Below are 57671 nucleotides of genomic sequence, written 5' to 3' on the forward strand. Positions count from 1 at the left end.
GGCGCACGCGCACGTTGTCGGCGCGCGGCGTGTAGTCGCAATCGAACGTGACGACGGCGCCGGCGGCCGTGGCGACCGTCCTCGATGCGATCGGAGAACCCGGCAGTGACGCATAGAACGACGGCGACGTCTGCACGCCGTTCGGGATGCTCACGTTGCGGACATAAAAATTGCGCAGGAAGCCGCCGCGGTTCATGTTGGTCTTCAGGCGGATCGCCGTGTTCAGCGGGTTCGTCGCCCAGTTCATGTTCTCGAACACGAGGTCCTGCGCGTACACGTTCTGGATGCCGCCCGCCATCTCGCTGCCCAGCGTGACGGCGCCGTGGCCGCTCTGCATCGTGCATTTCTGGATGACGATGTTCTGCGACGGGCCGTACTGCGTGTCGAGGTTCTTGCCCGCCTTGATGGCGATGCAGTCATCGCCCGTGTTGAACTGGCAGCCTTCCACGAGCACCGTGTCGCACGCTTCCGGATCGAAACCGTCGCTGTTCGGCCCCAGGCTGTTCGCGTGGACCTTGCGGATCGTGAGATTGCGGCACGCGACCGGATGGTGCTGCCAGAACGGCGTTTGGATGACCTGGTAGCCTTCCAGCAGCACGTTCGTGCACCCGATCAGCTGGATCATCGGCGGACGCAGGTAGTGGCCCACGCCGAACACGCGCTTCGCCAAGGGCACGCCCGCTTCCGACAGCGCGGGCAGGTACGCGTCGTCCGCGCGCCACTTGTCGCCTTCGCCCTGGATCAGCCGGCGTTTTTCCTCCGGCAGATTCGGCGCCACGTCGGCCAGCGACTTCGGATTCAGTTCATTGACCTGGTTCTGCGCCAGCTTGCCGGGCACGTAGTTCGGCGACTTGTCCTGGGCGACCGAGTTGATCGTCGCGTTCTTGCCCTTCCACGTCCACCAGCAGTCGGCGCGGCCGGGGAACGGCACGCCGCCCTGGCCGTCGAGGATGGCCGTCCAGTCGTCGCCGGTGAGGGCGATGTTGTCCTGGTTGCGCGCATAGATCATGGGCGAATAGTTCAGGCAGTCGTTGCTCTGCCAGCGCGAGACGACCAGCTTGCCGTTCGGGCCGCAGTCGACGTCGCCGTATTTCGCGTAGTCGGCCGGATCGTTGCTGAAATAGACGTGCGCGCCGCTCGCGAGGTGCACGTTCACGTTCGACAGCAGCACGATCGGGCCCGCGCAGAACCAGTCGCCCTTCGGGATCACGACGCGGCCGCCGCCCCCGGCGTGGCATTTCTCGATGGCCGCCCGGAACGCGGCGTAGCAGTCGTGCGCGCCCGGCGCGGGCGTCGGCAGGTCGGCCTGGTCCTCGAACGACACCCACGCCTTCACGGGCACGAGCTTGCATGGCGCGGCGCCGAAATCGGTGACGAGATACTCCGCCTTGCGGAACTTGACGGGGTTGGCGAGGCGCTGCGCGATGCCGGCCGCTGCCTTCCACGGATCGGGAACGGCCGCCGCCAGCGCCCGTCCGGGCCCCGACAGCGCGAGACCGGCGACGGTCGCGGTTTTCAAAAAGCCGCGGCGGGCGTCGAATGATTGCTTCATGGTGTCTCCGTCATTCAAGGGTACTCATTTGCGTTATCGTATTCGCCGAGGTAGACGTCGGCGGGGACGGGCCGTTGGCCTGGCGGTGCGAACGGCGTGCCGGCCAGGTTGTCCCAGTAATCGTCCGAGCTGAATTGCGCGGGGCGGTGCGCCAGCGTGCCGTTGCGGTTCCATTCCGACCACGGCGTCGTCTTCTCGAAATGCGGGCCGATGCGCGAGCGCAGGATCACGGCCTTGCCGACCGTCCCCAGCGTGCGCCGGCGGATCGTGCCGTTCGGCGCCTTGTACACGTCCACGTCGCCCAGCCGGCACGTATAGCCCTCGACGGGGATGAAGCCGTACGGCGTGCAGCGCTCGTTATGGAACCATTGGCGGGCAAAGTAGAACTGCGTGTTCGCCGCGCCCGGCGCATCGCTCGTGAAGCGGCAGCCGTCGAACACGAAACCGTACTTCGCGCGGCGGTTCGTGTCCGGCGCGGCCACGTACGACGCGGCGCGGCCGCCGATGGCGTGGATGGCGCAGTCCTTGAAGACCGCGATGGTGTCGCCGAAGATGAAGTCGACGTCGCCTTCGATGTGCGTGTCGTGGAAAAAGCTGCGCACCGTTGCCGTGCCGTCCTGCGAGCTGAGGAACAGCGTGTCCTGCAGGCCGAGCAGGCGCACGCGCTCGAACTGCGCCTTGTCGGCGCCGTCGACGCGCAGCGCGACGGCCTGGTGGTGCACGCGGCTGCCGCCCGTCGTGTCGGGGCAGTTGTCGCCTTTGCACTCCGCATGCGCGACGGCACCGTCGCGGTTGTACGCGTTCTCGATCGTCAGGTTGCGGGCCTGGAAGCCGTCCGCGCGCACCCACACGGTCGCGGAGCCCGTCGTCTGCAGGGCGGGCAAATCCTTCAGCGCGTCGACCATCGCCCGCACACCTGGCGCCGCGTGCTCGAATTCGGCGGCGTAGCGGCTGCGGTAGGCGGCGCCCGTCGTCGAGGCGTCCAGCGCGGCGCTGATGCGCACGGCCTGCGGGTCGGCGCCGGCGCCATCCAGGGTGATCGGCGGGGCGCCCGGCGGCACATAGACGAGTTCCTGGTACGTGCCGGGGGCGATGCGGATGACGACGCGGCGCGTACCGCCCGCCGCCACGGCGCGGTCGACGGCCGCCTGCACGGTGGCGAAACGGGTTGTTCCGTCCGCCGGTGCGCGCGCATCGACCGAGTAGTCGGCATGCAGTGGCGCGCCGGTCGCGAGCGGATCGGCCAGCGGATCCCACGGCTCGATGCGTTCGTTGCCGACGGGGCCCACGTACTTCAGCACCTCGCGGTAGTCGTAGGCGCGCGCCTGCCCGGCCGTCAGCTGCGGGCGCATGGAACGGACCGCCGGCTCGGGAAACGGCAGGAACCGCCCGGCGCAATCGGCCTCGGCGCCGAACGCGCCCTGCACGCGCGCATGTTCCTGTTTGATGTCCGACCCGGCGGCGGTCGCCACGTCCTTCAAGTCCAGCACGAGCGGATGCGCCTCGTCATATCCCTGCAGCAGGATGCGCCCCGGGGTCGTGCTGCGCACCCGCTCCATGCGGATGGCGGCGTAGTCGGGGATGAGCGCACCCGGTTGCGCCGGCTGTTCGTAATGCGTCGTGATCTCGATGGGAGACCGGATGCCGCGCAGGCACACGTCGCGGTAGACGATGCCATCCACCCGCCCGCCGCGCATGTCGTTGCTCTTGATACGCAGGCCGGACGTGGTCCCGTCCATCGCCAGGTCGTCGACGAGGACGCGGCGCACGCCGCCGTTCGTCTCGCTGCCGATGGACATGCCGTGGCCGCTGTAGAAGCGGTTGTGCAGGATCGAGACGTTCTCGGTCGGCCCGTTGCCGCCGGCCTTGATCGCCACGTTGTCGTCGCCGGTGCGGATGATGCTGTGCGCGATGGTCACGTTGCGCGACGAGATCGGGTCGATGCCGTCCGTGTTGCGCGCGTCGTGGGGCGTGTCGATGACGACGCCCCACGCGGTGAAGCCGTCCACGTTGTTCAGCGTGACGTGGAAGTTCGGGGAATTTTTCAGCGTGATGCGGTACAGGGTGACGTCGCGCGCCTTGTCGGCCTGGATCAGGCGCGGCACGTTCTGGCGGGTCTTCTCCTTTTGCGCGCGGCGGGCGATCTGCCACCAGGTCTCGTCCTTGCCGGCGATGCGCTGTCCGCCCTGGCCGTCGATGGTGCCGGTGCCCATGATGCCGGCGCCGCGCACGCCGTCGAGCAGGATGAAAGGCCGGCAGCCGCGGCCCGATGCATCGTTCGTGCCGCACGTGCCGGCGCCACGGTCGAACAGGCGCGGGTCCGTGCTGGCGTACAGGGTGGCGCCTTTGTCGACGAGCAGTGTGACGCCGTCGCGCAGTTGCAGTGGCCCGGCCACGAAGCTGCGCTTGTCGTTACTGGCCGCGAGCACCACGGCGTGGCCGGGCGCGCACTTGTCGATGGCCGCCTGGATGCGCGCGGCATCGTCGCGGCCCGTGTTCGTGGTCGCGCCGATCAGGACCGCGCAGGCCGGCGGGACGACCGGCTCGCGCACGGCGCGCGTGTCCTGTGCGTGCGCCTGCGCGCCGGCGAGCGCGCAGGCGAGCAGGGCGAAGCGCCTCAACGCTTGCCCCCGTCCCTGAAGTAGGCAGCCGTCTCCGGCCGCGCCGTCACCAGCTCGCGCTCGACCATCCGCGCAAAGAAATCGGCGCCCCTGGTGCCGAGGTGCGTGCGGTCGAACGCCGTCTTCGCGGCGCCGGCCGGTTCGACCTTGTTCGGATCCACAGGCATCCCGTAGCCCGGCGGACGCGGAACGACCGCCAGCGTATCCGCTTCATCCTGGCCCATGGCCTGGACGGCGGCCACGCTGTCCCGGTTCAGGTCCAGCAGCACGGCGTGTTCCTGGGCGGCCGCGCGCCGAGTCGCCTCGGCCCACGGCGCCAGGTCATTGCCGAGATACGCGCCCTTGAACGTGCGCCGGGTCAGCGGCGTGACGAGCACCGGCACGCCGCCCAGGTCGCGCGTCTCCCGCGCATAGCGCGCCATGTTGACGGGGAACTGGGTGACGAGGTCGGTCGAGCGCCCCGGCTTGCCCGGCTGGTCGTTGTGGCCGAACTGCACGAGCACGTAGGTGGCCTTGAACGACGCGCCGTCCTTCAGCATGCGCTGGACTTCGTCCCAGCGGCCCTCGGCGCGGAAGCTGCTGGTACTGCGGCCGCCCCGTGCGAGGTTCACGCAAGTGACGTCCGGCGTGAAGCGCGCGCAGAATGCGTCGCCGTAGCCGCTCTTCGTGGCCATCGTGGAGTCGCCGACGAGGATCACGCGGATAGTCGCGTCGGCGGCGCTGGCCTGGCCGGCCAGGATGAGGCTGGCCAGGACGATACGTTTCAGTCGTGTCGCTTGCATTGCGATTACTCGAAATCGTAGCTGACGCGCAGGTTCCACGAGCGACCGATCGGATTCGCGACGCTGCTCAGGTAACCGCTGCTGTAGATCGTGTTGTTGGTGATGGGCGGGGCCTTGTCGAACAGGTTCGTGACGCCGGCCGTGATGCGCACCTGCTTCTGCACGCGGATCGAGCCGGTCAGGTTCCACGTCGAGAACGACGGGATGTCGCGGTAGTACGCCGACGTGACGGCGGTGTTGGCGTCGCGGTAATGGCTGTTGAAGTTGTTCGTCAGCTGCGCCGAGTAATCGCCGCTCTGCCACGACAGGCGCAGGTTGTGCTTCCAGCGGAACGTGATGATCGGGTAGCTCGACGTGGTGCCGTTGCTGGCCCAGCCGAACTGGCCGACGTTGGACATCCACGGGCCGTTCGGCACGAGCTGGTTGTCGAAGCGGGTCAGGTAGGTGCCGTCGATGGCGGCGCCGAACGTTCCGAAGCGGTTGCGCGCGATCTCCCAGTGGGCCGACACGTCGACGCCGCCCGCGATCTGGCCACCCAGGTTCATCGTCGTGTTGTTGATGTAGGCGAGCGAGCCGTCCGCATTACGCACGAACAGGTTCTTGTAGTCGGCGTAGTTCGTGAAGTAGACGGTCTCCGGCAGGTTGGCCAGCATGTCCTTCATGTTGACCTGCCAGTAGTCGAGCGACGCGGTGAACGAGCGGGACGGTTCGAACACGACGCCCAGCGTGCCTCCCTTGGAGCGTTCCGGCTTCAGCTGCGAGTTCGAACCGGTCAGCTTGTTCAACTTGGCGTTGCAGACATCGGCGGCATCCACGCCGGGCACCGCCGTGCCGGTACCCGGCATGGTGATGGACGGGCCCGGGCACAGGACCGGATCGTCCCAGCGTCCCGCCGTCGTCGTGTTGGCGACGGTGGTGCGGTAGCCGTAGCGGTCGAACAGTGTCGGCGCGCGGAAGCCCGTGTTGGCCGAGCCCCGGAACATGATGGTCTTGGTCGGCTGCCAGCGGAAGCTGATCTTGGGCGTGAAGGTCGAGCCGACGTCGCTGTATTTGTCGACCCGCACGGCGCCGTTCAGCGTCAGGGTCTTGGTGACGGGAGCGTCCACCTCGCTGTACACGCCGATGATGTTGCGTGCGCTTTCTCCGTGCGCCGGGACGACCTTCGCATAGGTGATGTCGGCGGCCGGTGCCAGCTTGGTGTCCTCGTTGGTATCGCGGTGGATGTCGGCGCCGATCGCGATCGCGAGGTCGCCGCCGGCGAGGGCCATTAGCGATTTGCTGATGTTGCCGTCGATGCCATAGTAAGAGCTCTTCGAGCTGCGGTTCTGCATGCCGTCTGCGGCGATCGAGTCGAGATAGTCGAGGCCCGCCTGATCCTGCAGGCCGAACGGGTTCAGCGTTCCGTTCGCCAGGCCGTTGATCAGGCCGATGCCCGAGAAGTAGCCCGACTGGAAGTAGCCCTTGCGCTGGGACAGCCCGTAGCTCATGCCGGCCCGGTAGTCCCAGGTGCCGACATGGCCGTCGGCGGAAACCAGCAGCCGCTGGTTGATCTGGTTGTCGCGGGTCACGGCCGGCCCGCCGTCGGCCACCGCCCAGGACACGGTGAGCGGCTGGTTGGTGATGCCGGCGACGGCCGGCACCCCGCCGCTGCCGCCCGGATACCATTTGCTGCTCGATGGCAGGATCGCCTTTGCGCTCCCGACGGCGACCGCCTGCGTCGGGTTCTTGTAGCCGAAGATCGATTCGTCGCCGCGGGTGTATTCGACGGTAACGGTGTTGTCGGCGTCGATCCGCTTGGTCGCTCGCGCGTACATCGTCAGCTGCTTGTTCGGGTGCAGGGCCGAGCCATAGGTGTCGTCGTCCAGTACACACGTGCTCTTCGCGCCCTGGACCGAGTAGGGGCTCAGGCAGCCGCTCGCGTAATACGGGTTGGCGGCGTTCTTGTTGGCCGAACTCGTGAAGTTGGCGGGTGTCGCGTACCCGCCGGAGGCGGCGCTGCGCGGCAGGCCGATCGCCGCCATGGCCGCGTCGTCCGGAATGAAGCCGGTGCGGTCCGACAGCTTCAGGCGGCTGCGCTGGTGGAAGTCGACGGTGCCGTAGATGTTCCAGCCGTCGCGCGCGAGGTTACCCTTGCCGAACGTGGCCTGGATGCGCTGCTCGTCGCCGCCGCCGTGGCGCTTCGGCTGCACGAGCTGCACGGTGACGTTGCCGCCCTCGACTTCGCGCTTGGTGATGAAGTTGACGACGCCGCCGATCGCGTCCGAGCCGTAGATCGACGACGCGCCGTCGCGCAGGATCTCGACGCGTTGCAGCGCGCTGATCGGGATGACGTCGAGGTTGGCGTAGCCGTCGGCGATGGCCTCGTTGGCGAGGCGGCGGCCGTTCAGCAGCACGAGGGTGCGGTTCACGCCCAGGCCGCGCAGGTTGATGTTGGTGCCCGAGCCGGCGTTGGACGGCTGCAGCGACGCCGATTGCGGCAGCGCCATCATCACGTCGGCCAGCGTGGTCATGCCCTGCTTGACCAGTTCCTCGGCCTTGATGGTCGTGACGGGCAGCGCTTCCTCGGTGGCCATGCGCTTGATGCTGGAGCCGGTGACTTCGACGCGCTGGATCGGCGCGTCGCTTTGCTGTGCCTGCGCCTGCTGGGCGAGCGAGAGGACCGCGAGCGCGATCGAGGACATGACGAAATGGCGGGGCGGGGTGCTGCGGGGGTATTTCATGAAGCTGTCTCCTGTTTTTATGTCGATGACGTGTCGGCGTCCGCAGGGGGGAGCGGCGCCGATGGTTGCTTCTTACAAAACCAGCCTGGCGAGGTCGAGCCACATGTGCGTTGCGTGCGGCCCTGTGTTGGAATCAATTCTAGATTGGTCTGACCACAAGATCAATGTGGTCAGACCAGATTATGAGGAGTATGTGCTGGAAAAGCAACACATATGATGACTGATCTCGATTTTGATCTCAGTTTGCGCCGGCTTTCAGCGCGATGCGGACGGGGTGCGCGGCACGTTTGGCCTCTGCCGCCACGTAGGCCTGCCACGCCGCCTTGGACGTGATGCGGCCGGCGCGGTCCCACGCGGCGCCGACCCAGTAGCGCAGCGGCTTGCCTGATTCCACGCGGGCCAGCACGAGGTCGTTCAGCGCGTCCTGCGCGAAGCCGGTCGACGCGGGCAGCACGACGGCCGTGCCGAATGCGCCGTTCGAGGCCTGCTCGACCCATTGCAGCAGCGCGTGGTTCGCATCGTCTTTCACGAGCGCGATGCGCGGTTCCTGCTTCCGGTCGGACGGCGTCTTGTTGAGACCCACGGCGACCGTCAGCGCGGACGGTCCGCTGAACGTGAACGTGCTGTCGATCTGGTCGAGCTGGTGGCCGGCATCGACGGTGAAGCGCTTGGTTTCCGTGACCTGGGTACCGGCCGCATTCCACGCGGCGTACGACAACTCGAACACGGCGCGGATCGGGCCATTGGCCAGCACCTTCCAGCCGGCCCAGTTGCCGCTCGTATAAAGCTGTTTGCCGTCCCACACGCCCGTACCGCCGGCCCCGCGCGAGCGGCCGACGTTGTACATGTCCATGCCTTCGCCTTCGTCCTTGTGGTAGTGGTCGTGGCCCTTGTTGTACCAGCGGTCGACGATGGGATAGTCCACGCGCTTGAACCAGATATCGAGGCCGCTCGTCTCCAGCACTTCCTTGCCGCTGCCCGGCGCGGCCGGTGCGGCGAGGGCGGGGCCGTAGGTGCGGTGGCCGATGACGTCGTTCTCCCACGCGAAATCGTCCAGGCGTTCCGGCACGTAGCGCGCGAACGCCTTCGGTGCGAACGGCGGCGTGAGCGCGTCGTTCTTTTCGACGACGAACGTCGCCATCTTTTCGCCGGGCTTGAAGTCGTGCTGGAACAGCAGTTCGCCGTACGCCGCGCCGACGCCGTGCGGGTCCTTGGCCAGCGGCGCCACGTTCGTCACCTGGTAGGGCAGCAGGTGGCCGGCCGCGTCCTTCACGGCGAGGTGCTGGATCAGCGCGCCGGGCAGCGCGGTGTTCACGTCCTGCCACGGGATGACGATCGTCTCGGATGGACGCGCGGCGTCGAGGTCGTGGGTCACGGTAACGGTGAGGCGGTCGGCAGCGCCGGCGCTCGCAGACAGCACGAGGCCTGCGGCGCAAAACATCGTTTTCGCTTGCATGTTCCAGGCTTTCATCGAAGAGGTGTCAGGGATGTTCGCGGTAGCTGGTCTGCCCGCCGTCCTTCGGCACGTAGTGATACGTGCGGACCCGGAACTGGATGTCGATTGCCGGGTTGTTCAGCAGCCGGATCATCTCCGCGCCGGCCAGCAGCATCGGACCGTAGCCGTGCATCGCCGCCGTACTGGTGGGGCGGTTGTAATAATAGACCTGGTCGCTCGCGAACGTCGTGCCCACGCATGTGCCTTCCACGCGGCCCTGGGCATCGATGCGCGCGGACAGCGCGTTCCAGCCGGCCTGCGCGATCGAGCCGTACGTCGTCGGGCTGATCCAGCCTTCGTTGACGGCGTGCGCGAGCACGTACACGAACATGGCGCTGGCCGACGTCTCCAGGTACGAGTCGTCGCGGTCGATCATCTGGTGCCACATGCCCGCGCCGGACTGGCGCTCGGCGATGCCGCGCAGCGTTCTTTTCAGCTGCGCCATCACCTTCGGATAGCCCGGGTGGTCCTTCGGCAGCACGTCGAGGACGTCCGACATGGCCAGCACCGCCCAGCCGTTCGCGCGCGCCCAGTAGAAGCGCGGGGCGTCGGGATTGTTGGCGTTCCAGCCGTGCGTGTACAGGTTGCGCTGCGGGTCGAACAGGTAGTCCGTCATCTGCAGGATGTTCTTCACGGCGTCGTCGAAGTACGCGCGGTCGCCCGTCATGCGGCCCAGTTCCGCCAGCGCGGGGATCCCCATGTACATGTCGTCGGCCCACAGCGACGCGGCCTGCGGGCGCTGGCGCGCGAGGGTGCCGTCCGGGAGGCGGAACTGGCGCTTGGCCACCCAGTCGCCGCACACCTTGATCTGCGCGGAGAGGTCGGGGCCGATGCCAGCCTGGCGCGCGCGCATCATCGCGGCGCACATCGAACCGGCGTCGTCGAGCGCGCGCGGATCGAGGAAGTGCGCGAAGCTGTTGGCGCGCTCGAGGTGGAAGCGCTGTTCCTGCGCGCGGAAGTAGGGGAGGCGGTCGGCAAAGAATTGCAGGTGGCGCTGCGTGAGGGCGGCATAGCGCCTGTCGCCCGTCGCGGCCGTGGCCTTCAGCAGACCGGCATGCACGACGCCCATCTCGTAGGCCTGCAGGCCGAAGTCGGCGTCGCCCTTTTCGACGACGGCGTCGGCGACGGGAGTGCGGAAATCCGTGACGGGCGCGCCGCTGCCCTTGTGCACGATGCGGGTCGGCGTCTGGCTGTCGACATAGCCGCGGATGCGCTGCAGCGACGCCGCGATCTCGGCGACGACCGGCTTCTTGTACGGCACCGGATACGTGCCTTCGGCCGTGTCGTTCGGGTTCTTGTTGTCTGGGTTACGATAAGGCCCCTCGGCATGCGCAGGGGCGGCAAGGCACGCGAAAGCGGCCAGGAAGGCGAGCAATCTGGATGGCGGCACCGTGTAGTCTCCGGTCGTTTTTATATGATGGACGTTTTCCGTCCTTTATTTGGCCAGACCATTCTAGGTTGGTCTGGCCACTTTTGCAAGGTGGACTAGCCGGGGTTTGTTGTTGGGTGGCATACTGGACTTCCCACGACGAGGCGGAGGCCAGGATGCGCAGGACGACATGTTGGATGGGTACGGCGTTGCTGCTGGCCGCATGCGCGGCGCGGCCAGTGAAGGCGCCCTTGCCGGAGAGCTACACGGCCGAGACGACGTACGCGAAGCTGGCGCCTCGATATCCGTTCATCCGCATCGCGAGCCGCACCGTGCCGCCTTCAGTGCGGGCCGTCACCGACGTCATCTATGTACGCCGCAGACATGGCGACCTGAGGCACGACCTGAAACTGGACCTGTACCTGCCCGCGGCGGCGGGCACGGCGCCGCGCCCGGCCATCGTCTTCGTGCACGGCGGCGGCTGGCGCGCGGGCGTGCGCGCGAACTTCGCGCCGATGGCGATCCGCATGGCGGAGCGGGGCTATGCGGCGGCCACCATCAGCTATCGCCTGGCGCCGGAAGCGCCATACCCGGCCGCGATCCACGACGCCAAGGCGGCCGTGCGCTGGGTGCGCGCGCACGCGGCGGACTACGGCATCGATCCGGGCCGCATCGCCATCGCGGGCGGCTCGGCCGGCGGCCAGATCGCGGCGCTGACGGGCGTGACGAACGGAGAATCCCGCTTCGATCCGGACGGAGGAAACGTGTCGAGCGACGTGCAGGCGATCGTCAACATCGACGGCCTGTCGGATTTCACGTCGGAAGAAGCGCGCAAATACGAAGACGACCCGGCGAAGCAGCCTTCATCAGCCGGCGCGTGGTTCGGCGGCCGCTACGCGGAGAAGGCGGCGCTGTGGCGCGACGCGTCGCCGCTGTATCACGTGAAGGCGGGCACGCCGCCCATGCTGTTCATCGTCAGCGCGCAGCGGCGTTTCAGCCTCGGGCGGGAAGAGATGGCCGGGAAACTGCGGGTGCTGGGCGTGCCGAACCGGGTCGTGCCCGTGCCCGACACGCCCCACAGCTTTTGGCTGTTCGATCCGTGGCTGGCGCCGACGGTGGAGGCGGCGGATGCGTTCCTGAAGGAGGTCATCCCGCCCCGAACGGATTCTCCAGGCTCGCCGCCGGCTGCGTGAACCACTTCGGTCCGTTCGCCGTCATGTAGAAATGGTCTTCCAGGCGGACGCCGAATTCGCCCGGCACGCAGATCATCGGCTCATTGGAGAAGCACATGCCCGGCTCCAGCGCCCGGGTCTCGCCGCCGACGAGGTAGGGGCCTTCGTGGATGTCGAGACCGATGCCGTGGCCCGTGCGGTGCGGCAGGCCGGGCAGCTTGTAGCCGGGGCCGAAGCCGTCGGCCTCGAGCGAGCGGCGCGCGGCCTTGTCGACCTCTTCGCACGGCACGCCCAGCTGGGCCGCATCGAACGCCGCCCGTTGCGCCGCCTTTTCCGCGTTCCACACGAAGCGCTGGCGCTCGGTCGGTTCGCCGAACACGTACGTGCGCGTGATGTCGGAGATGTAGTTGTGGACCTTGCAGCCCGTGTCGATCAGCACCGTGTCGCCCCGTTGCAGGGTCTGCACGTAGCTGACGCCGTGCGGGTACGCCGTCGCCTCGCCGAACAGCACGATGCAGAAATAGGAGCCGCTCGCGCCGACCTTGCGGTGCGCGAGGTGGATGAATTCCTCGACTTCCTTCGTCGTGATCCCTTCGTGCAGGATCGACGCCGCCACCACGTGCACGGCCATCGTCATGTCCATCGCGCGCTGGATCAGCGCGATTTCCGCGTCCGACTTGCGGCTGCGGCAGTGCGACGTGACCGGGTGCGCATTCCGCAAAGTGTAGCCATCGGTCGCGGCGCGGATCGCGTCGCACAGGAATAGCGGCGTGCTGTCGTCGATGGCGAGCACGCTGCCGGCCCCGATCCCGCGCTGTTCCAGCACGGCGCGCAGGCGCACGGCGGGACGCTCGTGCTCGTCCCAGACGGCGATGTCGCCTTCGACGACCATGAAATCGCGGATCGTGCTTTCCTCGAACGCGGGCGCGATGTAGACGGGGCCGCCCTGCGCCGACAGGATGGCGCCCACCATGCGTTCGCTGGGGCTCCATCTCGTGCCCGTGAAATAGGTCAGGTTGCTGCCGGCGTTGAGGTAGACGGCGTCGATGCCTTGCGCCGCCATGAACGCCTGCGCACGTTCGATGCGCGCCCGGTGCTCGGCCAGCGCGATGGGCACGGCGCCCGCGGTCATGTCGCCCAAGGCGTCGAGCGCCGCCTGTTTGTCGGTGCCACCAATGTTCATGTTTCTCATTACCTCATTCAAAGTCTGACAGCGCCCGCGCGGTCGCGGGCATGATGGGTGTCCGGGCATCCTCGTGGGACCACCCGAACAGGAAGGCGCACGCCGCGCCGCAGGTCTTGCCCTGGCAGGGCCCCATGCCGACGCGGGTCGCCAGTTTCGCTTCGCGCCAGTCGCGGTGCGGCAGCAGGCGGGCCTGGGTCACGTCCTCGCAGCGGCACACGATCGTCTCCGGGCCGCACATCGCCCGCAGCGACTCGTCGGGCGCGAACGTGCGCGCCAGCAGCGTCGCGAACGCGTACGATGCGCGCCGCAGCGGCAGGTCGCGCCCGGACGGGGGCAGGCCCAGCGCGGCCAGCGCCGCGATGCGGCCCTCGGCGACGGCCTTGTCGACGCCGCCGATGCCCGTGCATTCGCCAGCGGCCCAGACGTCCGGGCGGCTCGTCCGCTGCGCATCGTCGACCTGGATCGCGCCGTCGACGACGTCGCACCGGAGTGCGCGCGCGAGGTCCGTGTTCGGGACGAGGCCGAAACCCGCAGCGAGGAAGTCGCAGGCATACTCGACTTCTTTGCCGCCGGCCCGGACGACCACCGAGCGCACCGTGTCGTCTCCGTGCGCTGCGACGAGCGTGGCGCCCGTCACGTACGGGATGCCCCGCAGCTCGGCGAACAGCGACGCCGCCTGCAGGAATTTTTTCCCGTGCCGCGACAGCAGTCCGAGCCCGAAGGCCGACAGGCGCGACCACGGCTGGTGTTCGACGATCGCGGCCACGTGCGCACCCGCGCGCAGCGCCGTCGACGCCGCCGCCAGCAGCAGCGGACCCGTGCCGGCGACCACGACGCGGCGTCCACACACCGGCATGCCGCCCTTGATCAGCGCCTGCAGCCCGCCCGCGCTCGTGACGCCGGGCAGCGTCCAGCCGGGGAACGGCAGCGACAGTTCGCGGCTGCCCGAACAGAGCACGAGGCGCTCGAACGGGACGGCGGCGCCGCGTCCGCCCGTCTCCACGAGCAGCGTGCTGGCGTCCACGCTGCCGATGACCTGGGCCTCCTGCATCACGGTGCAATCCGGGTGGCCGCGCAGGGCAGTCCACGCGCTGCGTGCGCGGGCGTCGGTCCAGCGCGCGGGGCCGCCGCGCCAGATCTGGCCGCCCGGCGCACGATTGTCGTCGATCAGGCAGATCCTTGCGCCGGCGTCGAGGGCGGTCCGTGCCGCGGACAGTCCCGCTGGACCGCTGCCGACGATGTGCAATACGTTCTTCACCAGTCGCCTCCCGTGTCGATGGTCATGCCGTCCGCGCAGATCGTCCTGCACGCCAGCTGGTTGGCGCAGCCGTCGACGGTCACGCGGCATTCCTGGCACTGGCCGATGCCGCAGAACGCGAACCGGGGCTGCCCCGTGACCGAACGCCGCGTGCGCAGCGACCGGGCGGCGACGAGCGCCGCGACGACGGTGACGCCGCACGGGACGGCGACCGCGACGCCGTCGACCAGCACGCGGCTCAGGGAATCAGGCGGGGACATGGGCGAACCTCGACGGTGAATAAGGGGCGGCGGCGATGGAGGCGGGTCGGCCCAGCATCAGGTCCGCCAGCAGTTGCGCGGTGCCGAATGCGGTCGTCACGCCGAGACCTTCGTGGCCCGCGGCGACCCACACGCGATCGAGCGTCGGATGGCGGCCGATGACGGGCCGCCCATCGTAGGTCGCGGGCCGCATGCCGGTCCAGCTGCGGATGATTTTCATATCGGCGAGACAGGGCAGCAGCGCGATGGCCGAGCGCAGCACGCGCGCCAGCACGCGCGGATCGACGTCCGCATGCGCGATCCCGTCCTGGCGGCAGGATCCGATCAGCCATTGGCCCGTGATGCGCGGCTGGACATTCGCCGCGACGGCGAGGGCGTCGCTGCCGGCTTCCGTTTGGCCCTCGGTTTGCCCATAATCCATGCTCACGACCTGGTGCGACAGCCGCCGCGGGTAGCGCGCCGTGATGGCGAGATGGCCCTTGCGCGGGAAGATCGGAATGTCCGGCAGCAGCCGCGTGACGGCGGTCCCCGTCGCGACGACGACGTCGCCCGCGGCGATGCGTTCGCCGTCGGCCAGCGTGACGCTGCCGTCGTCGACGCGGGCGACGGACGTGCCGAAGCGCGTCCGCCCGCCCAGCGCGACGAGCGTCCCGGCCAGGTTGCGCGCGACGGCGGGCGGGTACACGACGCCGTCGCGCGCGACGCGCACGCCGCCCGCAAGGCCCGCGCGCAACGCGGGTTCCGCGCGCGCGAGCTCAGCGCCGGACAGTTCTGCCGCATCCCAGCCGCGCCGCGCCAGGCGCCCGGCGCGGACGCGCGCCTGGGCCATCTGGGCATCGTCCTCGGCGACCCACAGGGTGCCGCAGCGGACGTGTTCCGCGAGGCCGGCGCGGGTGGACAGGTATTCGTCCCAGCGCGCCAGCGACAACAGGCACAGGTCGAGTTCATCGTCCGTCTCGTCGAGCGCGACGAGGTGGCCCATGCCGGCCGCCGTCACGCCGTTGCCTGGGTGGTTCGCATCGACGAGCAGCACGTCGCGCCCGAGCGCCTGCAGCTCCGCCGCGCATGCCGCGCCGACGATGCCGGCGCCGACGACGATCACGTCCGGATGCTTCACGCCAGCGCGGGCAGGGCGGGGCGGTTGGCGATGGCGGCGCGGATCGTCTGCTCCACCGCCTGGCGGCGCGCGCCGGCGAGCGGCATGCGCGGCGCGCGCACGCGCTCGTTCGAACCGATCGCGATCGCTTCCGCGAGCTTGATGTTCTGGACGAGGTAAGTCGACACGTCCAGGTCCAGCAGGGGGCGGAACCAGCGGTAGATGCGCAGCGCCTCGTCGTAGCGCCTGGCCTGGACCAGGCGCCAGATCGCCACCGTCTCTGCCGGGAACGCGAGGCCCACGCCGGCGACCCAGCCCTGGGCGCCCACCGTCAGCGCTTCGAACGCGAGGTTGTCGACGCCGGTCAGCAGGTCGAAGCGGTCGCCGAAACGGTTGATGATGTCGGTGCTGCGGCGGATGTCGTCCGACGATTCCTTGACGGCGACGAAGCGGGGATCGTCCGCCAGTTCTTCCATGATCTCGACGGTCACGTCGACGCGGTAGGCGAGACGGTTCGAATAGATCATGACCGGCAGGTCGCCCGCCTGCGCGATGGCGCGCAAGGTCGCCACCGTCTCGCGCGGGTCCGTATGGTAGATCGTGCTCGGGACGACCATCAGGCCGTCCGCGCCCGCCCTGGCCGCCTTCTGCGCCAGCGCGCACGCATCCCGCGTGGACGCTTCCGCGACCGTCAGCAGCGCGGGCTTCGTGCCGGCCGCTTCCTTGCAGAGTTTCAGGACGTCGATGCGTTCGTCGTGCGACAGCATCGGCCCCTCGCCCAGCGAACCGCAAGCGATGAGGCCATCCACTCCGGCGTCCATCTGGATGCGGAAGCAGCGCAGCATTTCGTCATGGTCGAGCGAACCGTCCTCGTCGAACTTGGTGGTGACGGCGGGAAGAACACCTTTCCACATGGGGTTAGTCTCCTTTGCTTGAAAGGTTTCATGCTAGGCCTGTTTGGCGGCGGGGTCTTGCGTGAAGCGCTCGCCGGGGAAGCCGAAATCGGCACAGCGCCCGGCCGCCGTTTGCCATGCGGGCGCAACCCGCCTATATTGGCGTCCGGGAGGACAACATGATCGACGACACTACCATCCGGGCCATCGACACTATCGGCATGCAGGCCGTGGAAGCGATCTTCGACGCGCTTGGCGACGTCGCATTCTTCGTCAAGGACCGGGACGGCCGTTATGTGAGCATCAACCGCACCATGGTGCGGCGCTGCGGAGTTCGGCACAAGAAGGATGTGCTCGGCAAGACGGCGCTGGAACTGTTCCCGCGCGCGCTGGCCGAGACGTATCTCGCACAGGACCGGCAAGTCATCGCCAGTGGCACGGCGATCGACAAGCAGCTCGAACTGCACATCTACCCCGGCCGCAGCCGCGGGTGGTGCATCACGAAGAAGATACCGCTGTTCGGCAAGGATGGCGACGTCGTCGGCCTGATCGGCACGTCGCAGGACCTCGGTTTGCTGGACGACCTGCACCCGGCGTACCGGCAGATCGCGCGGATCGCGCAGCACATCAGCGACAACTATCGGGAGAATATCTCGCTGAAGGCGCTGGCGGAGGAAGCGGGGTTGTCGCTGTCGCGCGTGGAACGGCTGTTCCAGAAAGTGTTCCAGCATTCGCCGCGGCAGCTGCTCGTGCAATGCCGGCTGGCGGCGGCGCGCACCCTGATCGAACAGGATCCGGGCGCGAAGATCGCGGAGATCGCGTACGAATGCGGCTACACGGACCACAGCGCGTTCAGCCGCCAGTTCAAGTCGTACGTAGGCATGAGCCCGACCGAGTACGGGCGGCAGATAAAGCTGGACTAGACGGGAATGCCCCATGCGAATGGGTCGCCCTCCTCGAACAGCAGCGTCGACTCGGCGCTGACCCAGGCCGTGCCGCGGATGGTCGGCGCGACGGTATCGCCCGCGCGGCGGTAGCTGCCTTCGAACACGCTGCCGATGATGCTCTCCTGGCGCCACACGGCGCCCTGTTCCAGCGTGCCGTCCGCGGCAAGGCAAGCCAGTTTCGCGCTGGTGCCCGTGCCGCAGGGCGAGCGGTCGTACGCCTTGCCGGGGCACAGCACGAAGTTGCGGCTGTCGGCGTTGAGAGATGGGGCGAACAGTTCCACGTGGTCGATCGGCGCGCCGCCGTCGCCCGCGATGCCTTGCGCGGCCAGCGCTGCCATGACGGCTTGCGCAAACGCCGTCAGCGCCGGGATATTGGCCGGGGCGATGTGGAGCGCATGGTGCTTGATGAGGAAGAACCAGTTGCCGCCCCACGCCACGTCGCCGCGCACGGTGCCATGGCCCGCGACATCGACGTGGACGTCCTTGCGCGTCCGGTACGACGGCACGTTGTCGATGCTCACCGAACCGTCCGCGTGCAGCTCGGCCGTCACGACGCCGACGGGCGTATCGATGCGGTGGCGTCCGGCCGTGATGCGGCCGAGGTGGGCCAGCGACACGACGAGGCCGATCGTGCCATGTCCGCACATGCCCAGGTACCCGACGTTATTGAAAAAGATGACGCCCGCCGCGCACTCCGGCGCATGGGGTTCGCACAGCAGCGCGCCCACGAGGACGTCCGAACCGCGCGGTTCGCACACGGTGCCCGTGCGGATGTGGTCGTGTTCGGCGCGCATCCGCGCGAGCCGTTCGGACAGCGGGCCGTTGCCCAGGTCCGGGCCGCCGTCGACGATGAGCCGGGTGGGTTCGCCGCCGGTGTGCGAGTCGATGATCGAGATTTTTTTCATGCCTGGAAGGCTAAACCCGGCCCGGCGGCGGGTCTTGTTGTTTTTCCGCGTCTTGATGAGGGAAAGCGGCACACCGTTTGGGGGCCAGTCATGGCGTTGTGACAATCTGCAAGAATCCAATAAAAATTTCCCAATATCATTGAACGTTGCTGCGTCAATAGACCCGCAAAATCAATGTGTTACGGATAAATAAAAGGGAAGTCACAAAATGCATCCGACCTCATCCGGCGCCAGGGCCGACCATGCCAACAACGCCGACAAACTGTTCCTCGCCGTCCTGTGGGCGCTTTTCGCCACGTCGCTGGCGTTGGGGCTCGTGTACGACTCGCTGCCGCTGGCGGTCGCCGTCGGCCTGCCGCTCGCCCTCGTGCCGAGCGCGCTGATCGCCGCGGCGCCGGGCAGCCTCGCCGCGCGGCTGTCCGTCGCCGTCGCGCTGATGCTGTTCTGCGCGCTGAACATCCACCAGGCGCACGGCATGACGGAGCTGCATTTCGGAATCTTCGTCCTGCTCGCCTTCCTCGTCTGCTACCAGGACTGGCGCGTCATCATCGCCGCCGCGGGCACGGCCGCCGTCCACCACCTCACGTTCAACTATCTGCAGGAATGGGGCTATCCGACGCTGTGCTTCACGCATCCGGGCATCGGCATCGTGCTGCTGCACGCCGCGTACGTCGTCGTCGAGGCGGCCGTGCTGTCGTACCTCGCCGTCCGCCTGCAGCGCGAGACGACGGCCGTCGCGGCGAGCGCCGGCACCCTGCACGCCACCTTGCGGGCGATGCGCAGCAGCGCGGACCAGGTGGCGCGCGACATGGACCTGATCACGCAGACGTCCAGCGCGGTGGCGGCGGGCAGCGCCGACCTGTCCGCGCGCGCCGCGGCGCAGGCCGCGCGGCTGGAACAGGCCGCGGCCGCGGTCGACCACCTGACGGCCACCGTCAAGCGCAACGTCGACCACGCGGCGCTGGCCGACGAGCTGGTGGCGTCGGCCTCCGCGCTGGCCGTGAAGGGCGGCGACGTCGTCGCGGACGTCGTGCAGACGATGGAAGCTATCCGCTCCAGTTCGCGCGAAGTGCAGGACATCGTCAACGTCATCGACGGCATCGCCTTCCAGACCAACATCCTCGCGCTGAACGCGGCCGTCGAGGCGGCGCGCGCGGGCGAGCAGGGGCGCGGTTTCGCCGTCGTGGCGGGCGAAGTGCGGAGCCTCGCCCAGCGCAGCGCGCAGGCGGCCAAGGAAGTGAGGCAGCTGATCGGCGACTCGGTCGTGCGTGTGGACGCGGGCGGCCGGCTGGTGGACGAAGCGGGGCAGGCGATGCACCAGATCGTCGGCTCGGTCCAGCGCGTGGCCGGCATCATGACCGCGATCTCGGGCGCGAGCCAGGAACAGCGCGACGGCATCGGGCAGGTGCGCGATTCGATCCGCGAAATCGAGCTGACGACGCGGCAGACGGCCGAGCTGGTCGGGCAGAGCGCGGATGCGGCCGAGACGATGTGCGCGCATGCGTCGTCGGTGGCGCGGGCGGTGGACACGCTGCGGCAACCGGAAGCGGCTGCGTAAGTGGAAATGCGCGCATTTTCGCGGCATCCGCGCTGCTAGACTCGTCGGGTCAGCATTCGAGGGGGCCGCGATGAGCGCATACCGAGCCAGCAACGTCGTGTCCTTGCACGGCGATCCGATCTACCACCACACGGAAAGCACGCCGTGGACGCCGCCGCAGGGCGAGATCTGCCTGCAGCAGATTTCGGACCACATCGACCGCCACCTCGGGCCCGTCGATTGCGTGTTCCATGAACTGGTGTCCGACACGGTGCACATCGACGTCCATATCGTGAAGCCGACGGAGGCCTACCCGTTCATCCGGCTGGTCACGTCCGGCATGAGCGACCTGCCGATGGCGACGCCGCCGGACGCCGACGTCCCGCGCCACGCCGAGCTGATGATCACGCTCCCGCCGGACTGGAAGCTGGACAAGGAATCGTTCGAGGACGAGCGCTGGTACTGGCCCGTCCGGCTGCTCAAGACGCTGGCCCGGCTGCCGCACAAGTACGACACGTGGCTGGGCTGGGGCCATACGGTGCCGAACGGCGACCCGGCGGAGCCGTACGCGGCGGACGTCCGGTTCGACGGCTGCATCCTGCTGCCGTCGATCAGCGTGCCGGACGGCTTCCACCGGCTGCGTATCGACGCCGACAAGGAGATCGCGTTCTTCGCGGTCGTCCCGCTCTACAAGGAGGAACTGGCGCTGAAGCTGCGTGCCGGCGCCGAGAAACTGCTGGAGCGCTTCGACAAGAAGCACATCGACGACATGATCGATGCGCGCCGGCCGAACGCGGGCAAGAAGCTGTTCGGCTTTCTATGAGGCGGGGCCGGGCCGCGCGCGCTTCGCCAGTTCGCGGTCGAGCGCATTCGCGAACCGCTGCCTGTCCGCCTGGCTGAACGCGGCAGGTCCGCCCGTGTCGACGCCGCTGGAACGCAATTCGTCCATGAACGCGCGCATCGTGAGCTGCTGCGCGATGGTGTCCTTCGTGTACCACTCGCCGCGCGGATTCAATGGCATGCCGCCCTTGTCCAGCACGAGGGCGGCGAGGGGAATGTCGCCCGTCACGACGATGTCGCCGGGCTGCACGCGCGCCACGATTTCGGCGTCGGCCGCGTCCGCGCCGGCAGGCACCTGCAGCGCGCGGATGAAGCGCGAGCCGGGTACGCGGATCAACTGGTTGGCCACGAGCGTGACGTTCAGCTGCACGCGGTCGGCCACGCGGAACAGGATGTCCTTGATGACGGCCGGGCAGGCATCGGCGTCGACCCAGATCTCCATGCTCAGCCGCGCGAGAAGGTGCGCGTCACGCGGTCGAGGTGCGCGCGCATGGCCGACCGGGCGCCGGCCACGTCGTGCGAGGCGATGGCGGCCAGGATCGCGCGGTGGTCGAGGAGCGTCAGCTGGCGCAGTTCCTCGGTCTGGAAGTGCTCCGTCAGCTTGTGCCAGAGGCTGCCGCGCTGGGCCCACAGGTATTCGATCACGCCGACGAGGGCGCTGTTGCCGGCCGCGCGCGCGATCGCGAGGTGGAAGTTGCGGTCGGCCGATTCGTTCTCGCCCAGGTTGTCCTGGTTCTGCTCCATCTGCTCGACGGCGACGAGGATCGCATCGACGGCCGCCGGCGTCGCATTCTTCGCGGCCAGCGCCGCGACCTCGACCTCGATCATGCGGCGCGCGGCGAGCACCTCGAACGGACCGGGACCGGCCGCCGGGCGCGCGGTCGGCAACGCCGCCTGTTCGCTGACGTACACGCCGGAGCCGCCGCGCACTTCGACGACGCCGCCCAGTTCCAGCGCGATCAGCGCTTCGCGCAGCGAGGTGCGCGAGACGCCCAGCTTCGTGGCCAGGTCGCGCTCGGCGGGCAGGCGCTCGCCCGGCTTGATGTGCTCTTCCCGGATCAGCGCTTCGATCCGGCTCGACACCACGCGATACAGTCGCGGCTCGGTCGCAATCGCATCGGGTGGCGCGGGCATTTTTCTCATTGTGTCAGTCCAGGAAAAAGTGGAGGCGATTGCCAAGATCGCATCTTAGTTTGGTCGGGATAATGTTGCAAGTGGTCGGACCAAAACGGTCATTTGGGCTGACTGCGTTGGTGGTTTTGCCGCGCGCTGAACTTTATTCGGTCAAGGTTGGGGTCGGCGCCGTTCCAGCGCTGTGCATACGCATGTACAATGGGAAATATTGCCGAGCCGACGAATCGAACCATGACGACCGCATATCCAAGCCTGAGCCACGCCCAGCGCATTCCGCTGGCCGCCGAAATCCATTCGCGTCCCTTCCTCCGGCTGGAAGCGCCCGAAGCCATCACCCACCTCGCCGTGTACCGCGCCAACGAGGCCGGATCGCGCAGCGAGCACGGTCCCAACCAGCATGCACTGCTCGCCGCGCTGTGCGGGCATTTCGGCGTCGCGGCGCCGAACGTGACGGCCAATCACTTCTATCACGACTTCGGCCGTTTCCGCCTCAAGTGGGAACGCCACACGGAGTTCGCCACGTACACGTTTACGGAAAAGATCGCGCCCGGACTGCCGCTCGCCGAGGCGTTCGCGCGCATGCCGCTCGCGCACCTGCCGCAGGCGTGGATCCTAGGCCTGCACGGCCGCCTGATGTCCGCCGCGCACGTGCTGCTGGAGCGCGGCGCCGCCGATCCGGCCACGCTGCAGGACGGCTTCGCCAGCAACAACCTGGTCGGCTCGCGCGTCATGCAGGGCGGCGAGGTGTGGACGGATTTCGCGATCCAGTCCGACGGCTTCTCGCGCTTCGTGCTGCGCGATGTCGAGATGCGCGCGCAGCAGGCCGGCCGCCTCGCGCAGCGCGTGCTGGAGATCGACACCTACCGCATGATGGCGCTCCTCGGCCTGCCGGCCGCGCGCACCGTGTCCAACGCGCTGGACGATATCGAGGCCGAACTGGCCACGCTGGCCGAGCGCATGGTCGCGGGCGAGGCGGTCGCCGGCGACCAGGACCTGCTGGCACAGATCACGAAGCTCGCGGCGCGCCTGGAAAAGCTTTCGCTCGACAACGGTTACCGCTTCTCGGCATCGAAAGCGTACTACCGCCTCGTGAAGGCGCGCATCGAGGAATTGCGCGAGGCCCGCATCGAAGGCGTGCCGACCGTGGAGGAATTCATGGACCGCCGCCTGACGCCGGCGATGAACACGTGCGAATCGACGGCCGCGCGCCAGGAAGCGCTGGCGCGCCGCATCGCCAACGTCAACGACCTGCTGCGCACCCGCGTCTCCATCGTCCAGGAAAACCAGAACCGGCAAATCCTGCAATCGATGGACCGCCGCGCCGCCCAGCAACTGCGCCTGCAGCAGGCCGTCGAGGGCTTGTCGGTCGCGGCGATCTCGTACTACGTCGTGGGCCTGCTCGGTTATGCGGGCAAGGGCCTCAAGAGTCTCGGCATGCCGGTCAATCCGGACCTGCTCACGGGCGCGCTGGTGCCCGTCGTGGCGGGCCTCGTGTGGCTCAGCCTGCGCCGCATGCACAAGCAGATGCACAAACGTTCGCACGGCTGATTCGTGGCGGGCGCTCCCGGTCTCATGGCGGCGTGCGCTGCGCTGGCGCTGGCCGTACTGGCGTTGTGGGTGCCGGCGCCCGCAGTGCGGGGGAATCGCGACTGGGCGTGGTGCGCGGGCGTGCTGCTGGCGTGCGCGGTCGCTAAGGCCGTCGGGGTGCTCGACGGGATCGGCCTCGCCGTCACCTTGTTCTACCTCGCGCTGGCGTTCGGCGCGCGCGCGGCCGGCCGGGCTTCGGTCCGCATCCCGCTGCTCGTGCTGACGGGCGTGTGCGCTCTGCTGCTGGCGCTGCACCGGCTGCCGGGCTTTCACAATCCGCTGCTGGTCGACCATGCGCAGGTGTCGGCGGGCGCGCCGCCGTTCACGCTGTACGCGAACTTCGACAAGGCCATCGCCGGCATCGTGCTGATGGGCGTGTTCTGCGCGCCGATCCGCGCGCGTGCCGACTGGTTGCCGATGCTGCGCCGTACGCTGCCCGTGCTGGCGGCGACGCTCGTCGCCGTCCTCGGTGCGGGCCTGCTGCTCGGCGTGGTGCGGCCGGACGTCAAATGGCTGCCTTGGACATCCTGGTTCCTCGTCAATAATCTCTTGATCACCTGCGTGACGGAGGAGGCCTTCTTCCGCGGCTACCTGCTCGGCGGCCTGGCGCGCGGCATGGCGGGAAGGCGTTACGGCGTGGCCGCCGCAGTGGTCGTATCGACTTTGCTGTTCGGGCTCGCGCACGCCGCCGGCGGCCCGCTGCTCGTGCTGTTCGCGACGCTGGCGGGCTTCGGCTATGCCGCCGCGTACCTGCGTTCCGGGCGCATCGAAGGCGCGATCCTCACGCACTTCGCGCTGAACGCCGTCCACTTCATCGCCTTCACGTATCCGGGCCTCGTGCGCTGAGCTGCATTGCAACTTCTGTAACACGGTGTGACAGCGTACCGTGCGCGCGCGGCGCCGGGACTATGATCGGGCATCATTCCCACGTTGTACCGACGATCATGAGCGCTTCGAACTTCCTCCGGCCGGCCGTCGCACTCGGCCTGCTATTCACCGCGACGATCGCCGCCGCGCAGATGCAGGACCCGCCCGCGCGCGTGGGCCGCATCGCCTACCTCGCCGGCCCCGTCAGCTTGTCTCCCGCCGGCGCCACCGACTGGGCGCAGGCATCGCTCAACCGGCCCCTCGTCGCGGGTGACCGCCTGTGGACGGACGCCGGCGGGCGCGACGAAGCCCAGTTCGGCGCCGCCGTCGCGCGCATGGACGCGGGCACCTTGCTGACCGTGCTCGCGGCCGATGAACGCACGACGCAACTGCAGGTGTCGCAGGGCCGCATCGACCTGCACGTGCGCCGCCTGGCGCCGGGCGAAACCGTCGAGGTGGATACGCCGAACCTCGCCTTCGTCGCGCGCGCGGCCGGCGACTACCGGCTCGCCGTCGCGCCGGACGGCAGCACGACGGACGTGACGGTGCTGAACGGCGCCGGCGACGCGTACGGCGACGGCACGTCGCTGTCGCTCGCGCCGGGGCAGGGCTATCGCTTCGGCGGCCAGGACCTGGACAACTACGTGCTGCTCCCGCCCGCGCCGCCGGATGAATTCGACCGCTGGGCGCTGGCGCGCGACCAGCGCTACGAGCGCGCCATCGCACGCCGCTACGTGCCGCAGGGCGTCGTCGGCTTCGAAGACCTCGACGACTACGGCAGCTGGCGCACCATGCCCGACTACGGCACCGTGTGGGTGCCGGATCGCGCGCCCCGCAACTGGGCGCCGTATCACGCGGGACACTGGGCGTGGATCGATCCGTGGGGCTGGACGTGGATCGACGACCAGCCTTACGGTTACGCCGTGTCGCACTACGGCCGCTGGATCCGCACGCCCGACACGTGGGCCTGGGTGCCGGCGCCCGCGCGCGCGCAACCCGTGTACGCTCCTGCGCTGGTGGCGTTCGTCGGGACCGTGCTGGCGTTCGGCGGCCGCTCCGATCCCGGCGTCGGCTGGTTCCCGCTCGCGCCGCACGAGCCATACCGGCCGCCGTACCACGCCAGCCCAACGTACATCACGAACGTCAACGTGACCAATACCGTGATCCGGCAGACGACCATCGTCGACAACACCGCGAACATCGACTACCGGAACCGCGGCGTGCCCGGTGCGATCGTGGCGATGCCCGCGCGGCAGTTCGCGCAGGCCGCGCCGTCGGCGCGGCCGGCCTGCTGCTGCCGCCCGGCGTGGCCCGTGCCGCGCCGGTGCTGGCGGCGCCGCAGGCGCGGCCGCTGCCGCAAAGCCGGATCGGCACGGCCCCCGGTCGCCTGCCGCCGGGGCCCGTGCTGCAGCGCGTCGCGGTGACGCGGGCATTGCCGGCGCACGGCTTCGGGCACGGGCCCGGCCCGGCGGCGGCGCGTCCGGATGCGCGCGTGGCCGTGCACGGGCCGGTGCCGCTGCGGGTGCTGCGTCCTGCGCTCGGCAAGCCGGTGACGCCGCAACCGGCGCGTGGTCCCGTGCCCGGCGCCGCGCCGGCCGGCCGACTCGTCCACGAAGCACCGCCATTCGCCGGACGCCCGCCAGTCGCGCCGCCGGATGTGCACGGCCCGCGGAACACCGCGCAACTGGCCGCGCGTGGCGGCACCGGCGCAGGCGCGACGGCCGCGGAAGCGGGCCGTCCGCAGCCGCCGCACGCGGGCCGGGGCAGGCCTGCGGACGAGCCGCGCATCGCCGCACATGGGGCGATGGCGCAACCGCGGGCGCCGCTGCAGGCGCCGCATCCCCAGCCGGCCGCGCGCCCGCAGCCGCCGGCGCAGCATGCGCAGCCCGCACCGCATCCGCATCCGCAGCCGGCGCAGCATGTGGCGCCCCAGCCGGCGCCGCGTCCGCAGCCTGCAATCCATCCGCAGCCGGCACCGCGACCGCAGCCGCCGGCGCCGGCCGCACCGAAGCCCGCGCCGCATCCGCAACCGGCGCCGCAGCCGCACGCGGCCCCCGCCCACGGCCCGGACAAGGGCGGCGACCACGGTCACAAGAACGGCGAGAAGGGCGGCCACTGACGACGGCACGGGGCGCGGTGTAAGATGGGCTTCCGACCAGCTCACCGCCGCGCCATGCCGACACCACACCGCCCAGCCAACGACCATCGATACGGAGCGGCACCATGATGCTGCTGCTCGTCTTCCTGGCCGGGCTGTGGGCCGGCGTGCAGAACGCGCTGGCGGGCGGCGGCTCGTTCGTCACGTTGCCCGCGCTGATCGTGTCCGGCATGTCGCCGCTCGCCGCGAACATCACGTCCACCGTCGCGCTGTTCCCCGCGCAGATCACGTCCGGATACGCCGGCCGCAAGCTGGTCAGCGGCGCAGGCGGCCTGCCGTTCTGGGCGCTGTTCGTGTTGAGCATCGCCGGCGGCGCGGCGGGTGGATTGCTGTTGCTGCACACGTCGCCGGCCGTGTTCGCGCGGCTCGTGCCGTGGCTCGTGCTGTTCGCGACGGCCCTGTTCACGTGGGGGAGCTTCTTCCGCAAACCCGGCGCGGCGGGCGCCGTGCACCTCGGACCCGCGGCGACGGCGGTCGCGCAATTCCTGATCGCCGTCTACGGCGGCTATTTCGGCGGCGGCATCGGCATCCTGATGCTGGCCGCGCTGACGATGGCGGGCCTCGCCGCGCGCAATGCCGGGGCCACGAAAAACGTGCTCGCCGGCGTGATGAATGCGTCGGCCGTCGTCCTGTTCCTGACGTCGCCCGACCTGCACTGGCTGCAGTGCGGCGTGCTGGCGGCGGGGGCCGTCATCGGCGGCTTGCTGGGCGCATGGGCGCTGCACCGCGTGAACGAGAAGGCGTTGCGCGTCGCCATCGTCTGCATCGGCATCGCGCTCACCGTCGGACTGTTCCTGAAACCCATTTGACAGGCACGTCGAAAAACCTGCTGCGCGTTGCACTGTCGTCCTGCGATGCTCGCTGTACTACTCGTACAGCTGCGCTTCTCGGACAACATTGCTGCCGCTCGCGACGGTTTTTCGAGGTGCCTTGAGCACGCCTTCGGCGTGCGCTGGACACGGCCTCCTGCTTGGTCTACAGTGGAATCATGCGGTATCGCCATGAATGATTCCGCCAGGAAGGTAGGTGCGCCATGCTGGATTTACTCTATGGGCTCGAACCGGATCTTGCGTTGCACGCGATCGTGCTGGCATTCGGTTGCGCGACGTTTTTCCTGATCCTGTTGTGGCGGCGTTGCCCCAACTGTACTTGGCAGGAGTGGTCCACCGAGTTGCTGGGCCGCGACGAGAAGGACGACGCAGCCCAGGACTGACCGGTCAGTCGGTGCCCTCCGCGTGGTAGTGGTCGGCCTGCACCTTCCCGTTCACGCCGTGCGTGCGCACGTCGGGCGTGATCGGCAGCATGCTCGCGTTCCAGCTCTCCCATTCCCCCTTCAGCTTGTCGAATACGTCCGGGTGGCGCTGGACAAGGTTGGCGCGCTCGCGCTGGTCATTGGCCACGTCGAACAGGAAGTCGTTGCCGTTCAGGCGCAGGTATTTCCAATTGCCCGAACGGAGGGCGCGCTGGGCGTTCGCCTTGTAGCGCCAGAACAGCGTCCGCTCGCCGGGCGTGCGCTGGCCCGTCAGCACGGGCAGCAGGTCCTGGCCGTCGGGCGGGTAGGCCGGATCGGGCGCGCCGCCGGCCGCGGCGAGCAGCGTCGGCAGCCAGTCCATGCTGATCGCGACCTGGTCCGTCGTCTTGCCGGCGCCAAGGCGGCGCGGCCAGCGGACGATCGCGGGCACGCGGATGCCGCCTTCCAGCAGTTCCGTCTTCTGGCCGCTGAACGGCCACGTCTTCGAGAAGCGCTCGCCGCCATTGTCGCTCGTGAAGATGACGATCGTGTCGTCGGCAAGGCCCTTGTGCCGTAGCGCGTCGAGCACGCGGCCGATCGCGGTGTCGAGCCCCGTCACCATCTTGCCGTACGTGACCAGGTCGCCGCCGTCGTAGTGGAAGATGTTGCCGATGTCGCGCGACACGGCTTCGTCGCCCGGACCTTCCCACGGCCAGTGCGGCGCCGTGAAGTGCAGCGACAGGAAGAACGGCTGCTTCCCATCCTGTTGGCCGATGTATTCCGTGGCGCGATCCGCGAGCAGGTCGGTGTAATAGCCGACCTTGTGCACCGGGACTTCGCCTTCGTACAGGTCTTCCGGCACCTCGGGGCCGACGCCCGGCTTGTGCGTGAAGTAGTCGATGGCGCCGCCGTAGTTGCCGAAGAAGATGTCGTAGCCGCTCTTGAGGGGACCGAACACGGGCAGGTAGCCCAGGTGCCACTTGCCGAACAGCGCGGTGCGGTAGCCCGCCTGCTTCAGCAGCGACGGCAGCGTGGGGTGCTGCGGCGGCAGGCCGATGGTCTTCGACGCCCCGGCGATCGGTTCTTCCAGTCCGCCGCGCAGGCGGTACTGGTAGCGGCCCGTGATCAGGCCGAAACGCGTGGCGGAGCACACGGCGGAATTGGCGTAGGCCTGCGTGAAGCGCACGCCCTGCGCGGCCAGGCGGTCGAGGTTCGGCGTGGTGAAATCCGTGTTGCCGTAGACGCCCAGGTCGGCGTAACCCAGGTCGTCCGCGAGGATGAAGACGATGTTCGGCTGCTGGCCCTTGCGGTCGGCCGCGAACAGTGCCTGCGGGGCGAGGGCGAGGGCGAGGGCGGGGAGGCCCTTGATGACGGCGCGGCGTTTCTGGTCGGTTTTGCTCATGATGGTTCCTTGCCTAGAAATCGAGACGGGCCGTCGCGCCGATCGTGCGCGGCGTGCCGATGACGGCGTTGTACGAGCCGAACGTGCCGTTCCACATGCTCGTGTAGTACTGGCGGTCGAACAGGTTGCGGGCCCACAGCTGCACGTCCCACGCGTGCTCGCCGTTCGAGCGCACGCCGGCGGACAGGTTGGCGAGGCCGTACGCCGGGATGCGCGAATACTTCGACGCGTCCAGTGTGCCGTAGGTCGACGAGCGGTACGACACGTTGCCGTTCACATAGGCGCGCCACGTGTCATCCAGCGGAAGCTCCCAGCGCGCGCCCACGTTCGCGGTGCGGCGCGGCGCGTTGACGAGGGCGTCGCGGCCGGACAAATCGCACGACACGGCACTCACTTCCGGTGCGCACGGCGCATTCTTGTACGTCAGGTAGCGCGGGTCGTTGAACGACACGTTCGCCTGGATGTGCAGGGTACGGACGGGAATCGCGAGGACCTCGAACTCGATGCCGCGGGTGCGCACGTCACCGGCGTTCGTCAGGTACGACGTCCGTGTCGCCGGGTCGTAGGCATTGCTCTGGTAGCCGTGGACGACGGTCGCGAACAGGTTCGCGTTCAGTTGCAGGCGACGGTTCAGCAGCGTGCTTTTCACACCCAGTTCGGCCGCGTTGGCGCGTTCGGCGCCGACCAGCAGCGACGCCGCGCCGGCCGCGCCGGGCACCTGCAGGTTGATGCCGCCGGACTTCTCGCCGTGCGACAGGCTGGCGTACAACAGGACGTCGTCCCACGCCTTGTAGCCGGCCGAGAGCAGCGCGCTGGGGCTGGACTGGTGCAGCGCCAGCGGACCGGAATCGTAGGCGCCGTAGCGCGCGTTGCGCACGGTAAGGGCAGGGCCGGTGGCCGTCGGGCCGACGGGCGCGTACCGGATCACGCGCACGCGCTTGTCCTCGTACGTGCCGCGCAGGCCGGCCGTCAGGTCCCAGCGCTCGGTCGCATGCCATGTGGCCTGGCCGAACAGCGCGTAGCTGTTGACGCGCAGCGTGCCCGGCGAGTTGCTTGTGACGTCGTTCCACGCGCCGACCGGATTGCCGTTGAAGCGGTCGGCGAGGGGACCGTTGACGGTGAACGCGTTGTTCTCCAGCTCCTGGTAGTAATAGTAGGCACCGGCGACCGTGTCGACCGCGCCCGGGCTGCTTCCCCAGCGCAGCTCCTGCGTGAACTGGCGGTGCTGCGCGGACTGGCCCACGTTCAAGGTTACCGGCACGTCGAGGCCGTCGTCGTTGTGCGGCACGAAGTTCCAGGTGCGCCACGCGCTGATCGAGGTGATGCGGCTGGCGTTGGCGAGGTTCCAGTTGGCTTCCGCCGACACGCCGCCCTGGTGCACGTTCACGTGCGAGCCGTTGTCGAGGGTGACCGCACGATCTTCCGGATCCGTGACAGGATGCCCGCCGACGAGGGCCGCCTGCGCGAGATACTTGCCCGTCGCGCCGGCGTTATAGAAAATCAGCGTGCCGTTGTTCGAGTCTTCCTCGTTGTAGTCGGCGATGACGCGCAGGCTGAAGTCCTTGCCTGGTTCATACAGGGCCTGTGCGCGCAGGCCCTGGCGCAGGCCGCCCTGCACGCGGGTGCCGTTGTAGCGGTTGCGGATATAGCCGTCGTCCTGCGTGCGGTACACGGACAGGCGCGCCGCCAGGGCGTCCGTCACGGGACGGTTCAGCACCAGCTTGCCCTGCACGTAGCCGTAGCTGCCGGCCGAGATTTCCGCCTGCGATTCCACGTCGTGCGATGGCTTGCGCGACGAGATGTTCACGACGCCTGCCGTCGTGTTCTTGCCGAACAGCGTGCCCTGCGGACCGCGCAGCAGTTCCAGTTGTTCGATGTCGAGCGCGTCGAACGCAGCCATGCCGGGGCGGGCGAGGTAGACGTTGTCGAGGTACAGGCCCACGCTGCCTTCCAGGCCGTCGCTGGCGGGGTTGTTGCCGAGACCACGCACCGCAAAGCTCATCTGGCGGGCGTGGACGTAGTTGATCGTCGTGCTGGGCAGCAGTTGCTGCAGGTCCTGGGCGCGGTAGACGCGGTTCGCTTCCAGCTCGTCGCCGTTCAGAACCGTCATCGGCGTCGGCACGCTCTGCGCGCTTTCGACGCGGCGGCGGGTGGAGACGAGCACCGTCTGGATCGTGTCGGACAGCGGTTGCGTGGCGGCGGGATCGGGACCCGCATCGGCGGCGGCGAGCACCGGCGCGACGGCGGCATTCGGCCCCGGGTTTGGTCCCGATTCCTGCGCCCACACGCATCCGGCGCACATCATCATGGCCGCCGCCGCGATGGTGGTGCGTGAAACGGCCGGCGCGTCGTGGCGCCTGGTCTTGTGCTGAGCTGCGGATGCGTAAAACACGTAGTTCTCCTTGAACGTCATGAAAATCGGGATGAGCGAAGCCGCCGCGGCGCGCGGGGGTACGCGCCGCAGGCGTTACAAAAAAATGAAAGGGGTTAGCGCGTGCTGGCGACGGTGTCGAGCGGACGCTCGCTGCGCGGCGTACCGGCCGGCACCCAGTCGTACGGCACGGGCTGGGCGCGATAGACCCAGTTCGTGCGCACCGTGCGTCCGCTGCCGCCGACGGCGGAATCGCCGTAGAACGGGCTGACGTATTCCCACACGATCTCGCCCTGCGGCGTGACCTGGAAGACCCGGCCGTTCATGCCTTCGTCGATGAGGGTGTTCCCGTTCGGCAGGCGGCGCGCGCTGCTGATGAAGGCGCTGTAGAAGCTCCACTGCGTCTGCTTCGAGTCCACCGCGGTGTACTCCCACACGATCTCTTGCTTGACCGGGTCGATCTCCAGCACGCGCGAGTGCGGGAAGATGCCGGGGCTGACGATCGGGTAGCCGGCCTCGCCCTGGTTGTCGAACACGATCAGGTTGCCGGCGCCGGGCAGGCCGGGCGCGATCAGGTGCGGGTCGTGCTGGCCGATCAGCTGGTCGACGGGCCGCGGCAGCTTGCCGCCCGTGGGCGCGAAATCGGGGCCGAGGCGCCACACGACCTTGCCCGTCTTCCTGTCGATGATGGCGACGATGTTCGCCTGGCGCGAACTGATGATCACGTTGTCCGGCGCGAAGCGCGCGTCGCCGCCGTCGAACCATTTGTTCGGGCCCAGCGCGCGGGCGCTGTTCGTGTGCAGGTAGTCGACCGCCTTGGCGCCTTCGCGCGGCGCGGCGTTGCGCAGCTGGTCGAGCGCGGCTTTCGAAAAGCCGAATTCGCCGAGGTGGTCGGACGCCGTCCAGCGCCACACGATCTTCCCTTGCGGGTCGACTTCGTACAGCACGTCGTCCAGCACCCGCGGCGCCTTGAAACCCTTCACGTCATGCACGAGGTTCGCCAGCACGAGCGTGTTGCCGTTGGACAGACGCTCCCAGTCGTGGTGCTGCTTCGCCGCGCCGCCCGCACTTGGGCTGACGTCGGCATTCGTGTTCGTGTCGGCGCCGCCGTATGCCGCCTGCGCGGCCGCGCCCCAGCGCCAGACGACCTTGCCGTCCCAATCCAGCTCGCCGATCGCGGTATTGCCGAGGCCATTCCCCGCGGTCTGCACGCCCGGCAGCTGCGCCAGTTGCAGCAGCACGCGGCCGCGCGCGCCGCCGGCTTTGGACGGTTCCACCAGCACGGGCGGAAAGCCTTCCTGCGCCCACTGGTGGACCTCGTTGCCGTTCATGTCGATCAGGTGCGTCTTCTTGTCCTGGCCCGAGAACAGCACGTAGCCGTTCCACGCCTTCTGCGGTTCGTAGCGGGTGACGCCCGTCGGGAACACGCTGGGCGCGGCGAAGGCGGCCGCCACCGGCAACATGCACAGGGCCAGCAGGGCGCACGTTTGCAGGCGGCGTGCCTGGTGCTGTCGTTGTCGGAGGCGGGCCAGGCGGCGCTTGGTGTTGGCGGTCATGACGTCCCTTTCGTTATGGATGAGTCGAAACATCTTACGAAGGGAAGGCCCGATGCAGAACGAATATGTTGACATATCCATATCCCGGCGAGCGTTCTAACGATATGCGGTTTTTGTAGCAGTCCGCTGCCGCGGAGCCAACAATCTGGTGCATAAGGTTCTGTTCGCGTTAAGGCGACGAACGATCAGCACGTTCATGATCTTATCCCTTGCTTAAGGGATACGGCAGGTGTCGGGTTGGGCGCGTTCATGCGCACACGGCAACCCTACACCGACCGGTCGTCCAGTACTTTTTCGGAATTGTTCCGGAAGCGCGCCACGAACGCGACCAGTTGCTTCGAATGGTAGCCCTGCGCCAGCGCGTCCAGGCGGTTCGCGAACGGCGCATAGGCCGGATCGAGCCCACGCAGGTAGGCGGCCCGCTCGCGGATCTTGCGCATGTTGCCGATCTGCGCCAGCTGCCACAGCGCCTCGATCTCGTCGGCCGGCGGGACGGCCAGCGCGGCATCCTCGCCGCCCTCGGGCGCCGGGTGTCCGGTGATCCACTGCAGCGCCAGCAGCCTGCCGATGGTGCGCAGCAGGAGGTCGTGGTCGACCGGCTTGGCGAGGAAGGCGCTGGCGCCGGCGGCGCGGCTCTTGCGTTCGTCCTCCGGGCTGGCGCTGGCCGTCACGGCAATGATCGGGACGTCGCCCCAGCCCGGCATGTGACGGATCTGGCGCGTCGTCTCGTTCCCGTCCATCACCGGCATCATGACGTCCATCAGGATCAGGTCCGGCTTGAAGCTGTCGAGCAGGACCAGGCTTTCGCGTCCGGTCGATGCCGCGGCGACGATGAAGCCGGTGTCCTGCAGCAGGTCCAGCAGCATGGCGCGGTTCTGCGGCACGTCGTCCACGACCAGCAGCCGCCTGCGCTCGCCCTCGTAGCCCACCAGGGTCTCGTGCGGTGCCGCGGCGGCCGGAGAGGCGGCGGCCACGGGCACGTCGATCTCGAACGAGAACGTGCTGCCTTTGCCGGGCGCGCTGGCGACGGCTATCCTGCCGCCCATGAGCTGCACCAGTTGCTGGCTGATGGCCAGGCCCAGGCCCGTGCCGCCTTCGCGCCGCTGCGCCGTCGCCACCTGTTCGAAGGGCTGGAAGATGCGCGCCAGCTGTTGGGCGTTCATGCCGATGCCGCTGTCGGCCACCTCGAAGCGCAGCCGCGCCATGTCCGGCGCACCGGACGGCGCGGCCGGCAGCACCCGCAGCGAGACCTTGCCGTTGTCGGTGAATTTCACCGCATTGCCCAGCAGGTTGAGCAGCACCTGGCGCAATCGCGTCTCGTCGGCCGTCACCGCGGCCGGCAGGCCGGGCGCGAGTTCGCAGTTGAACGCCAGGCCCTTCTCCTCGGCCTTCACGCGCATGATGTTCGCCAGCACCTGGAGAAACGTGTCGAGATGGACGGCGCCCGGGTGCAGCACCATCTTGCCGGCTTCGACCCGTGCGAGGTCGAGGATGTCGTTGATCAGCGTGAGCAGATGCTGGCCGCTCTCGCGGATGGTCGCCAGGCCGGCCGATTGGCGTTCGGTGAGGTCGTGGCAATCGCGTCCCAGCAGCTGGGCGTAGCCGATGATGGCGTTGAGCGGCGTGCGCAATTCGTGGCTCATCTGCGCGAGGAACTGGCTGCGCTGGCGCGCCAGTGCGACGGCCTCCGCCAGCGCGGTCTCGCGCGCGGCCGCGGCTTCCTTGCGTTCCCGGTCGATGGCGGCCAGCTGTTCGAGGCGCGTCCTGCTGGCCTGCATGCCGGACCGGAAGTGCAGCAGGCCGAGCGACAGCCCGAGCATGCCGCAGCCCGTCCATGCGGCCATCAGCCAGCCGAGCAGCGTCGTCCTGGAGATCCATTTCCCGCGAAATTCGATCCTGCGGACTTCGACCGTGATGGTGTGGCCGGCGGCGCTGGCGTCGTCGGCCTGCAGTTCCACGGTCGTGACGTGGTCGAGGCGGACAAAGCTCTTCGATAGCGGGATCCGGCGCGCGAAGTGCCACCAGTCGGCGGTGCGCAAGGCATGCAGCGGGATCGTGACTTCGGACTGGGCCGGAATATCGATCAGCGCCTCGTTGAAGCGCTGCGCATCCCACTGGTCCGGCACGTAGAACTCCGGTTCGAAATTCAGCAGGTGAAGCTTGACGACATGCCGGCCGTGGCCCGTATAGCGCACGTCGAGCGTGACCGTGTCGTAGCGGGACATGTCGATACCCTGGCCCGAGTCGCCCAGCCGGAACCGGATGGCGCAATTCGGATACCTGGCCGCCTTCCCCATCTGGCAACGCAGGATGTAGGCATCCTTCGTGACGGCCAGCGACGCGACCGAATTGCCCGGCGCGGGGTTCCCGCGCGGCAGGACGCGATCGTCGGTCACCGTGGCGTCATACGGATGCCGCGGGGAGATCTCGAGGGTGCGCGTCATGCCATAGTGCTGCCAGGCCAGCAGGACCGGGGTCGCCAGCACCAGGAGGATGACCAGGGCGTAACCGATCCTGGTCGCACGGGAGAGCCACTGGATCATGTTCGCATCGATTGGAAATCGTCCTGCCGGCGGGCCGCGTCCCCGGTCCGGAAGCGCGCCACGAAGGCCGCCAGCTGTTTCGAATGGTAGCCCTGCGCCAGCGTGTCCAGGCGGTTCGCGAACGGCGCATAAGCCGGATCGAGCCCGCGCAGGTAGGCGGCCCGCGCCCGGATCTCGCGCATGCTGCCGATCTGCGCCAGCTGCCACAGCGCCTCGATCTCGTCGGCCGGCGGGACGGTCAGCGCGGCGTCGTCGCCGCCCTCGGGCGCCGGGTGTCCGGTGATCCACTGCAGCGCCAGCAGCCTGCCGATGGTGCGCAGCAGGAGGTCGTGGTCGACCGGCTTGGCGATCAGGGCGTCGGCACCGGCGTCGCGGCTCTTGCGCTCGTCGTCCGGGCTGGCGCTGGCCGTCACCGCGATGATCGGGACGTTACCCCAGCCCGGCATGTGACGGATCTGCCGCGTCGTTTCGTTCCCGTCCATCACCGGCATCATGACATCCATCAGGATCAGGTCGGGCTTGAAGCTGTCCAGCAGGACCAGGCATTCGAGCCCGTTCGTCGCGGCGGCGACGAGGAAGCCGGTCTCCTGCAGCAGGTCCTGCAGCATCGCGCGGTTCTGCGGCACGTCGTCCACGACCAGCACCCGCTTGCGCTCGCCCTCGTAGCCGATCACGGTGTCGTGCGGCGCCACGACCACCGGCGCGGCGGCGGCCACCGGCACGTCGATCTCGAACGAGAACGTGCTGCCCTTGCCGGGCGCGCTGAGCACGTCGATATGGCCGCCCATGAGCTGCACCAGTTGCTGGCTGATGGCCAGGCCCAGGCCCGTGCCGCCTTCGCGCCGCTGCGCGGCCGCCACCTGTTCGAACGGCTGGAAGATGCGTCCGAGCTGTTGCGTATCCATGCCGATGCCGCTGTCGGCCACTTCGAAGCGCAGCCGCGCGGTGTCCGGCGCGCCGGCGGATGCGGCGGACAGCACCCGCAGCGACACCTTGCCGGTGTCGGTGAATTTCACGGCATTGCCCAGCAGGTTGAGCAGTACCTGGCGCAACCGCGTCTCGTCGATCGTCACCGCGGCCGGCAGGCCGGGTGCGAGCTCGTAGCTGAATCCCAGGCCTTTCTCTTCCGCCTTGACGCGCATGATGTTCGCCAGCACTTGCAGGAACGTCTCGAGATGGACGGCGGCCGGGTGCAGCACCATCTTGCCGGCTTCGACCCGCGCGAGGTCGAGGATGTCGTTGATGAGCGTGAGCAGATGCTGGCCGCTTTCGTGGATCGTGGCCAGGCCCGAGGCCAGCCGTTCGGACAGGTGGTCGCGGTCGCGTCCCAGCAGGTCGGCATAGCCGATGATGGCGTTGAGCGGCGTGCGCAATTCGTGGCTCATCTGCGCGAGGAACTGGCTGCGCTGGCGCGCCAGCGCGACGGCCTCCGCCAGCGCCGTCTCGCGGGCCGCTTCGGCTTCCTTGCGCTCGCGGTCGATGGCGGCCAGTTGCTCCACGCGTGTCTTGTTGGCCTGCAGGCCGGACCGGTAGTGCAGCAGACCCAGCGACAGGCCGATGACGCCGCACACGATCCACACGAATACCAGCCAAGTCATCAGCGTCGCCCGCGAGATCCATTTGCCGCGGAACTCGATCTTCCGCAGCTCGACCGTGACGACTTGTCCCGTGTCCTGATAATTGTCCGTCGCCAATTCCACGGTCGTGACGTGGTCGAGGCGGACATAGCTTTTCGACAGCGGGATCTGGCGCGAGAAGTGCCACCAGTCGGCGGTGCGCACGGCATTCATCGGCGCCGTGAATTCGGGCTGGGCGGGTACGTTGATCAGCAGTTCGTTGAACCGCTGCGAATTCCAGTCCTCCAGCGTGGAAAACTCCGGTTCGAAGTTCATCAGGTGGAGCTTGAGGACGTGCCAGCCACGGCCCGTATAGCGCAGGTCGAACGCGATCGTGTCGTAGCCCGACATGTCGATGCCCTTGACCGGGTCGCCCATCTGGAATTGCAGCTTGCAGAACGGGTAGGTCGCGGCGGCGCCCAGGTAGCAGCGCATGACGAACGCATCCTTCGTGACGGTCAGCGACGCGACCGAATTGCCGTTCGCGCTGTTGCCGCGCGTGTTGTCGCGGTCGTCCGTCACCCTGGCGCCATGCGGGTGCTGCGGGGAAATCTCGAGGGTGCGCGTCATCCCGAAATGCTGCCAGACCAGCAGGATGGCTGTCGCCACCACCAGGAGAATGACCAGGACGTAACCGATCCTGGTCGAACGGGAGAGCCACTGAGTCATGTGCGTACCGATTCGAAATCGGACGGGAATGACTCAGTATAGTGCGGCGTTATATCTTTGCAACATGTTGACGAATGTCGTTATCGCGGCGCGGGCCGAGCTGACCAAATGTGTATTGAGCGCAACGTTCTGTGATCAATCCTTCAAGCATTTAACGTGTTTGTAGTGGAATGATATTTGCCATACAGAAATATATGGTCAGCATACATCCCGCTACGCGACCTCTTCCGCGAGCACGATCCGGTCCTCCCGGCGAACCTCGGGCACACGCATCGGATATCAACCCTGCAATGACATTCCCAATCATCATGAAAAGCAAACACTTTGCAACCCTGCTGCTCGTGCCGGCGGTCTTGTCGACCGCCCATGCGCAGGACGGCGAGCCCTCGCCGGTCCGTGTCAGCGGCTTCGGCACCGGCGCCCTGACGTGGACGGACACCAACGACGCGCAATTCGCGCGCGCCAACCAGGCCAGCGGTGCCGGCACGTCCCCGCGCACGGGCGTGGATTCCAACCTGGGCATCCAGGTCGACGCGAACATCAACGACTGGCTGTCGCTCACGGGCCAGGGGCTGGTGCGGAAATTCGGCGAAGACGACTACGGCGCCGATGCGACGCTCGCCTTCGCCAAATTCAGGCTGTCCGACATGCTGAACGTGCGCGTCGGCCGCGTGCCGCTGGCCATCTTCATGGTCTCGGACTATCGCAACGTGGGCTATGCCAACACGATGGTGCGGCCGTCGCTGGAGGTGTATTCGCAGGTGCCGATGGACAGTCTCGACGGCGCCGACCTGAGCTGGCAGCAGACCATCGGCCCGGCCACGCTGACCACGCAACTCGCGTACGGCGATTCCTCCATCACGATGGCGGGCGGCGACGGCAAGGCCAAGGTCACGAACGGCAGCGTCGTGAACGTCATCTACGAACAGGGGCCGTTCACGCTGCGTGTCGGCCGCAACGACGGCAATCTGACGCTCGACCAGGGTTTCTTCCATTTGCCGAAGACCAAGGTGTCGTTCACGGCCGTCGGCTTCGCCATGGATGCGAACAACGTCGTCGTGCAGTCGGAATACACGCAGGCACGCGGCGTCGGCCAAGGCAGCGACGGCTGGTATGCGATGGGCGGCTACCGGTTCGGCAAACTGCTGCCGTACTACAGCCACGGCAAGCAGACCGGTGCATCCGCGCAGAAGACCGACAGCGTCGGCCTGCGCTGGGACGCGTTCCGCTCGGCCGACATCAAGTTCCAGGTCGACCGCGTCGATCCGGAAGGTCCCGGCCTGTTCATCCAGCCCAGGCGCGGCTTCCGTGGCCCCGTCACCGTCGGCACGGTTGCCGTCGACTTCGTTTTCTGAGGAGACCGCAATGAATACCATGATCCGCTCCTTCGTTCTCGCCGCCGTCCTCGGGCCCGCCGTGCCGGCCATGGCCGAAGTCGTCGTCGTCGTGAACCCGTCCGCGCCGCAGGCGTCGATGACCAGGGATGAAGTCGCACAGTACTTCCTCGGCAAATCCACGGCCCTGGCGCCGGTCGACCAGCCGGAAAGCGCGCCGATCCGCGCGGAGTTCTACAAGAAGGTCGCCGACAAGGACATGTCGCAAGTGAAGGCGCTGTGGTCCAAGCTCGTCTTCACCGGCAAGGCGACGATGCCGAAGGAAGTCGGCGGCAGCACCGACGTCAGGAAGGCCGTGGCCGCGAACCCGAAGGCCATCGGCTACATCGAGAAAAGCGCCGTCGACGCGACCGTGAAGGTCATCTACACGGCGCCTTGAAGCTCACCTGCGACATCACAGACAGTCGACGAACGCGGTGACGGCAGCGGCGAACGCGCCCGCCTGTTCGATGGCACCCAGGTGCGATGCTCCGGCCAGCACGAGCGTCGGCACGGCAATCTGCCCGAGGCGCGCCGTCGTGTCGACGCCGCCCACGGCCGCGCAGCAGCCGATATAGCCCTGGGCATCCGTCGTGACGAGGCGCCGGCGGAACTTTGCAACCGTTGCCGGATGGACCGAACGGAAGCCTTCGTGGAAGTAGCGGCCCATCACGGCGTCCGCGATGGCGTCGATCCCGCGTTCCTGCACGGTCGCGATGCGCTGGCGCCAGAGGCCGCGCGCCGCGTCCGGATAGCCCGACGCGTATGCGCCAGCGCGAAGTGCAGCGCGCGGAGCTCGAGAATGTCGTGAACTCGCGCGCGCTGTCGACGGCGCTGGCGGAGAACTACGTCGGGGCGTTCTGAGCGCTCTGCACGTCCGGCCGCGCGATGGCATAATCGGCGGTCACCCCGTCACCCATCGAAAGGAAGCATATGGTCGTCGAAAGCGCCGAAATCCTCGTCAAGGCCGGCATGGAAGAACAATTCGAGGCGGGCGTGCGCGCCGCCGCGCCGCTGTTCCAGCGGGCGCGCGGGTGTACCGGCATGCGCCTGCAGCGGGGCGTGGAGAATCCGCGCGCCTACCGCCTGCTCGTGGACTGGAACACGGTTGAGGACCACATGGTGCACTTCCGCGAGAGCGACGATTTCCAGGAATGGCGCCGCCTCGTCGGCCACTGCTTCGACGGCGCGCCCGTCGTCACGCACTACGTGGCCGCCGTCGACGGCTTCTGACGGCCTTCAGGGCAGCAGCATCGCGAGTTCCTGCGCGCCCTGGCGCAGCACGGGCAGGAACTCATCCACCATGCGCTCCGGCGTCACGCGCGCCGCGTGTGCGCCCACGTTCAGCGCCGCCAGCACCTTGCCCGACGCGCCGCGCACGGGCACGGCGATCGAGCGCAATCCCATTTCCAGTTCTTCGTTGTTGATGGCATAGCCGTCGCGCCGTACTTGCGCGAGTATGTCGCGCAGTGTGTCCGGATCCGTCACCGTGCGCTCCGTCCTGGGCGTCAGCGTGGTGTGCGCCAGGTACGCGTCCAGCTTGTCCTGCGGCAGGTGCGCGAGCAGCACGCGGCCCAGCGAGCTGCAATACGCGGGCAGGCGGCTGCCGGCGGACAGCGACACCGACATCACGCGTGACGTCGCCGCGCGCGCCACGTACAGCACCTGGTCTTCCTCCAGCACGGCGAGCGAGCTCGATTCGCCCAGCGCCTTGCTGACGCCGTTCAGGCATGGCTGCGCGGCGGCCGTCAGCGGTGTCGACGATAAATACGAATACCCCAGTGTGAGCACCTTCGGGCGGAGGCTGAAATTGTTCAGCTCCGCGTCGACATAGCCGAGCTGCCGCAGCGTGTGCAGGCAGCGGCGCACGGCCGCGCGCGGGATGCCCGTCTGCTGGCTGATCTGGGCGATGGTTTGCGGCTTGCGCGAGTCGGCGAACGCGCGCAGCACGGCGAGGCCGCGCGCCAGCGACGTCATGAAGTCGGGATCGGCGAGGGCGTCGATTTCTTCCGCGATGGTGAGCGGGGCGGCTGGGGTCGAGGGTGTGGATGACATGGCGGAATTCTAATCGATGGTGACGGGTTGTCAGGAAGCGCTTGACGGCCGACGCGGCGCGGGCGTACACTTTTTGTGCGGTAGACGAGCATGTGTTCGATACTCGCACATCAGAGACAAGGTGACAACCCATGATCGACAAAACCTGTGACTCGCTGGAGCGGGCCGTGGCCGACATCCACGACGGCGCCACCGTCATGATCGGCGGCTTCGGCAACGCCGGCATGCCGTCCGCGCTCATCGACGCGCTGATCGCCCACGGCGCCCGCGAGCTGACCATCGTGAACAACAATGCCGGCAACGGCGACACGGGCCTGGCCGCCCTCATCAAGGAAAAGCGCGTGAGGAAGATCGTGTGCTCGTTTCCGCGCCAGGCCGATTCCTGGCATTTCGACGCGCTGTACCGCGCCGGCGAAATCGAGCTGGAACTGACGCCCCAGGGCAACCTGGCCGAGCGCATCCGCGCCGCCGGCGCCGGCATCGGCGGCTTCTTCACGCCCACCGGCTACGGCACCCTGCTGGCCGAGGGCAAGGAAACCCGCGTCATCGACGGCAAGAACCATGTGTTCGAGACCCCGATCCACGCCGATTTCGCGCTGATCAAGGCCCTGCGCGGCGACCGCTGGGGCAATCTCGTGTACCGCAAGACCGCCCGCAACTTCGGTCCGATCATGGCGATGGCCGCAAAGACCACCATTGCGCAGGTCGCCGAGATCGTGCCGCTCGGCGAACTCGATCCGGAAGCGATCGTCACCCCCGGCATCTTCGTCCAGCGCGTCGTCAAGGAGGCCGCATGAACACCCGATACACCCGCGACCAGATGGCCGCGCGCGTAGCGCAAGACATCCCGGAAGGCGCCTACGTCAACCTGGGCATCGGCCTGCCCACGAAGGTCGCCAACTACCTGCCGGCGGAGAAGGAGATCTTCCTGCACAGCGAGAACGGCCTGCTCGGCATGGGGCCGGCGCCCGCCCCGGGCGAGGAAGACGAGGACCTGATCAACGCCGGCAAGCAGCCGGTGACCTTGCTGACGGGCGGCGCCTATTTCCACCACGCGGACTCGTTCGCGATGATGCGCGGCGGCCACCTGGACATCTGCGTGCTGGGCGCCTTCCAGGTGTCGCACACGGGCGACCTGGCCAACTGGCACACGGGCGCGCCGGACGCGATTCCCGCCGTCGGCGGCGCCATGGACCTCGCGATCGGTGCGAAGCAGGTGTTCGTCATGATGGAACACCAGACCAAGACGGGAGAAAGCAAGATCGTCGAGCGCTGCACCTATCCGCTGACGGGCATCGCCTGCGTCAGCCGCATCTACACGGACCTGGCCGTGCTGGACGTGACGCCCGAGGGCCTGCGCGTGCGCGAGATGGCGCCGGGCCTGACCCTGGCCGACCTGCAGGCCGTCACCGCCGCGCCGCTGCTGGCGCCCAACGAATAACAGGAGAATGACCATGACCGACGCATTCATCGTCGACGCCATCCGCACCCCCATCGGCCGCTACGGCGGCGCATTGAAGGACGTGCGCGCGGACGACCTGGGCGCCATCCCCATCCGCGAACTCATGCGCCGCAATCCGGACGTCGACTGGTCCGCCATCGACGACGTGATCTACGGCTGCGCCAACCAGGCCGGCGAGGACAACCGCAACGTGGCGCGCATGGCCGCGCTGCTGGCCGGCCTGCCGCAACAGGTTCCCGGTTCCACCGTGAACCGCCTGTGCGGCTCGGGCCTGGACGCCGTCGGCAGCGCCGCGCGCGCCATCAAGAGCGGCGAGGCCCGTTTGATGATCGCAGGCGGCGTGGAATCGATGACGCGCGCACCGTTCGTGATGGGCAAGGCGGAATCCGCGTTCTCCCGCAACGCGAACATCTACGACACGACGATCGGCTGGCGCTTCCCGAACCCGCTGATGCACAAGCTGTACGGCACGGATGCGATGCCGGAGACGGCGGAAAACGTGGCCGACGACTACAGGATTTCGCGCGCGGACCAGGATGCGTTCGCGCTCGCCAGCCAGGCGAAGGCGGCCCGTGCGCAACAGGACGGGACGTTCGAGCAGGAGATCGTGCCCGTGCCGATCCCTCAAAAGAAAGGGGATCCCATCCGTTTGGCCAAGGACGAGCACCCGCGCGAGACGAGCCTGGAAACGCTGGCGAAGCTGAAACCGGTCGTGCGGCCGGATGGCACGGTCACCGCCGGTAATGCATCCGGCGTGAACGACGGCGCCTGCGCGCTGCTGCTGGCAAATGCGGAAGCGGCCGCGCAGTACGGCTTGACACCGCGCGCCCGCATCGTGGGCATGGCGACGGCCGGCGTGGCGCCCCGCGTGATGGGCATCGGCCCCGCGCCCGCCGTGCAAAAGCTGCTGGCGCAGACGGGCATGACGCTGGACCAGTTCGACGTGATCGAGCTGAACGAAGCGTTCGCGGCGCAGGGCCTCGCCGTGCTGCGCCTGCTCGGCCTGCGCGACGACGACCCGCGTGTGAATCCGAACGGCGGCGCGATCGCCCTCGGCCATCCGCTCGGGATGAGCGGCGCGCGGCTCGTCACCGCGGCCACGTACCAGCTGGAGCGGACCGGCGGCCGCTTTGCCCTGTGCACGATGTGCATCGGCGTAGGGCAGGGCATCGCGCTCGCGATCGAGCGCGTGTGATCAAGCGGCGGGAACGTCCTTCCCGTCCAGCCAGTCGAAGATTTGGGGCCAGAGGCGCGCATGCGCGCTGCGCCCCACGAGCACGCCCACGTGCTGCAGGTTGACGCCCACGTCGCCCTCGTAGTGCAGCAGTTGCTTGCGGGGGCTGGCCGTTGCTTCGTGGAACGGCACCAGCGCATCGGGTGGAATCAGCTTGCTGCGCGGGTCGACGACGGACAGCAGCGGCGCCGTCAGGTCGCGCGGGCCGATCGTGCGGTTGCCGAGCGCGAGCTTGCCCTGCATGAAGGCATCGTGCCGGTACAGCGACTCGACGATCTCCGTGAACAGCCGGCCCGGCAGCGGGAACTCGTCGTGCGTCCAGCGTTCCACGCGCATGTGCGTGACGAGCGCCTGCGGGTCCGTCATCGACAGCATGCGGTCCGTCCAGCGCTCCCACTGGAATGCCTGCGGTTCGGCCATCGCGCTCATCATGTTGAGGAAGACGCCGGGCACCTGGCGGAACGTGTCCGCGATGGGGCGCGCGTGCGGCGTCGCGTCGATCAGGCGCGCGAAGCAGCTCGAGGCGGGCGTGAAGTGCAGCGGCGATTCCAGCAGGATCGTCGCGCGCACGGCCTCGGGGTGCAGGCAGCTGTGGATGGCGGCAAGGATGCCGCCCAGCGAGTGGCCCGCGACGACGACCTGGTCCGGCCCGCCGTCGGCCGCGATGGCCCGGCGGCAGGCGGCCAGCAGGTGGTCGCCGTAGTCGTCGAGGCCGAAGTGGTCGTGCGTGTCGGGCAGCGCGACCCATTCGGCCAGGTAGACGCGGTAGCCGCGCTCCAGGAAGCGCCGCACGACGCTGATGTCGGGCGCCAGGTCCCAGATGTAGGGGCGCTTGATGGGGGCCGGCACGATCAGCACGGCCGGGCCGCCGTTCGGGGCGATGTCGGCCGGGGCGCCGTAGCGGCGCACGTTCAGACCGGGTTCCGTGTGCAGGACCGTCGACGGCGTCTGCTGCGGGCCGTAGCCCACGCGTTCCAGCATCTCGCCGCGCGCCTTGCGGCTGCGGTCCATGTTCTTGAGGGCCTGCGCACCGAGCGCGCCCATCGCGGTGTTCCAGTTGCTTGCCTGCATGGCGATTCGTCCGAGGTGAGAGTGGAAGACACCGCACTCTACGCCACCAATCCGCAGGCTCCAATCGCGTCAGACCGGAAAGTCACGCGCGTTTGCGGAGCGCTAAACTGGAAACGTGCACGATGCTAGCGGGCTATTGTGCACGATTAAAACGGAGGGCGGCGCACGGGCGCGCCGCCCGACACGCCTACTCGACCCAGCTGTGGCCGTCGCGCGCGAGCAGTGCGAACGACTCCGCCGGACCCCACGAGCCGGCCGCGTACGGATGCGGCTTCTCGTCCAGGGTCTGCCAGCCTTCGATGATCGGGTCGGCCCATTCCCACGCCGCTTCCAGCTCGTCGCGGCGCATGAAGTGGGTGAGGCGGCCGCGCACGACGTCGATCAGCAGGCGCTCGTACGCTTCCGCGCGGCGCTGCTGGAACGCCGACTGCAGGTCGAGGTTCAGCGCGACCTGCTGCATCTCCATGCCGCTGCCGGGCTGCTTGGCCATGAGCTGCAGCTTGATCGCTTCTTCCGGCTGCAGTTCGATGACGAGGCGGTTGGCGACGGCGCCGGCGGTCTGCGGGAACAGGGGGAACGGCGGGTTCGCGAACTCGACGACGATCTTCGACGAGCGGCGCGCCATGCGCTTGCCGGTGCGCAGGTAGAACGGCACCTTGGACCAGCGCCACGTGTCGATGAAGGCGCGCAGGGCGACGAAGGTCTCCGTCTTGCTGTCTTGCGGGACGTTCTTTTCTTCGTGGTAGCCCGGCACTTCCTGGTTGCCGGAGACGCCGCGGATGTACTGGCCGCGGATCGTGTCGCGCGCGATGTCGGCCAGCGACAGGCGGCGCAGCGAGCGCAGCACCTTCAGCTTTTCGTCGCGCACGGCATCCGGCGACAGCGAGGTCGGCGGTTCCATCGCGACGATGCACAGCAGTTGCAGCAGGTGGTTCTGCACCATGTCGCGCATCGCGCCGGCGCCGTCGTAGAAGCCGGCGCGGCTGCCGACGCCCACTTCCTCGGCCACGGTGATCTGCACGCTGGAAATGTTCGGCGCGCGCCACAGCGGTTCCAGGATCGAGTTACCGAAGCGCAGCACCATCAGGTTCTGCACGGTTTCCTTGCCCAGGTAGTGGTCGATGCGGTAGATCTGCGATTCTTCGAAGTGGCGGCCGACGTCTTCGTTGATGGCGATGGCCGAGGCCAGGTCCGTGCCCAGCGGCTTTTCCAGCACGACGCGGGCATTGGCGTCGACGAGGTTGCTGGCGGCGAGCTTGTCGCAGATGGTCGTGAACAGCGACGGCGCCGTCGACAGGTAGAACACGCGCTGGGCACCGGCGCGCGACGCTTGCGCGAGGGCCGAGAAGTCGGGCGCGGCCTGCACGTCCAGGCGCACGTACTCGAGCAGTTTGAGGAAGCCGTCCCACGTCTTCTCGTTGAAGTTGCTGGCCGCGATGAACGAGCGCGAGTTCGCCTCGATGTGGGCGAGGTAGGCTTCGCGGGTGAAGTCCTGGCGGCCGGTGGACAGGATGCGCGTCGTCGACGGCAGATTGCCGTGCAGGAAGGCCATGTACAGGGCCGGCAGCAGCTTGCGCATGGCAAGGTCGCCCATGCCGCCGAAGATGATCATGTCGAGGGGGAGGCCGTTGTCTGCTTCTGTCGAGTGGGTCTGCATGTTGTTCTGGATCTTGGAAGTTAAGGTGGTTGCCGGCGGCGCGTGCGGCGTCATCCCGGCGGGGACGCGGCCGGGCCGGGCAGGGCGGTACGGTTGCGCAGCGCGGCTCCCGCGGTCGGGGCGGCCTGCGTGCGGCTTGTGGGCGCCGGGCGCGCCGGCTTGTGGCCGGGCGGCGGCGCCGACGGGGATGGCGTCAACGGGGGCGCGCCAACGGCCGTCCGCGCGCGTCGGGCGCTGCGGTCGCGGTCCGCGTGGCGGCGTTGTGGTGTCCCGGTGGTGGCCATGTCAGCTCATAGTCGATGCATGATCGGTATCCGGAACCCGGCAGTGGCGCGGATTGCGGCCATGCAGGTGTTCCTGGAACAAAGGATTGTACACCGGGCCGGCGCCCGTGCCGGGAATGGGGCTGGGAGGGCCGGCCGGGCCCTCGTCGCCTATATCAAAAACCGATAGCAAATGGCGAATAAATGATGGGCGCGGCATGCCGCGGCGCGTTACGATGACTGCTCGTGCGGTGGCGTGGTGGCCATCAGCACGGCCTCGACTTACTTACTCTCGATATCACTTCAGGGCGCCCGCGTGGCGCCCATTTTTTTCGGCCCGCGTGCGGTCAATGCGGGACCGATACGTTCTCGCAATGCGCGGCCTCCTTCGGCACCGCTGCCGCCGCGTTATCGTTGCGCGGAAAGGGGGCAAGGTACGCTATCACCACCGGCAAGACGGAGACGACCTGCACGAACAGGAAAAACAACCGGTAACTATGGTCGCATGCCACGAAGAGGAAGCCGCTCGCCCATCCGGTGGTCCATTTACACAGTGCCATGACGCTCGTCGCGAAGGCGTAATGGGACATCTGGAAGCGCCCCGGAGAGACTTGCTGCACCATATAGAGCATGTGGCCGACGGATCCGAATCCGTATCCGAATTTTTCGACCAGGACCGCGCCGGAGATGATCAGGAGATTCGACGGCAAGTCGGCGCTGAGCCAGTAATAGGCGAGATGGGGCACGTTCAGCGCAAGTGCCAGGACGACGAAAGACCGGCGCAACGTCATCCTGGAGACGACGAAACCCGCCAGGATCGTGCCGGCGATGAATGCGATGGTACCCAGCGTGCCGTTGATCGCGCCAAGCGTCTGGTTGTCGAGGCCCAATCCTCCGGCATCCCTGCCGTCCAGCAGGAAGATCGGCCCGATCTTCTCCACGAAGCCCTCGGCGAGCCGATAGGCGAACACGACGACGAGCATCGTCCAGATCTTCGGCTTCGCGACAAACGTACGCCAGGATGCGAGGAATGACCCGAAGCCCGCCGGCAGGCCATTGCGGGCCCCCGCGGCGTTGGGGACGTCCGGCAGATTCCTGAGATGCCAGAATGCCGACATCCCCATCAGGACGGCGCAGATCGCCAGAACGGCCACCCAGCACTGCGCCCAGCTCAAGTCATGACCCGTCTTCAAAACCCCGCTCAGCGAAACGACGATGCCGGACGCGGCGACCGCCCCGATATTCCAGCAAAGATTCTGGAGTCCGGCGTAGCGGGCCTGTTCCGCCGGCGTGGTCGATCCCATGAAAATGCCGTCGATGGCGATGTCCTGCGTTGCCGAGGCAAACCCGATCATCCAGAAGGTCGCAAGCGTGAGAGAAAGCGCGTAGGGCGTGCGCAACAAGAGGGCCGTGGCGGCGAATAACACCATCAATAGGAACTGCATGCTGACCACCCAGCCTTTCTTCGTGCCGAAGGCCTCGAGGAGGGGTGCCCAGAGCGGCTTCAAGACCCAGGGAAGGTATAACTGGCTCGTGCTTGTCACGACCTCGGCCGTGCTCATGCCCAGGTTGCGGTACATGATGGCCGCGGCCGATGCGACGAAGATATTCGGAAATCCCATCGTCGCGTACAGGGTCGGTACCCAGTGCAGTAGCCTGGGACGGGGAATGGAAGACAAGGTAAATGTCAACATGGCGCTCCATCTCGATCTGGCCGGGCGATGTGTCGATTGCAGCGGCGCCCGGAACGCTTCATTGCTGCGCGTGTCGCTCGACACATTGCTGGAACAAGGTGGCGGCGCGGCCGGCCATGGCCGCCTGTTCGAGCCACCCGACTATCCGCTCGGCGGGCACTGCGCGTCCGTTTTCGGTGAAGCCGGTCGCGCGGGAGAGTACGACAGGGCGGTTGCACCAATAAGAGAGATCGAGTCCCGCGTCCGACTCATCGGACAGCACCGCCGACGCCTTCCGTACGATGGACCCGATATAGGCCGGAATGTCCCCGCGGGACTTCACCAGGGCGGAAATCGATTGCTCCAGGACGGTCCGGTACAATTCGTCGATGTCGATGTTCTTGCGCATGCAGTTCAGGGCCACGAAAGCCGTGTCCCAGGCGCTGCCCGGCGGGGACATCCGCACGAACCGGTCTCTCAGGTCGAAATACACGTCGACGAGGTCCTGCACATGTTGCGCCGGCGCGTTTTCCTTCACGACCGCTTCCAGCGCTTGCGCCTTGTCGGCGCAACAGGCGATCCTGCGCAGCAGGACACACAAATTATGCTCGCCCATGACTTCGGGCATGCGCCAGTCGGGCGGATCGAGCATGAACGGCTGGTTGTTCCCGGCCCTCATGATGCGTCGAAACACGTCGAACGCCCGGTCGACGAGCGGCCTGGGCATGTCGTTCAGCGCCGGTTCCGGGATGCCCGTGAGCTTCACCATTTCCATTCGCAGGCGTGTGTCGTAAGTCCGCGCCAGATGGTTTTCCAGCTCGCCGAGACCGACGAGTTTCGATGCGATGTGGCCCGGCGCATACTTTTTTACGTAGAATAAAAGGTCGCGGAGCGCCGAACCCAGGCTTCCGTATTGCGTGGTCACCTCGGAGTACGGGGCAGAGGCGAACCTGAGCCGGCCGTAGTCCGAGACCGTGGATATTGTCCCGAAATCGATCCAGCGCCCGTCGACACAACAGTTCGACGCGTTCAGGGTGCCGTGCACGATGCGTTTTGCCGTCGCCGCCGCCACCTGCACGGCGAACCTGCGCACCATTTCCATGAGGTGTGCGTTGAGCGCATGATGGTCGGCCAGTCCGGCAATCGCCTGGTCGTCCGGGAACAGGCACTGCGCGAGCCCGGACGGCAGCGCGGCAATCGCCCGCTTCGTCCGCTCGACGTCGCTCAGGCGCAGACCCGGCGCGTGCGGATCCTGGTCGAAGAAAATCGCGCGCATGTAGTGCGCGGGACGAAGCGCCTGGTCGCGCACGATGAGCGCCCGGGAAGATGTCCCGTGGCGTGTGAACGAACGGTCCGGCGCCATCGTGCCGGTCGTGATGATCGCGTTCACCCGGGCCGCGCCGTACGGCAGGGCAAGTTGGCAGACCTCACCCCAGATCGCTTCCTGTATCGCCTCCTCCAGCGATGCGGCGCCATGGCTGTGCCAAAAGTCGGTCGATTTTCCGGCAAGCTGATTCTTGCCGATGCCTTTGATCTGGAAATCGCCGACGATTCCGCAGCGAACGCCGCCCCCGTTCGCTTCCAGCGCTTCGCCGCCATACCGCTCTCCGGCCGCCAAGGTCGCCTCGTCCAGATAGCAGGACGGATCTTCCGACTCCAGCGGCTTGCACCAGGCATAATCCAGTGGATCGAAGCTTGCCGGCACGTCCGGGCCGACCCATTCGATCCGCGGGCGGGCCAACCGGCGCACTTCGAAATTCACGAACGACGAATCGGGCAGGAGTTGTTTGAGCGGAACTGGCAGCATGACGGTTTGATGTCGGAGATTTGTCGAAAAGTCGTGCGGTAGGCTGGTCAGGAGGCGTTCCTGCGGTTCCTGAAAAAGTAGGAAAATGGGCTGGCCTGGATCTGCTTCGTCACGACCGCACCTTTCCTGCGCCGCGAGTAAATCACGCCGTCGTGGTCGGCGAATACCGTGTCGCGCAGATCGCGGAGGATATGCTTGAGATTTCCGTACGGCGCGACGAAGTCGATGATCCACGGGCTATCCCCTTCGTTCCACTCGCTCAAGTGAAGCTGCGGATCGTCGTCCGAGAGAAACCGGTCTTCCACGTCGGACGCAAGGAAGGCCCACGTCACCATCCCGACGGGCATGCCGCGCGCGTCGAAATAGAATTTGAATTGCTTGTGCGCGAACGCGGCGCCAAGGTGCCACAACGATTTCGCGAGTGTCCTGTTCAACAGCGCCGGAGCCGTTCCCATCAGTAACGCCGCGTATCCGTAATACTCGGCCGTGGTCTTGTGCGGTTCCTTTGCTTCATCGAATACTTCGAGTACGTATCTCATTCGTCGTGGCCGGTGTGATTGAATCAATGACGGTTTGCCATGAACTCTGCGCATACCTTGTTCATGACGTCGTTATATTCCCGCATCGGGGGAAGGCCGATCGCAACCCGGCGCCGGTCGACGTCCGCACCGGATTCGATGGCACGCGGATGCCATACCGCACTGGCATCGCACTCGCCCTGCGTACCATAGCGTTGCGGTTTGTGCGTGCGGTCGTAGAGATACGCGTAATCCTTGGGTGAGATGTCGCCCGTGCGGACGAGCGGTTCCAGCGTCGTCAGCATCTGCAACTGGAACGCCGGATCGCTGTCCGCGTGCTGGACGAGCAGCCACGCGGCTTCGCTGCCATCGGCGCCCACCATCGATGTCGTCGGCCAGCCCACTGCGGCGACGATCTCCTTCAGCCTTTTCAGATTCTCCTGATCGATACGGAATAGATCCCGGGATCCGCCGTGGAGCCCTTCCTCCCTCGCGTCCTGATCCTTCTTTTTCATTTCCAGCAGTTCGCGTCTCAGGTCGGGACGGGCGATGGCGGCGGATTGCGCCGTGAAATGAAGCGCAAGCATGCCGATGGCAACGATCGTCAAGAGAGTGCTGCGGCGATTCATGTTATTCCTCCTGTCGTACATGAATTAGTTTTGTAAATCCGGTTCGAGCGATTCGGCCTGCACGTGCGGCCGGGTATCGTGAAGAATGGCCCCATCGGCGAGCGTCACGATCCGGTCGGCGGACAAGATCGTTTCGTGCCGGTGCGCGACGATAATGCGCGTGATGTTCATGTCGCTGATTGCCTTGTTGACGCGCTTTTCGTTCTCCACGTCGAGGTGACTCGTCGCTTCGTCGAGAATCAGGATCCTCGGCTTCTTGTAGAGGGCACGTGCGATGATGACCCGCTGTTTCTGGCCGCCGGACAGCACGGAGCCCATGTCGCCAACCAGTGTGTTGTAGGCCATCGGCATGGCCTCGATATCGGTCGAGATCTGCGCCAGCCGCGCGCATTCCTTCGCCCACTCATAATCGGGGTTCTCGTCGAAGAAACAGATGTTGTCGATGATCGTTCCCGAAAACAACTGGTCATCCTGCATGACGACGCTGATGTTTTCGCGCAGGAACCCGTGGCCGAGCTTGCGTACGTCGATGCCATCGATGTTGACCGACCCATAAGTCGGCGGGTACACGCCGCAGATCAGTTGAAGAAGTGTGCTTTTCCCGCATCCGGACGCGCCGGTGATTGCGATCGATTCGCCCGGCGCGATCGTGAGGTTCAGGTTACGGAGCACGGCGAATGTATTTTTCGCATATTGAAACGTCACATTCCTGAGTTCGATCGTGGACGCGTGCTGGGGCGTCGGCAGCAAGGCTTCTTCCGTTGGGACGCTTTCCTTCTCCGTCAGCGCGATGTCCGCGAGCCGCTCGCATTGCAGGGAGAGGAGTTTTAGATCAAACATTTTTTCCGTCAAACCAAGCATGCGCCCGGAGAACTGTCCTCGGAAGCCCAGGAAAGCGATCAGGGCGCCGGCCGTGAACCGCAGATCCATGACCATCAGCGCGCCAACGACGGTCACCACCAGGACTTCGGTGCCGAACAGCAGGCCATTCACCAGACGAAATCCGAGCGTGATCTGCTGCACTTTCACGTCCGCGTTGACCTGGTCGGTAAAGTATTTGATCCATTGGGCACGCCGGTTCGCTTCGCGTTGAAAGAGCTTCAAGGCGCGGATCCCGCGCAGCGATTCGATCAGGTGGCCATCCTGTTTTGACGCCGCCACGATGAAGTCATGCGTCGATTGTTCCAGATAGGAAAACAGGAAGAGACGCATCACGACATACAGCAGGACGGCTGCGGCACTGATTGCCGCCAGCATGGGGCTGTATAACAGCATGATGACGAATGTGATGAGGCCGAACGTGCCGTCGATGAAGGCTTCGATGAAGGACGTACTCACCACACGCTGGATCTGATCGACCGAGCTGAATCTCGAGATGACGTCGCCCAGTGCCCGGCGTTCGAAATAGCTGATCGGGAGCCTGAGCAGGTGCGAGAAGATATTCGATCGCCATTGCAGGGAGACGTTGGCGTTGAAATAGACCAGCGCCCATCCCCGCAATGCGGTAACGACGTTTTGCAGGAGCATGAGGATGCCGGAACCGGCCGCCAATGCCACGAGCAATGTATAGTCCTGGCCGATCAGTACGGAATCCATGATCCATTGCATCAGCAGCGGCGATCCCAGATTCCCGACTTCGATCAGCAGCGCCAGAAACAGGATCTGGCCCGCGGCCGGAACGATCCCGCGCACGGTTCCGATCAGGCGCCGCAATGAAAGCTTCGGGCCGGGCTCGGCCAGGGTAAAGTCGTTGTTCGGCCAGAATTCCAGCGCCACCCCGGTAAATGACCGGTCGACTTCCGCCATCGTCACCTTGCGCCGACCGTAGGCCGGGTCGATCATTTCGATCCCTTTTTTGGTGATCCTGGTCAGCACGACAAAATGCTTGAAATTCCAGTGCAGGACGCACGGTAGTCTCAGGCTGTCGAAATCGCAGAGGTCCAGCGTCAGTGCGCGGGAGTTGAGGCCGAGGTCACCGGAGATTCTGATCAGGTCACCGACGGTTGCGCCCTGCAGCGACAGCGGAAATTTCTTGCGCAGTCCGAACATGTCGCAATGATTCCCATAGTGACCCAGAATCATCGCGAGACACGCGAGTCCGCACTCGGCCGATTCGGTCTGCCTGATGACGGGCGTCCGCTTCGCAAGTCCAAAATTAATCTCGGGATTTTCAGTCACGCTCATTATCGCCAATTACCTGTTCTTGTTCTGGATGCCGAATATCGGAGAGAGCAGCCATTTATAGATCTTTTGCGTGTCCATGGTCACGTCGGCCTCGAACTGCATGCCCGGCCGAATATTCTCAAGCGGGATCCTGTCGGACTCCCCGACGATGTCGGCGACGACGCGGTACACCGCCTTGCCATTCGATAGCTCAGCCGGCATGCCCAGTTCCGTCATCTCGTCGGGAAGAATGGTCGCCATGCTGACCGTCTCGACTCTGGACCTGAGTGTCCCGAATCTCTGGTAGGGGAATGCATCCAGCCGCAGGTAGGTCAAGGCATCCCGCCGGATGAATGCGGCCGACTTCGACGGCACAAACAGATGTGCCTGGTACTTCGATCCGACGGGCACGATGCTCAGTAAGACTTTCCCCATGCCGACCGACTGGCCTTCCGGGAAATTAATGCCAGTTACCTTGCCGGTTTCAGGCGCCCAGATCTTGATGACGCGTTTTCTTTCGCTTTCCAGCAGCGATTGTTTTTCCTGGAGCTCGGTTCGGATCGCATCGCTGAGCTCTGTCGCGTCGCGCATGGGAAGCGCCGCGAGATCATGGCGTGCCGCCGTGAGATCGCGCAGCAACCTGATGCGCTCGCGCGTCAGGGATTCCAGCCGCGCTGCCGCTTCCTGGTATTGCGTGCGCTTGTTGCTCGTTCCTTCGAAGGAGATGAAGCCTTTCTGATGTAACTCGTCAAAGCGGCGCAAGCCGCCTTTTGCCAGCTCGACATTCTCCTTCTGGATGGCGATTTCCTTGTCGAGGGTGGCGAGTTCCTGTTCGATGCCTGCGATCTTGTCCGACAGTCCGGCGCGCGCGGCGTCCTGCGTCAGCTTGCGCCTGCCGATCTCGTCCTTGGCGAGCGCCAGCCGTTCTTCGATAGCCTGGCTGATGCCTGCCTGCGCAACGTCCGTGCTTTTGCCCGAAGGGTCGATCAGTATCTCGCCCAGCAGTTCATCCTTCTGGACGAGCTGGCCCTCCTTCACGTAGAGGCGGGTTACGGTGCCGGGGGAGGGGGCGGTAATCCTTGCCACGCCCTTGCTGGGCAATATCAGCCCCTTTACGGTTTCCTTGGATGTGTAGGACGCCGTGTACACGAAGACCAGGAAGCCCACGAAGAATGCGAAGAGCACCCCGCACATGACGTCGAGCCGCAGCGGCCGTGCGATGAAGATCGTGCCCAGGGACGACGCCGACTGGTATTCGATGGCTTCGAGTCTGAATATGTCTCGCTTCATTGATGTCGTCCGCTTCGGCAGCGGTACTGCTTTCTTAAGGGAGAGTCCGATCCACGGAACGCCGTCACGCCGCCTCGGCGTGGGCAGGCGCTTTCACTTCGTTGGTGATCACGTTGTGGGTCACGTTTTGCGCGCGCAGGCGCTGCAATATGCCTTCCTGGTCCACGTTGAATTCAGGAGAAGCCAGGTAATCGCTGTAGCGCAATCCCCTTCCGTGTCCCGAATCGTTGAAATGCGGATCCCTCGAGATCAGGAAGTTCGCGAATGCTTCCAGCATGTCGAAACCGGCAATATCTCGCTCATAAGCGAGCCACTGGCCCATTTCGTTTACTTCCAGAAATATCGGTTCATTTCCGTCTTTGGGCTGGATCATGTCGAAACAGCCGAAACAAATCCCGAGCCGTTTCATGAGTTGACGGCATCGGTTCAATACGGATTCGGAAACCATGCCGGTGCCGTCATATGCCGTGCTGCTCGTGCGGCTGTCCACCAGCGACGGATCAAAACTGCGGTTGACTGCGATAAAGGCGCGGTCCCCCATGAACGTGATGCGGTATTCGTGGCGTTTTTCGATTTTCTCCTGATAAATACCGGGCGTGATCGAAATGGCTTCGGAATCGTTTATCTGGATTTCGTCCAGTGCCGTGGTCAGGCTCGAGACTTCGCCATTTTCGGTAACCCAGATATGGGGCGAAAACGATTTGAAAATAATGTTTCCGTTGTGTTTCTTGAAGAAACGGGCGACCTGGTTCGGAGAATTGCTTATCAGGGTGTCCGGAATGCGCAGGCCGACTTTTCCCGCCTCGACCAGTTGCACGGGTTTCAGCAGGGCGATTCTCCGGGCACGGCCGGGATTTACCTCGAAAATGGCGCTGTGTTCGAACGAATACATCGACTGCACGAAGTCCGCAGCCTCGCGTTCCGCGAATTTTCGATCGGCCTGGTGGACGTCCGGGGCAATGACCGGCTGCGAGATCCGGCGATTCCAGAGGGTGCCGAACTCTGCAATGCGGAGGGCGTCCTGGGCCCGCAGCACAACGTCGAGGTGGGTGGTTTGCCCGATATGGAACGACGCTTCCGTACGCGCGGGAAAATTGTCCGTGAACCAGATAGCGGTTTCGACCCCCTTTTGCTCCAGAGCCCACTTGACCGCGAAAGCATGCATGTCGTCAGCAATGGTCTTGATAAGAACTTTCACCAATTCTCCACAATGCAGATATTTTTGCGTAAAGACAGCGAGTAATGTCGACCCGCCAAATCCCGGTCCGAAGGAGGTTCACGCGATGACTCGCGTGAACCTCTACGCTTATTAACTGGCGTGTTCGATCGCCCGATAATCAGACGCGAGTGTCGTACGGAACAGCGTCGTAAACGATGGTCCAGGTGCGCATTTGTTCGTCGTATTGCTGGTAGCTCACGATCGTCGTATAGCTGGCATCGCCACCGGACACGTGTTCGATTTCGTTGCTGGTCAGTTCGCGTGCCGTGTTACGGGCCATTACTCGTGCCATTTTTTCTCCTTCTGAAAAATAAAGAAAGATATCAACAGGATTGAGCCGCAACGTAATGTGTTACTTCGAAGCGGCAAATATTTATACATCAGCCAAAATATGCGAGTCAACAGGCTGGATTGTTATCCGACGGCATTGGAAAGCGAATGCCGACTTATCCAGTAAGCGATACGCCGCATTATGTGAAAATCTGTGATGTTATTCTATGTTATCGATTTCACAGTGTCGCATCCGGCTTATCGGAGCACGCCCGATCGATAACCGACGGATTGAATCTGCAAGGAATCGAAAACCAGTCGTTATCGCATCCCTGTTACCCGGTGCGGATCGAGCGGCCGGCAGCCTTTCGATCATATTTTTGATTAATTGCGACACTTTTTTTACCAGGCCGCGGCTCGGCAGGTCGTCCGGCCGGGCGCGCGCCGGACCGGGTGCTGGCTCGGCAATAAGAAAATTGCGCAGTGGAAAGATCACAATGCCGGGGAAGCCCGGACTTCGCGGGTTGACGGGGGACCGGCGCGTCAGGCGCGGTCGACGCGGGCGCGGGGGGGGCGGTGCGCCAGTCGACGCGCCGCCCGGGCGGCTACGCGCCGCGCCTCAAGCGCTCTCGCGCTCGACGATGGTGAAGCCGATGTCGCGCACGACTTCGGGAATGGGCGTGCCCGCGATGCGGTCGATGATGAATTGCGCCGCGAGCTGGCCCATCTTGCGGCCGTCCAGGTGGACCGTCGTGAGGGCCGGGTACGTCTCGGCCGCGAACGGTTGGTCGCCGAGGCCGACGACGGCCAGCTGGCCGGGGATGTCGATGCCGAGCTTGTGCGCTTCCGTGAGCACGCCCAGCGCGACCATGTCCGAGCTGCAGAACACGGCGTCGATGTCGGGATGGTCCGCCAGCAGCGCGCGCAGGCCCGCGCGGCCGCCCGCCGCCGTGCCCGGCGCGGAGATCGTGTGGAAGGGGACCGAACCGTCCGGCCCCTGCATGTCCAGCCGCACGGCCGCCTGCACGTACGCGCGGTTGCGGCGCTGGGCCCGCTCGTCGGACGCACTGATCACGGCGACGCGGCGCCGTCCGCGCTGGTACAGGAATTCGGCCACCGCCTGGCCGATGTCCTCGTGCGAAAAACCGACCAGCATGTCGGCCGGCGTGGGCGTCAGGTCCCATGTTTCGACGAGCGGAATGGCGCTCGCCTGCAGCCGG

Annotated in this window: 49 protein-coding genes (2 of these 49 running past the window's edge); 16 read left to right on the forward strand and 33 right to left on the reverse strand. The window is 66.8% G+C overall.

The window, feature by feature from the left end:
- The 6 genes from ACEN9G_RS26390 to ACEN9G_RS26415 all read right to left on the reverse strand — a co-directional run.
- A protein-coding gene (locus ACEN9G_RS26390) for a glycoside hydrolase family 28 protein (protein WP_413343652.1) crosses the window boundary here: on the reverse strand, positions 1-1552 show its 5' portion. Its footprint begins 299 nt before the window's first position; the window shows 1552 of its 1851 coding nt (coding positions 1-1552); it begins with the start codon at positions 1550-1552; its stop codon lies off the left edge, out of view.
- A 14-nt stretch (positions 1553-1566) separates the two neighbouring features.
- Positions 1567-4173 (reverse strand): pectinesterase family protein, encoded by a 2607-nt coding sequence (locus ACEN9G_RS26395; RefSeq protein ID WP_413674923.1) that lies wholly within the window; start codon positions 4171-4173, stop codon positions 1567-1569.
- Positions 4170-4955, reverse strand: coding sequence for a rhamnogalacturonan acetylesterase (locus ACEN9G_RS26400; protein WP_413342842.1), 786 nt, complete (start codon positions 4953-4955; stop codon positions 4170-4172). The genes ACEN9G_RS26395 and ACEN9G_RS26400 overlap by 4 nt, the downstream gene beginning before the upstream one ends.
- A gap of 5 nt (positions 4956-4960) precedes the next feature.
- Complete coding sequence (locus tag ACEN9G_RS26405; protein ID WP_413342841.1) at positions 4961-7675, reverse strand: TonB-dependent receptor plug domain-containing protein; 2715 nt, start codon at positions 7673-7675, stop codon at positions 4961-4963.
- 238 nt (positions 7676-7913) lie between these two features.
- Positions 7914-9131 carry a BT3233 family polysaccharide utilization protein gene (locus ACEN9G_RS26410; RefSeq protein ID WP_483127222.1) on the reverse strand — a complete coding sequence of 406 codons (1218 nt, stop codon included), beginning with the start codon at positions 9129-9131 and terminating at the stop codon, positions 7914-7916.
- Positions 9132-9156: 25 nt separating this feature from the next.
- Positions 9157-10560: a glycoside hydrolase family 88/105 protein gene (locus tag ACEN9G_RS26415; RefSeq protein WP_413342837.1), complete on the reverse strand. Its 1404-nt coding sequence runs from the start codon at positions 10558-10560 to the stop codon at positions 9157-9159.
- Positions 10561-10736: 176 nt separating this feature from the next.
- Here ACEN9G_RS26415 and ACEN9G_RS26420 point away from each other — a divergent pair, with 176 nt between their 5' ends.
- Positions 10737-11732 (forward strand): alpha/beta hydrolase fold domain-containing protein, encoded by a 996-nt coding sequence (locus ACEN9G_RS26420; protein WP_483127223.1) that lies wholly within the window; start codon positions 10737-10739, stop codon positions 11730-11732.
- Here ACEN9G_RS26420 and ACEN9G_RS26425 read toward each other — a convergent pair.
- The 5 genes from ACEN9G_RS26425 to ACEN9G_RS26445 are packed head-to-tail and all read right to left on the reverse strand — an operon-like array spanning position 11686 to position 16425.
- Positions 11686-12894 carry a M24 family metallopeptidase gene (locus ACEN9G_RS26425; RefSeq protein ID WP_413345709.1) on the reverse strand — a complete coding sequence of 403 codons (1209 nt, stop codon included), beginning with the start codon at positions 12892-12894 and terminating at the stop codon, positions 11686-11688. The two genes, ACEN9G_RS26420 and ACEN9G_RS26425, sit on opposite strands and share 47 nt — an antisense overlap.
- 13 nt (positions 12895-12907) lie before the next feature.
- Positions 12908-14155, reverse strand: a complete 1248-nt coding sequence (locus ACEN9G_RS26430; protein ID WP_483127224.1) for an FAD-dependent oxidoreductase — start codon at positions 14153-14155, stop codon at positions 12908-12910.
- Positions 14152-14415 carry a 2Fe-2S iron-sulfur cluster-binding protein gene (locus ACEN9G_RS26435; RefSeq protein WP_413385836.1) on the reverse strand — a complete coding sequence of 88 codons (264 nt, stop codon included), beginning with the start codon at positions 14413-14415 and terminating at the stop codon, positions 14152-14154. The genes ACEN9G_RS26430 and ACEN9G_RS26435 overlap by 4 nt, the downstream gene beginning before the upstream one ends.
- Complete coding sequence (locus ACEN9G_RS26440; protein ID WP_483127225.1) at positions 14402-15532, reverse strand: NAD(P)/FAD-dependent oxidoreductase; 1131 nt, start codon at positions 15530-15532, stop codon at positions 14402-14404. Before ACEN9G_RS26440 ends, ACEN9G_RS26435 begins: the two co-directional genes overlap by 14 nt.
- Complete coding sequence (locus ACEN9G_RS26445) at positions 15529-16425, reverse strand: dihydrodipicolinate synthase family protein (protein WP_483127226.1); 897 nt, start codon at positions 16423-16425, stop codon at positions 15529-15531. Before ACEN9G_RS26445 ends, ACEN9G_RS26440 begins: the two co-directional genes overlap by 4 nt.
- Before the next feature lie 158 nt (positions 16426-16583).
- On the opposite strand from ACEN9G_RS26445, the gene ACEN9G_RS26450 reads away from it, so the two are divergent.
- The gene (locus tag ACEN9G_RS26450; RefSeq protein ID WP_413344999.1) at positions 16584-17327 is read left to right on the forward strand and encodes a helix-turn-helix domain-containing protein; all 744 of its coding nucleotides are present in this window, start codon (positions 16584-16586) and stop codon (positions 17325-17327) included.
- Here ACEN9G_RS26450 and ACEN9G_RS26455 read toward each other — a convergent pair.
- A complete protein-coding gene (locus ACEN9G_RS26455; RefSeq protein WP_413345001.1) occupies positions 17324-18256 on the reverse strand; it encodes a 4-hydroxyproline epimerase in 933 nt (310 codons plus the stop codon). The two genes, ACEN9G_RS26450 and ACEN9G_RS26455, sit on opposite strands and share 4 nt — an antisense overlap.
- A gap of 208 nt (positions 18257-18464) precedes the next feature.
- Between ACEN9G_RS26455 and ACEN9G_RS26460 the strand changes: the two genes are divergently transcribed.
- Positions 18465-19814, forward strand: coding sequence for a methyl-accepting chemotaxis protein (locus ACEN9G_RS26460; protein ID WP_483127227.1), 1350 nt, complete (start codon positions 18465-18467; stop codon positions 19812-19814).
- A 70-nt stretch (positions 19815-19884) separates the two neighbouring features.
- Positions 19885-20616 carry a suppressor of fused domain protein gene (locus ACEN9G_RS26465; protein WP_413345412.1) on the forward strand — a complete coding sequence of 244 codons (732 nt, stop codon included), beginning with the start codon at positions 19885-19887 and terminating at the stop codon, positions 20614-20616.
- On the opposite strand, the gene ACEN9G_RS26470 is transcribed toward ACEN9G_RS26465, so the two are convergent.
- Together ACEN9G_RS26470 and ACEN9G_RS26475 are read right to left on the reverse strand one after the other, a co-directional pair.
- The gene (locus ACEN9G_RS26470) at positions 20611-21075 is read right to left on the reverse strand and encodes a YaiI/YqxD family protein (protein ID WP_413345414.1); all 465 of its coding nucleotides are present in this window, start codon (positions 21073-21075) and stop codon (positions 20611-20613) included. The two genes, ACEN9G_RS26465 and ACEN9G_RS26470, sit on opposite strands and share 6 nt — an antisense overlap.
- 2 nt (positions 21076-21077) lie before the next feature.
- Positions 21078-21767: a FadR/GntR family transcriptional regulator gene (locus ACEN9G_RS26475; RefSeq protein WP_483127228.1), complete on the reverse strand. Its 690-nt coding sequence runs from the start codon at positions 21765-21767 to the stop codon at positions 21078-21080.
- Between the two features lie 231 nt (positions 21768-21998).
- Between ACEN9G_RS26475 and ACEN9G_RS26480 the strand changes: the two genes are divergently transcribed.
- From ACEN9G_RS26480 to ACEN9G_RS26505, 6 genes are all read left to right on the forward strand, one after another.
- The gene (locus ACEN9G_RS26480) at positions 21999-23315 is read left to right on the forward strand and encodes a DUF3422 family protein (RefSeq protein WP_413345120.1); all 1317 of its coding nucleotides are present in this window, start codon (positions 21999-22001) and stop codon (positions 23313-23315) included.
- 24 nt (positions 23316-23339) lie between these two features.
- Entirely contained in the window at positions 23340-24200 is an 861-nt protein-coding gene (locus tag ACEN9G_RS26485; RefSeq protein ID WP_483127229.1) for a CPBP family intramembrane glutamic endopeptidase, read from the forward strand.
- Positions 24201-24298: 98 nt separating this feature from the next.
- Positions 24299-25645, forward strand: a complete 1347-nt coding sequence (locus ACEN9G_RS26490) for a DUF6600 domain-containing protein (RefSeq protein WP_495605477.1) — start codon at positions 24299-24301, stop codon at positions 25643-25645.
- The gene (locus ACEN9G_RS26495) at positions 25528-26340 is read left to right on the forward strand and encodes a hypothetical protein (protein WP_495605478.1); all 813 of its coding nucleotides are present in this window, start codon (positions 25528-25530) and stop codon (positions 26338-26340) included. Before ACEN9G_RS26490 ends, ACEN9G_RS26495 begins: the two co-directional genes overlap by 118 nt.
- A gap of 107 nt (positions 26341-26447) precedes the next feature.
- The gene (locus ACEN9G_RS26500) at positions 26448-27188 is read left to right on the forward strand and encodes a sulfite exporter TauE/SafE family protein (RefSeq protein WP_413345790.1); all 741 of its coding nucleotides are present in this window, start codon (positions 26448-26450) and stop codon (positions 27186-27188) included.
- 224 nt (positions 27189-27412) lie between these two features.
- Entirely contained in the window at positions 27413-27592 is a 180-nt protein-coding gene (locus ACEN9G_RS26505) for a hypothetical protein (protein WP_413345786.1), read from the forward strand.
- 4 nt (positions 27593-27596) lie between these two features.
- Here ACEN9G_RS26505 and ACEN9G_RS26510 read toward each other — a convergent pair whose 3' ends face one another.
- The 5 genes from ACEN9G_RS26510 to ACEN9G_RS26530 all read right to left on the reverse strand — a co-directional run bounded on the left by ACEN9G_RS26510 (position 27597) and on the right by ACEN9G_RS26530 (position 37767).
- Positions 27597-29012 (reverse strand): sulfatase family protein, encoded by a 1416-nt coding sequence (locus ACEN9G_RS26510; RefSeq protein ID WP_483127231.1) that lies wholly within the window; start codon positions 29010-29012, stop codon positions 27597-27599.
- 13 nt (positions 29013-29025) lie between these two features.
- Complete coding sequence (locus tag ACEN9G_RS26515; protein ID WP_413343371.1) at positions 29026-31404, reverse strand: TonB-dependent receptor; 2379 nt, start codon at positions 31402-31404, stop codon at positions 29026-29028.
- A 95-nt stretch (positions 31405-31499) separates the two neighbouring features.
- The gene (locus ACEN9G_RS26520; RefSeq protein WP_413343369.1) at positions 31500-32939 is read right to left on the reverse strand and encodes an arylsulfotransferase family protein; all 1440 of its coding nucleotides are present in this window, start codon (positions 32937-32939) and stop codon (positions 31500-31502) included.
- Positions 32940-33205: 266 nt separating this feature from the next.
- Complete coding sequence (locus ACEN9G_RS26525) at positions 33206-35482, reverse strand: ATP-binding protein (RefSeq protein ID WP_495605479.1); 2277 nt, start codon at positions 35480-35482, stop codon at positions 33206-33208.
- Complete coding sequence (locus ACEN9G_RS26530; RefSeq protein ID WP_483127234.1) at positions 35479-37767, reverse strand: ATP-binding protein; 2289 nt, start codon at positions 37765-37767, stop codon at positions 35479-35481. Before ACEN9G_RS26530 ends, ACEN9G_RS26525 begins: the two co-directional genes overlap by 4 nt.
- Before the next feature lie 308 nt (positions 37768-38075).
- On the opposite strand from ACEN9G_RS26530, the gene ACEN9G_RS26535 reads away from it, so the two are divergent.
- The gene (locus ACEN9G_RS26535; protein WP_413342856.1) at positions 38076-39122 is read left to right on the forward strand and encodes a hypothetical protein; all 1047 of its coding nucleotides are present in this window, start codon (positions 38076-38078) and stop codon (positions 39120-39122) included.
- Between the two features lie 10 nt (positions 39123-39132).
- Positions 39133-39540 carry a type 2 periplasmic-binding domain-containing protein gene (locus ACEN9G_RS26540; RefSeq protein ID WP_413342854.1) on the forward strand — a complete coding sequence of 136 codons (408 nt, stop codon included), beginning with the start codon at positions 39133-39135 and terminating at the stop codon, positions 39538-39540.
- Between the two features lie 15 nt (positions 39541-39555).
- Here the strand turns inward: ACEN9G_RS26540 and ACEN9G_RS26545 are convergent, their stop codons facing one another.
- Entirely contained in the window at positions 39556-39849 is a 294-nt protein-coding gene (locus ACEN9G_RS26545) for an alpha/beta hydrolase (RefSeq protein WP_413342852.1), read from the reverse strand.
- Between the two features lie 224 nt (positions 39850-40073).
- On the opposite strand from ACEN9G_RS26545, the gene ACEN9G_RS26550 reads away from it, so the two are divergent.
- Positions 40074-40373 (forward strand): antibiotic biosynthesis monooxygenase family protein, encoded by a 300-nt coding sequence (locus ACEN9G_RS26550; protein WP_413342850.1) that lies wholly within the window; start codon positions 40074-40076, stop codon positions 40371-40373.
- Between the two features lie 6 nt (positions 40374-40379).
- Here the strand turns inward: ACEN9G_RS26550 and ACEN9G_RS26555 are convergent, their stop codons facing one another.
- On the reverse strand, positions 40380-41195 hold the full coding sequence (locus ACEN9G_RS26555; RefSeq protein ID WP_413342848.1) for an IclR family transcriptional regulator domain-containing protein: 816 nt from the start codon (positions 41193-41195) through the stop codon (positions 40380-40382).
- Positions 41196-41326: 131 nt separating this feature from the next.
- Between ACEN9G_RS26555 and ACEN9G_RS26560 the strand changes: the two genes are divergently transcribed.
- Genes ACEN9G_RS26560 through pcaF form a run of 3 tightly spaced genes read left to right on the forward strand, consistent with a single transcriptional unit; the run spans position 41327 to position 43852 of the window.
- Positions 41327-41992: a 3-oxoacid CoA-transferase subunit A gene (locus ACEN9G_RS26560; RefSeq protein ID WP_413342846.1), complete on the forward strand. Its 666-nt coding sequence runs from the start codon at positions 41327-41329 to the stop codon at positions 41990-41992.
- Positions 41989-42636 carry a CoA transferase subunit B gene (locus tag ACEN9G_RS26565; protein ID WP_483127235.1) on the forward strand — a complete coding sequence of 216 codons (648 nt, stop codon included), beginning with the start codon at positions 41989-41991 and terminating at the stop codon, positions 42634-42636. The genes ACEN9G_RS26560 and ACEN9G_RS26565 overlap by 4 nt, the downstream gene beginning before the upstream one ends.
- 13 nt (positions 42637-42649) lie before the next feature.
- Positions 42650-43852, forward strand: a complete 1203-nt coding sequence (gene pcaF / locus ACEN9G_RS26570; protein ID WP_413345636.1) for a 3-oxoadipyl-CoA thiolase — start codon at positions 42650-42652, stop codon at positions 43850-43852.
- On the opposite strand, the gene ACEN9G_RS26575 is transcribed toward pcaF, so the two are convergent.
- The 12 genes from ACEN9G_RS26575 to ACEN9G_RS26630 form a co-directional block, all read right to left on the reverse strand.
- Positions 43853-44962, reverse strand: a complete 1110-nt coding sequence (locus ACEN9G_RS26575; protein WP_483127236.1) for an alpha/beta fold hydrolase — start codon at positions 44960-44962, stop codon at positions 43853-43855.
- A 187-nt stretch (positions 44963-45149) separates the two neighbouring features.
- On the reverse strand, positions 45150-46619 hold the full coding sequence (gene zwf / locus ACEN9G_RS26580) for a glucose-6-phosphate dehydrogenase (protein ID WP_413345544.1): 1470 nt from the start codon (positions 46617-46619) through the stop codon (positions 45150-45152).
- A 50-nt stretch (positions 46620-46669) separates the two neighbouring features.
- Positions 46670-46816 (reverse strand): hypothetical protein, encoded by a 147-nt coding sequence (locus ACEN9G_RS26585; RefSeq protein WP_483127237.1) that lies wholly within the window; start codon positions 46814-46816, stop codon positions 46670-46672.
- A 413-nt stretch (positions 46817-47229) separates the two neighbouring features.
- Positions 47230-48576, reverse strand: coding sequence for an MFS transporter (locus ACEN9G_RS26590; protein WP_413341255.1), 1347 nt, complete (start codon positions 48574-48576; stop codon positions 47230-47232).
- 58 nt (positions 48577-48634) lie between these two features.
- Positions 48635-50362 carry a hypothetical protein gene (locus tag ACEN9G_RS26595; protein ID WP_413341253.1) on the reverse strand — a complete coding sequence of 576 codons (1728 nt, stop codon included), beginning with the start codon at positions 50360-50362 and terminating at the stop codon, positions 48635-48637.
- A 47-nt stretch (positions 50363-50409) separates the two neighbouring features.
- Positions 50410-50955, reverse strand: a complete 546-nt coding sequence (locus ACEN9G_RS26600; RefSeq protein ID WP_413341251.1) for a toxin-activating lysine-acyltransferase — start codon at positions 50953-50955, stop codon at positions 50410-50412.
- A complete protein-coding gene (locus tag ACEN9G_RS26605; RefSeq protein WP_413341249.1) occupies positions 50925-51509 on the reverse strand; it encodes a DUF6624 domain-containing protein in 585 nt (194 codons plus the stop codon). Before ACEN9G_RS26605 ends, ACEN9G_RS26600 begins: the two co-directional genes overlap by 31 nt.
- A gap of 24 nt (positions 51510-51533) precedes the next feature.
- Positions 51534-53693 carry a peptidase domain-containing ABC transporter gene (locus ACEN9G_RS26610; RefSeq protein WP_413341247.1) on the reverse strand — a complete coding sequence of 720 codons (2160 nt, stop codon included), beginning with the start codon at positions 53691-53693 and terminating at the stop codon, positions 51534-51536.
- Positions 53694-53702: 9 nt separating this feature from the next.
- A complete protein-coding gene (locus ACEN9G_RS26615) occupies positions 53703-54962 on the reverse strand; it encodes an HlyD family secretion protein (protein ID WP_413341245.1) in 1260 nt (419 codons plus the stop codon).
- A 64-nt stretch (positions 54963-55026) separates the two neighbouring features.
- Positions 55027-56160 carry an MvdC/MvdD family ATP grasp protein gene (locus ACEN9G_RS26620; protein ID WP_413341244.1) on the reverse strand — a complete coding sequence of 378 codons (1134 nt, stop codon included), beginning with the start codon at positions 56158-56160 and terminating at the stop codon, positions 55027-55029.
- 139 nt (positions 56161-56299) lie between these two features.
- Entirely contained in the window at positions 56300-56473 is a 174-nt protein-coding gene (locus tag ACEN9G_RS26625; protein ID WP_413341242.1) for a hypothetical protein, read from the reverse strand.
- 597 nt (positions 56474-57070) lie between these two features.
- A protein-coding gene (locus ACEN9G_RS26630; RefSeq protein ID WP_483127238.1) for a LacI family DNA-binding transcriptional regulator crosses the window boundary here: on the reverse strand, positions 57071-57671 show its 3' portion. 443 nt of this gene lie beyond the right edge of the window; the window shows 601 of its 1044 coding nt (coding positions 444-1044); its start codon lies beyond the right edge, outside the window; the stop codon is at positions 57071-57073.

The sequence above is a fragment of the Massilia sp. Masssp94 genome (assembly GCF_059491305.1).

Coding starts and splice junctions, on each gene's coding strand:
- ACEN9G_RS26595 (WP_413341253.1), bottom strand. CDS start 50,362: ATGCTGCCAGTTCCGCTCAAACAACTCCTGCCCGATTCGTCGTTCGTG.
- ACEN9G_RS26600 (WP_413341251.1), bottom strand. CDS start 50,955: ATGCGCAGAGTTCATGGCAAACCGTCATTGATTCAATCACACCGGCCA.
- ACEN9G_RS26485 (WP_483127229.1), top strand. CDS start 23,340: ATGGCGGCGTGCGCTGCGCTGGCGCTGGCCGTACTGGCGTTGTGGGTG.
- ACEN9G_RS26625 (WP_413341242.1), bottom strand. CDS start 56,473: ATGGCACGAGTAATGGCCCGTAACACGGCACGCGAACTGACCAGCAAC.
- zwf (WP_413345544.1), bottom strand. CDS start 46,619: ATGCAGACCCACTCGACAGAAGCAGACAACGGCCTCCCCCTCGACATG.
- ACEN9G_RS26610 (WP_413341247.1), bottom strand. CDS start 53,693: ATGAGCGTGACTGAAAATCCCGAGATTAATTTTGGACTTGCGAAGCGG.
- ACEN9G_RS26465 (WP_413345412.1), top strand. CDS start 19,885: ATGAGCGCATACCGAGCCAGCAACGTCGTGTCCTTGCACGGCGATCCG.
- ACEN9G_RS26500 (WP_413345790.1), top strand. CDS start 26,448: ATGCTGCTGCTCGTCTTCCTGGCCGGGCTGTGGGCCGGCGTGCAGAAC.
- ACEN9G_RS26575 (WP_483127236.1), bottom strand. CDS start 44,962: ATGCAGGCAAGCAACTGGAACACCGCGATGGGCGCGCTCGGTGCGCAG.
- ACEN9G_RS26590 (WP_413341255.1), bottom strand. CDS start 48,576: ATGTTGACATTTACCTTGTCTTCCATTCCCCGTCCCAGGCTACTGCAC.
- ACEN9G_RS26555 (WP_413342848.1), bottom strand. CDS start 41,195: ATGTCATCCACACCCTCGACCCCAGCCGCCCCGCTCACCATCGCGGAA.
- ACEN9G_RS26460 (WP_483127227.1), top strand. CDS start 18,465: ATGCATCCGACCTCATCCGGCGCCAGGGCCGACCATGCCAACAACGCC.
- ACEN9G_RS26410 (WP_483127222.1), bottom strand. CDS start 9,131: ATGCAAGCGAAAACGATGTTTTGCGCCGCAGGCCTCGTGCTGTCTGCG.
- ACEN9G_RS26400 (WP_413342842.1), bottom strand. CDS start 4,955: ATGCAAGCGACACGACTGAAACGTATCGTCCTGGCCAGCCTCATCCTG.
- ACEN9G_RS26450 (WP_413344999.1), top strand. CDS start 16,584: ATGATCGACGACACTACCATCCGGGCCATCGACACTATCGGCATGCAG.
- ACEN9G_RS26605 (WP_413341249.1), bottom strand. CDS start 51,509: ATGAATCGCCGCAGCACTCTCTTGACGATCGTTGCCATCGGCATGCTT.
- ACEN9G_RS26420 (WP_483127223.1), top strand. CDS start 10,737: ATGGGTACGGCGTTGCTGCTGGCCGCATGCGCGGCGCGGCCAGTGAAG.
- ACEN9G_RS26425 (WP_413345709.1), bottom strand. CDS start 12,894: ATGAACATTGGTGGCACCGACAAACAGGCGGCGCTCGACGCCTTGGGC.
- ACEN9G_RS26540 (WP_413342854.1), top strand. CDS start 39,133: ATGAATACCATGATCCGCTCCTTCGTTCTCGCCGCCGTCCTCGGGCCC.
- ACEN9G_RS26535 (WP_413342856.1), top strand. CDS start 38,076: ATGAAAAGCAAACACTTTGCAACCCTGCTGCTCGTGCCGGCGGTCTTG.
- ACEN9G_RS26510 (WP_483127231.1), bottom strand. CDS start 29,012: ATGAGCAAAACCGACCAGAAACGCCGCGCCGTCATCAAGGGCCTCCCC.
- ACEN9G_RS26530 (WP_483127234.1), bottom strand. CDS start 37,767: ATGACTCAGTGGCTCTCCCGTTCGACCAGGATCGGTTACGTCCTGGTC.
- ACEN9G_RS26490 (WP_495605477.1), top strand. CDS start 24,299: ATGAGCGCTTCGAACTTCCTCCGGCCGGCCGTCGCACTCGGCCTGCTA.
- ACEN9G_RS26560 (WP_413342846.1), top strand. CDS start 41,327: ATGATCGACAAAACCTGTGACTCGCTGGAGCGGGCCGTGGCCGACATC.
- ACEN9G_RS26475 (WP_483127228.1), bottom strand. CDS start 21,767: ATGCCCGCGCCACCCGATGCGATTGCGACCGAGCCGCGACTGTATCGC.
- ACEN9G_RS26550 (WP_413342850.1), top strand. CDS start 40,074: ATGGTCGTCGAAAGCGCCGAAATCCTCGTCAAGGCCGGCATGGAAGAA.
- ACEN9G_RS26565 (WP_483127235.1), top strand. CDS start 41,989: ATGAACACCCGATACACCCGCGACCAGATGGCCGCGCGCGTAGCGCAA.
- ACEN9G_RS26615 (WP_413341245.1), bottom strand. CDS start 54,962: ATGAAGCGAGACATATTCAGACTCGAAGCCATCGAATACCAGTCGGCG.
- ACEN9G_RS26435 (WP_413385836.1), bottom strand. CDS start 14,415: ATGTCCCCGCCTGATTCCCTGAGCCGCGTGCTGGTCGACGGCGTCGCG.
- ACEN9G_RS26470 (WP_413345414.1), bottom strand. CDS start 21,075: ATGGAGATCTGGGTCGACGCCGATGCCTGCCCGGCCGTCATCAAGGAC.
- ACEN9G_RS26520 (WP_413343369.1), bottom strand. CDS start 32,939: ATGACCGCCAACACCAAGCGCCGCCTGGCCCGCCTCCGACAACGACAG.
- ACEN9G_RS26480 (WP_413345120.1), top strand. CDS start 21,999: ATGACGACCGCATATCCAAGCCTGAGCCACGCCCAGCGCATTCCGCTG.
- ACEN9G_RS26405 (WP_413342841.1), bottom strand. CDS start 7,675: ATGAAATACCCCCGCAGCACCCCGCCCCGCCATTTCGTCATGTCCTCG.
- ACEN9G_RS26445 (WP_483127226.1), bottom strand. CDS start 16,425: ATGTGGAAAGGTGTTCTTCCCGCCGTCACCACCAAGTTCGACGAGGAC.
- pcaF (WP_413345636.1), top strand. CDS start 42,650: ATGACCGACGCATTCATCGTCGACGCCATCCGCACCCCCATCGGCCGC.
- ACEN9G_RS26455 (WP_413345001.1), bottom strand. CDS start 18,256: ATGAAAAAAATCTCGATCATCGACTCGCACACCGGCGGCGAACCCACC.
- ACEN9G_RS26505 (WP_413345786.1), top strand. CDS start 27,413: ATGCTGGATTTACTCTATGGGCTCGAACCGGATCTTGCGTTGCACGCG.
- ACEN9G_RS26525 (WP_495605479.1), bottom strand. CDS start 35,482: ATGATCCAGTGGCTCTCCCGTGCGACCAGGATCGGTTACGCCCTGGTC.